Origin of the sequence: Burkholderia sp. BCC1985 (assembly GCF_905339915.1) — a bacterium.
Lineage (GTDB): Bacteria > Pseudomonadota > Gammaproteobacteria > Burkholderiales > Burkholderiaceae > Burkholderia.
Map to the genome: position 1 here is coordinate 1 of NZ_CAJPGY010000032.1, position 57,671 is coordinate 57,671.

Consider the following 57,671-nt stretch of genomic DNA (forward strand, 5'->3'; position numbering starts at 1 on the left):
CCATTTCGCGAATAGTCTCGACATCGTGAACCACGGGATCACGACGTTCGAAAGCCGCTACGCGGTGTACGAGTTCATGGCCGCCTACGGCGACGTGGTGGTGTCGCACACGTGGGAGAACGCGCAGAACTACCTGTACTACGAACTGCTGTACGGCGACTATCCGCTGATCCACAACTCGCCATTCCTCGGCAAGGCCGGGTACTTCTATCCGGACTTCGACTGCCAGGCCGGCGGCCGCGCGCTGCTGCGGGCATTTGCCGAACACGACGCGAATCTGGATGCATACCGCGAGCAATCGAAGCACGTGCTCGACTCGGTCAGCATCTACAACCCTGAGAACGTCGCCGCGTATTCCGGCGCGATTGCGTCGCTCTATTGCGACGCATGACGCGCCAGCCCTTCTCAGGGGCTGGCGCCTGACCGACTACGGGCCGTACACGTCGCTCAACCGGATCCCATGACGACCGGCAGCATGCCGCTCGAGCCTGGGCATGCGGGACGGGAAGAACGTCGGGGGAGGCTCAGGCTTTTTCGAGCCGGTATCCAATCGTATAGACCGATTTCAGCACCACCCCGTTCTTTGCCGACAAAGCAAGTTTGCTGCGCACCCGGTAGACGTGTGTGTCGAGCGAGCGCGACAGCATATCGCCCGACTTACCCCAAATCAGTTTGATCAGATAGTCGCGAGGCACGACATGGCCGACGCTCCGGAACAGCGCCGATGCAATATCGAATTCCTTCTGGGTCAGGGCGATCTTCTCGCCCTTGAAGTAGATGGATTTGCCGTTGTTGTCCACCATGTAATCGCCAACCACGATCGTCTCCGGCTGCTCGTCGCCGGCATGAACCCGTCGTGCCAGCGCGTTGATCCGCGCAATCAGTTCGCTCGAACCGACGGGCTTCACGACGTAGTCGTCAGCGCCGGCGTTCAGGGCTTCAGCGATATGCTGCTCGAATGGCCGGTTGGTCAGGAACAGGACAAGAATCTTGCGGCCGAGATTGGCTTGGATCCAGTGCAGTACGTCGAGCCCGGAAATGATCGGCACGACCCAGTCGAGAATGACCAGATCAAACACCGATTTTTCGAGAAAGCGCACGGCGCGCGCACCATCGCTGGCAAAGTGCACGTCGTGCCCGTGCCGGTGCAATATATCAAGAACGAAATCCGCGTGAGCGATATCGTCCTCGAGTATAAGGATCTTCATTATGCGAACTGTTGCTCGAGTGGAAAATCACCCGCATTCGTTCTTGCAAGAAAACGCGTCGATCTATCGTTGACCGGCGCTTTCCCGAAAATGACGTCCCCTCGTCTGGCAGAGGGTGAAGCGCCTCTCGTATCGGGTTGCGGGTTGATGCGTGTGCGGTGTGGATGAATTACTGTTCGTCGGGAAGTCTATCGATCAGAAATTCCTTCCAGTCACGACCTCTAAGCCATAGCGGCTCTCGTCCGACGCCACTCCAGGTGCGCCCCGTTTTGGGATCGAAGTATTTGGCCTTTCGCTTTCTTGTTCTTTTGTCGGTGTTCGGAAAGATATCTTCCGGCGTGAGCTCGAATGACTCAACGCATTCCCGGATTTCAGCGATCACGAAATCGACTATCCGGCGTCTCTCCTGAAGCAGCTCCTCTTCAAGTTGCGCCTTTTTCTTTAGGTATGGTTTATAGGACTCCATGGTTGAAAATGAGCGATAAATTCTAATTGGCACAAAGGTCTACACGATAACCAATGTTTCGAAATTCATTGTGAACAAATGTCACACGTAGGGGTGAAATCGATTGCATAGTCTTTTACCGGCCGCGCATGCGCGCTGCTGCGCATCTCGAACTGGTCGTACTCCAACGTATGGAGTACGACCTGCACTCATTGACGCTCGAGTGCGAGCTTGATGCCCAGCGCCAGCAGGACGACACCGCTCGTTCGGTGTATCCGGATCAGGATGCGAGGATTGCGTCTGATCGAGGCCGACAGCAGGCCGGCGAACAGCGCGACCGGCCCCTTGACCAGAAACGTCAGGCTGGCGAACGTCACGCCCAATATGAAAAGAGACAACATCGGCCGCGTCGAATCAGTGGGGACGAATTGCGGCAGAAAGGCGAGGTAGAACAGCACGATCTTCGGATTCGACACGTTGGACAGCGCGCCTTGCATGAAGGTACGCAGCGCCGATGCCGGTACACCTTTGCTACCCGACAACGACAGCTCGCCCGACGAGCGCAGAAGCATCACGCCGAGGTACAGCAGGTACAGCGCACCGGCGAGCTTCAGCAATGTATAGAGCCATGCGGATGCCTTAAGAAGTGCGCCCACGCCGAGCGTCGCGAGCATCGTATGCACGATCAGTCCGACGCTGACGCCGGCTGCGGTAACAATGCCTGCGCGGGTTCCGCCCGACAGTGTCCGCGACATCACCAGAACCATGTCTTGGCCCGGGGTAAGAATGATCAGAAGGGAGGTGGCGATGAACGGCAACCATGACAGATGCAACATGAGATATCTCCCCTTGGAGAAGATGGTCTGACGAGGGCCGCGCTGCGTGCTGCGTGTGGCAGGCGGATGGCTCAGTGGATTATCTCGATCTTCCCGTAGAGATTGGATGCGTGTTTCGCTACAACTATTGTCAACTTTGGATTATTTGGCTACGACTGAGTCATACGAAGGAAATTGAACTAATGCGGTTCCGGGGTTCCAAGCGTTTCATTGGCCGCGCGACCACGGTATGTGTGCCGAGGCGAAGGCCCACCGACAAGATACGAGCAGGCGCTTGACCGGCCGAGGGCGGTCCGGTTGATCGGCGTCCATTTGTCTGATTAAAGTGCCTTCGATCGCGCGACAGTGCATCTTTCGATCGATTTCGTAGCGTGTTGGAGCATTTCACTACTGAATCGGGGTTTCGAGGCGATCAACTCCAACTTGGGTGTATTGATTGACCATATTTGCATCCAATTTCTACCGGGGAAGAGGAATAATCTCGCCATCGATCGGCCAATTGAAAATGCCTGAGGCTGATTTAAATCAAGCGGGCTCTCGAATCGCTTAATCGATTCACACCAATTTTCGCTTTATCTCGGACGAATAATATTATTCGCGCCGCAGGATGGCGCGCGCAGGCGATCGCGAGCGTGATTAAAGGAAGGCATTTAATCGAGATATGTCTTGATTACCGGAGTGTGCATCTTTCGGGGTGCACGCGGATGCCATTGAAACTGATTGATTCGATGAAGATACTGCTACTCGAAGACGATGCCGCGATGTCGGATTTTGTCGATCTGACATTGGGCCGGCATGGATGCCACGTCGAAGTTTGCCGGGACGGGGCGTCCGCGGTACGAAAACTCGAAAAGTCGATATTCGATCTGGTTATTCTCGACTGGGCGGCTCCGCTTATGTCGGGGATGGACGTTCTGAAGTGGATTCGACGAAATATCGGTGACAACCTGCCGGTTTTGTTCCTGACCAATCGGATATTCGAGCAATGTGTCGCAGAGGCGTTGAACGCCGGAGCCGACGACTACATTCTCAAACCGATCGGTCCGGAGGTCCTCCTGGCACGGGTGAGGTCGAACACGCGCCGAACCAGGCCTGGACGCGACATTCCGGGTCTGGTCGAGGTTGGGAACTATATTCTCGACGAAAAGGTAAAGAGTGTTTACTTGAAGGGCGTCAAGATTCCGTTGACCGACAAGGAATTCGGGCTCGCTGCCATTTTGTTCAAGAATTTTGGGCGCGCAGTCCCGCGCGATCATCTTTTCAAAATTCTCTGGGGAAAGAGCGAAGACAGGTACTCGCGGTCGCTGGATACTCACGTCTATCGCATCAGGAGCAAACTTGCACTCCGCGCCGAGAACGGCATTTCGCTGAAATCCGTCTATACGGTCGGCTATCGACTTGAAGCAGTTTGATTCTTTTGCGTGAACCGACGGGCTCCCTGAGTATCACCCGATCGGCAGGCGAGTCGTATGCTTGATTTGCCTGAGCGGAATCTCGGTCTGGACGTTCCGCACGCCGTCGATTTTCGTGAGTGTCTCCATCTGGAAGCGCTGGTAGTCATCGAGATCCTTCGCGATGATGCGCAGCAGATAGTCGTAGCTGCCGGCCATCAAATGGCACTCGAGCACCTCCGGTGCTTTTTCTATTTCACGTGCGAAGCGCTCTACCGTGGTTTTGTCCTGACGATCCAGCGTAATCCGCACAAACGTTGAAAACTTCAGGTCAATCGCCGCGGGATTGAGCAGCGCGACGTATCCATTGATGACGCCGTGCTCCTCGAGGAGGTGGACGCGGCGCAAGCAAGGCGTGGGCGAGAGCCCCGCCTGCTGCGCGAGCTCCGCATTTGTCTGGTTCGAATTCTGTTGCAACGCACGCAGAATGCGTTTGTCGATCGCATCGAGCTTCATTGGTGTGTATGGCTACGTTGGCCGCATGAATTGGATGATAGCGCCAGATTCGCCAGCGTGTCGGGCAAATTCATGACAGATTGCGGTTCTGGCCTTCATTGCTGCGATGTGCCACGACAGGCGCGATTCAAAGCCTCCAGGTTCTCGAAAACCGTGACGTCCGGCGGAAACGGATTGGGCTCACTGGCCGCGACGATGCCGATGAACGGCATGCCGAGCTGCTCGGCGGCCCGCAACTCGGTTGTCGAGTCGCCGATGGCCAGCACCTGCTTCGGAAGCCAGGGGCCGGATTCCATTATCGCGGTGAACGCTTTTCTCTTCGTGGTCGGAGCGCCGACGATGGTCTCGAAATAGCGATCGAAACCGCGTTGCGCCGTGATCGCGACCAGGTCGTGATGCGATGTCCCCGACACGAGATGCAGCGGCAAATGTCCGGACATGCGCTCCAGGAACGCACGTGCACCAGGAAGCTCCGCGCACGATGCGACGCGCGCCATCAGTAGCGTGCTGTACCGATCCGCGAGGGTCGCGACTGTGGCACTGTTGGATTCTCGGCCGAAGATCGCGCGCTCGAAATACCGGAACTTCTCCACGCGACCGACGCCGCCGTGCAGCGCCTGATAGGCGAGGATCGCTTGCTTCTGACTTTCGTCGAGCGAGCCGTCGTAGCATTCGACGAACAGGTCCGCCTTGAGCCGGACGGAGTCTAGGATGACGCCGTCGAAATCGAAGGCGATCGCTTTTATTTGTTCCGAAACGATGAGGTTGTGCAACTTGACCTCCGGTAGTGTTCGCCGCGATCGACGGGTCAATCGCCGCGTGAGAAGTAGCAGTACGCGGCCACGACAAGCATGACCGCGATCAGGCCAAGCAATCCCAGCCCGACGAGGGTGAGATAGCGCACCGGTATCGCCTGCGCCAGCAGGTCGTACCAGGAAAACGAGGCAGCGACGAAGCGATCAAGCACGATGGTCGGCATCCAAGGCGGATTTCAGTCGAACAGGGCGGCAACTCGTTTCCGGAAACGGAGCGTGTTGCACGTTGCGCCACGAACCTGTGCGGTCCAATCGCGACCGGCGCGGTGGACCTTGGTACGATCCCGCCTGGATGTTCGCTCAACGGTTGAGCTGAATACGAACCTGGCTCGCCGGTTCAGTGAGCACTTCGGGGCGAAGAATTGCCGCCAGCTCGTCAGCGCTCAACAACGCGCGCTCGAGCACGATGTCGGACACGCTTCTCCCCGATTCCAGCGCGAGCCGCGCGACCTCGGTGGCATTCGCATAGCCGATATACGGATTCAACGCCGTCACGATGCCGATCGACCGTTGCACGCTGTCGAGCAGATGGTCACGGTTTGCCGTGATACCGACGACGCAGCGTCGGGTCAGCGTCTCGCAGCCGGCCTTCAGATGCACCAGGCTCTTGAACAGGCTGTGCGCGATGATCGGCTCGAATGCGTTGAGTTGCAGCTGTCCGCCTTCCGCCGCGAGCGTGATCGTGATGTCGTTGCCGATCACCTCGAAGGCGATCTGGTTCACGACTTCCGGAATCACGGGATTGACCTTGCCCGGCATGATGCTCGAGCCGGCTTGACGCGACGGCAGGTTGATTTCGCCGAGCCCGGCGCGCGGGCCGGACGACAGCAGGCGCAAATCGTTGCAGACCTTCGAAAGCTTCACCGCGACACGTTTCAGTACGCCCGACAGCTGCACGAACGCGCCGACGTCCTGGGTCGCTTCGATCAGGTTCGACGCTGTCACGAAGTCGAGCCCGGTGATCGCATTCAGGTGCCGGCACACGATGGCCGCATAGTCGGGATGCGCGGTGATGCCGGTCCCGATCGCAGTCGCGCCGAGATTGATTTCCCGCAGCAGGGCGGCCGCTTCGGTCAGGCGTGCTTCATCCTCGGCGAGCATCACTGCGTACGACGCGAATTCCTGACCGAGCGTCATCGGAACCGCATCCTGCAACTGGGTGCGGCCCATTTTCAGCACCGTCGCGAATTCCGTTGCCTTCGCGTCGAAAGCGGTACGCAGTTCCGCCATCGCTGCAACCAGGTCGACAATGAGCCGTTGAAGCGCGAGCTTGATCGCCGTGGGGTATACGTCGTTCGTGCTCTGACTCATGTTGACGTCTTCGTTGGGATGCAGGAACGCATACTCACCACGGCTATGCCCGGCAATCTCCAGAGCGAGGTTCGCGATGACTTCGTTCGCGTTCATGTTCGTCGACGTGCCGGCTCCGCCTTGAATCACATCGATCGGGAACTGGTCGTGCAACGCGCCCTCGCGGATTTCCTCGCAAGCTTCGACGATCCAGCCCGCCTTGTCTCGAGGCAGCAGGCCGAGGTCGGCATTGGCCTGCGCGGCCGCGCTCTTGATTTCGGCGAGGGCTCGTACCAGTGCGGCATAGCTCCCGACCGCGATGCCGCTGATCGGAAAGTTGTCGATCGCGCGCACCGTATGGATGCCGTAGTAGGCGCTGGCCGGAACGGGGAGGTCGCCAAGCAGGTCATGCTCGATGCGGGTATCAGCAAAGACGTTCATGTATTCCTCAGTTGAAAGTGAAATCTTTTTCAGTAACGCCCGCCAAGCGCCGATTGCGTCTCCCGGTGCGTGCGGTGTACTCGAAACGGCAACCAGACGCCGCTTCCAGCGAATTCGTCGCGGCGACGCGGCTTGATCAAAATCATAGTCGAATGACGCAAAAAATGAAATCCTTTACATCGGTTGTGAATCTCGCTACGATGCAGACATCGGCTCAAAGTCAGGGCTTCGGTGGCTGGTTTCGCTGGATTGGCGTGTGCCTGAGCGGTGAGGCAGGCGCCAATGGCGAGAAAAATGGCCTGGATAATGTAATCGATTACTAGGGTTTCTCCGGGGCAGCCGCATGGTTGACCTGCAAGCCCGCTTTCAGATGAGGTGACAAATGAATCATCCGGCAGCAACAGCTACGCAAGACACGAAGGACGCAATCCAGGAAGCTGCGCGTGCAGGCGGCAAGTACATGGTCGTGACGCCCGATGGCGAGGAAAGCTACTGGCAGCCGCAGCCGGCCAACGGCCATGCGTCGGTGCATGTCGCGCCGCACCTCGTGCCGATGGACGTGAAGTTCTCGGCCGGCACGCAGACGTTGCCGCCGGGCGGGGTCGTGCGCAAGCATTCGCACGATGCGAATGAGGAAGTGCTGCACTTCATCTCGGGCTCGGGCAAGGCGATTCTGGACGGCGAAGAGTATCGCCTGGGTGCAGGCACGACGCTGTTCCTCGGCAAGCTGCGCACGCATACGTTCATCAACGACGGTGATGCCGACCTGCACTGGGCATGGTTCTTCGTTCCGTCGGGCCTCGAGACGTTCTTCCGCGATATCGGCCGTACGCGTCAGCCGGGCGAGCCGACCCCCGAGCCGTTCGATCGGCCGGAGAACGTGGCCGAAATCGAGGCGCGTACCGTCTTCACGACGGGTGCGGGCAAGCAGTGAATGCGGCGAGCACGATGAGCGCCGTTCATTACGAAAGCCAGGGTGACGGCCGCGCGGTGGTGCTGATCGCGGGGCTCGGTGGCCTCGGTGCGTTCTGGAAGCCGGTCGTGCCGCTGCTCGCGCGACATTTCCGGGTGCTCACGTTCGATCACCCGGGCGTCGGCCGCAGTGCACCGCCGGCGGTGCAAACCATTCCGACGATTGCCGCTGCGGTGCTCGACGTGCTTGACCGGGAATCGATCGGTGTGACTCACATCGTCGGTCATTCGACCGGCAGCCTCGTCGCGCAGACGCTTGGCCTCGATCACCCGGATCGCTGCGACAGGATCGTGCTAAGTGGCGGATGGGCGAAGCCGGATCGGCGGTTTCGCGATCTGTTCGCGTTCCGCCGCTATCTGCTGGAGCAGGTCGGGCCGTCCGCGTATGCGGCGCTGTCGAAGCTCGGTGGCTATGACGGGCAATGGTATGACCGACATCTCGCGGCAGACACGTCGCCCGATTTCGATGCCGCGATGGCGATGGATGTCGAAACGGTGGTGAGCCGGATCGGCATGCTGCTTGCGTACGAACGCGCGGACGAACTCGCGCGCTTCGAGCAGGACGTCCTCGTTGTCGGTGCGGAGGACGATTTCATCGTCCCGTTCTACAACTCGGTCGATCTTGCGGAACGAATCCCCCGCAGCCAGCTGGAAAAGGTCGATGGCGGGCATTTCTTTCCGCAGGTCGCGCCCGATGAATTCGCGATGCTCGTATGGTCATTTCTGGAGCGCATATGAATCACGTTTCTGCCCATGAGGGCGCCACGACAGTGGCGAGTTCGACGGGGCGTTCCCCGGCGTCGAATCCGCACGCGGAACGCATCGCCGTCATCGGCATGGGTGCGATGGGGCGCCGCGTCGTCGCATCGCTTCGCGCGGGTACGCATGGTGATCTGCCCGTCGCCGGCTTTGATCCGCACGGCGACGCCGAGCTGCTCAAGCGCGACCTGAACGTCGAGCTGTTTTCGACCGTCGATGAACTGCTCGCGTGGAAGCCGACGGTCGTCGTCGAATGTGCGGGCCACCAAGCTGTCGAGCACGTCGTCGCGCACTGCCTCGAGCACGGCGTCGATGCGATCGTCGCGTCGGTCGGCGCGCTGTCGTCCGAGTCGCTGCGCGCGAAGCTTCACGATGCGCAACTTAGCGGCCAGTCGGAATTGACCGTGGTGTCGGGTGCGATCGGCGGTCTCGACGCGCTCAGTGCCGCCCGCGGCAGTGGCCTTCAATCGGTCCGCTACATCGGCCGCAAGCCGCCGCGCGCGTGGGTCGGTTCACCGGCCGAAGCGCAATTCGACCTGGCCGCCATCACCGAGCCAACGGTGATCTTCGAGGGTAGTGCCGCCGAGTCGGCACGGCTTTACCCGAAGAACGCGAACGTGACGGCTGCGGTTGCGCTCGCCGGCGTCGGCTTCGAGAACACCGTAGTCACGATGATGGCCGATCCGGGCGTCGACAAGAACGTACACGAGGTTGAAGCGACGGGGCCGTTCGGCAGGCTCGTCATTCGGCTGGAAAACAACCCGTTGCCCGACAACCCGCGGACGTCGTGGCTGGCGGCATTGAGTATCGAGGACGCAATTCTGCGGCGTCTTCAGCACGTGATCTGAGTGAGGATGAAATGCGACTGAAAGGAAAAATTGCGCTGGTTACGGGCGCTGCGGCAGGCATCGGTGCGGCGACGGCCGAACGCTTCGTGAAGGAAGGCGCGCGTGTCGTGCTCGCCGACCGTGATTATGACGGCGCGCGCAAGGTGGCCGACGAGATCGGCGACAACGCATTCCCCGTGCAGGTCGACGTGACGAGTTCACAGCAGGTGAAGGAAATGATCCAGTCGACGCTCGATCGCTTCGACGGCCTCGATATTCTCGTGAACAACGCGGGCCTCGGCACGCGCGGCAGCGTCGTGACGATCGAGGAGGACGAGTGGGACCGCCTGATCGACGTCAACCTGAAGAGCGTGTATCTCGTATCGAAATATGCGATTCCGCAGATGGTCAAGCGCGGCGGCGGGTCGATCGTAAACCTCGCATCGACGGTGTCGGTGGCAGGGATCCCCGATCGCGCCGCCTACGTGGCGGCCAAGGGCGGCGTGGCTGCACTGACCCGTGCGATGGCGCTTGACCACGCGGAGGAGAACATTCGCGTGAACAGCGTGGCGCCTGGCGTGACGTGGTCCAACTATTACGAAAAGATGCTGAAGGAAGTGCCGGATCCGGAAGGTTTCGTCGCGGCGCTGAAGGCGCGCGCGCCGGTGAACCGCTACGCAACGCCGGAAGAGATCTCCACCGCGATCCTCTACCTGGCATCGGACGAAGCGTCGTTCGTCACCGGTTCGATGATCACGGTCGACGGCGGCTATACGGCCCGCTGATCATCGGAGGTACGGATGGTTCACGAACTTCGCGAGTACGTGATCGAACGCGATCAGGCACCGGATTATTTCGCGCTGTTCTGCGACGTCGGCATGCCGATCCGCCGCAGCGAATATGGGCAGCTCGTCGGCAACTGGATGGTCGACGGAGACACGATCCGCTTCCTGCACCTGTGGTCGTATGCGTCGCTGGAAGACCGCGCGGAGAAGCGCGCCGCGCTCGGCAAGGTGCCCGAATGGACCGGTGCTTTCCTGCCCGGCGCAGTGGCGCGTGTGTCCTCGCAGTTCATCACGATCTTGAATCCGGTGGCCGGCGCGGTTGCGGAGGGCGGTGCGCATTCGCTCGCGCACGGGCCGCGTGTTCTACATGCGCTGCGCTGCAAACTCGGCAAGGCGGCGCAGGTCGCCGCCGCGCTGGCGCGGGCGCACACCGACGCGGATGGCGTGTGGATCGCGGAGTTTCCCGATCCGAACACGGTGTACTTGCTGAACCGCGGCGAGGCACCGCTCGACGACCCGGTGGAACTCGCCGAGCTCGGTGTATTGAAGGCAACGTCTACCCCGATCGACGCTGGCCCGTACCGATCGCCGCTCGATTGACCGGCATCTCCAGACGAATGGCGCCGGGGAAAGCCATTCATGTGTGAGGCCCTCGGCCTCCTTGGCGCAGCCGCAATGCCGCTGCGCCTTTTTTATTGAACCCGAATTTTGCCATCATCATGCGTATTGCACAGATTGCCCCTCTTCATGAAGCCGTGCCGCCGAAGCTGTACGGCGGCACCGAACGCGTCGTTTCCTATCTGACGGACGCATTGGTCCAGCTCGGCCACGACGTGACGCTGTTCGCGAGTGGCGACTCGATCACGGATGCGACATTGCGCGCATGCTGGCCGACGGCGCTTCGTCTGGACCCGACGATCCGCGATCCGATCGCGCCGCATTTCCTGATGCTGGAGCAGGTGAGGGCCGTCGCCCATGAGTTCGACATCCTCCATTTCCACCTGGACTATCTGCCGTTTTCGCTGTTCAGCGACCTTGGCGTACCGTTTGTGACGACGCTGCATGGTCGGCTCGACCTGCCAGAAATCCATCCAGTATTCGCGCAACATCCCGATACACCGCTCGTATCGATCTCCGACGCGCAACGCCTGCCGATGCCGCACGCGGGGTGGACCGCGACCGTCCAGCATGGGCTGCCGAACAGGCTGCTGACCCCACAAGCCGATGGCGACGGCGACTATCTCGCGTTTCTCGGACGAATTTGTCCGGAGAAGGGCGTCGATGCGGCGATCCGCATTGCCACGGAAGCCGGCTTGCCGCTGAAGATCGCGGCGAAGGTCGACAAGGCGGATGTCGCTTACTTTGAGCGAGAGATCGAACCGTTGCTGCAGCAGGCGAATGTCGAGTTCATCGGCGAGATCAACGAACGGCAAAAGCCCGAATTCCTGTCCAACGCCCGCGCGATGCTGTTGCCGATCGACTGGCCCGAGCCGTTCGGGCTGGTCATGATCGAGGCGATGGCGTGCGGAACGCCGACGATCGCATTCCGTCGCGGCTCGGTTCCCGAAGTCATCGACGACGGCGTGACGGGCTATGTCGTGGATACGGTCGCGCAGGCCGTCGACGCAGTTGAGCGGTCGAAGACGCTGTCGCGCAGCACCATTCGCCGCGTGTTCGAGCAGCGCTTCGATGCGCGGCGCATGGCGAACGACTATGTCGACGTGTATCGCGAGATCATCGGTGCGCGTGTTCCCGAGGTGCATCTTGTATAGCGCCGGCGACGCGGAGCCGTCCGCTGCGGTTGACCGAAAGCCAACTGTCGGCAACGGTATCGCGGCCACCCGTGCGGCATTCTTCGTCGCGGGCATGAGCGTCGCCGCATGGGCCCCGCTCGTGCCGTATGCGAAGGAGCGGCTCGGCGTGGACGACGCGAAGCTGGGGTTCCTGCTGCTGTGCCTCGGGATCGGCTCGATCGGATGCATGCCGTTGTGCCAGCGCCTGGTCGGGCGCTACGGTTGCCGACGCATGATCGGCGTGGGTACGGCGATGATCGCGATTGCATTGCCTCTGCTCGCGGTGATGTCGAGCATGGGCGCGATGGCGGCCGCATTGTTGTTGTTCGGCGCGGGCATGGGGATGATCGACGTCACGATGAACATTCACGCGATGCTGGTCGAACGCGATACGCGGCGGCGCCTGATGTCGGGGTTTCATGGTCTGTTCAGCGTGGGGGGCATCGCGGGCTCGATGGCCGGCGGCGCGCTGCTGTCGGCCGGCGCACCGCCGATCGCGGTTGCGCTTGCCGTGTCGGCGGTGGCAGTCGCTCTGATCGCGTTCTACGGCCGACGTCTACGGGCGGACGGGGGCGGCGGCAGTGGTACCCGGTTCGTACTGCCGCAGGGTATCGTCGTTGTCATGGGTGCGATCGCGCTCTGCGTGTTCCTGGTGGAAGGTGCGATGCTCGACTGGAGCGCGCTGTTCCTCACGACCGTGAAGCAGTACGAGCAGGTACGTGCGGGATTCGGCTACACCGTGTTCGCCATTGCGATGACGAGTGGCCGGCTGCTCGGCGACGGGCTCGCTCACCGGTTCGGGGCGCAAGCGATGATCGTGGCGGGCGGGATCATCGGTGCGCTGGGGCTCGTCGTGGCAATTGCCGCGCCGTCGGGTGTCGGTGCGATCGTCGGCTTCGGACTCACCGGTATCGGCTGCGCGAACGTCGTGCCGCTGCTGTTCGCGGCAGCCGGCCGTCAGCGCGCGATGGAACCGTCCGCCGCGATCACCGCGCTGACGACGCTCGGATATGGCGGCAACCTGGCGGGACCGGCGGCGGTCGGGTTTTTCGCGCACGCGCTGGGACTGGGTGCGGCATTCGCGTTGCTGGCGGTGCTGCTGTTGGCGGCCGGCATGGCTGGGTTGAAAGTGGCGCGCTGATCGGTTGCTGTTGCATCCGCGCCGAACGAGCAGCGCGGCGTCGATTACATATGAACCGTCTCGACCGGAACGAGTTTTCCGCTCTTGACCGTATAGAGCGTGACCACCGGATCCTTGATATCGCCGCGATCGCTATACGCAAACCGCCCGGTCACGCCGACATAGTCGGCCTTCGGTAACGCGGCGAGCACGGCGGAGTGATCGATCGACCCGCTGCGTCGCATCGCGTCCGCGACCAGGTAGACGGCGTCGTAAAAGAACGGCGCGAGAAACTTCACCGGCGTGCCGTAGCGCGCTTCATACGTACGTTCGAATGCGGCACCGCGCGGCAGCTTCTCGAGCGGCGTGCCGACACTCGAGCACACGACGTTTTCCGCAGCCTTGTCCGCGAGGCTGATCATCGTCGGGGTACAGATGCCGTCGCCGCCGAGAATCGGCAATGCGAGGCCGAGCGTACGTGCCTGCTTCGCAAGCGGGCCAGCCGTGGCGTCCATCCCGCCGAACATGATGGCGTCGGCGCGCTCCGACTTGATGCGGGTCAGCACCGCGCGAAAGTCGATCGACTTGTCGCTGACGGTCTCGCGGCTCACGATCTCAAGGCCAAGCGCCTCCGCCTTTTTCGAGAACTCGTCGGCGAGCCCCTGGCCGAATGCGCTGGCGTCGTCCACGACGACGACGCGTCGCGCGTGCAGGCGCCTGGTCGCATATTGCGCGAGCGCCGGCCCTTGGCTCGCATCGGTCGCCGTCAGTCGAAACGACGTCTTGTAGCCCTGTGCGGTATACGCGGGATTCGACGCACTGGAGAGCAGCGCGATCTGCGCGTTGCTGTATACGCGCGACGCGGGGATGGCGACGCCGGAGTTCATGTGACCGACGACCGCGACGACGCCGAGGTCGACGAGCTGCTGAGCGACCACGGTGCCCGTGCGTGGGTCGCCCGCGTCGTCCTCCGACACGAGTTCGAGGCGGACCGGTTTTCCGCCAACCTTGAATCCCTTCGCGTTGATCTCTTCCACCGCGAGACGGGCGCCGTTTTCATTGTCCTTGCCGAGATGTGCCTGCGCGCCGGTGAGCGGCGACGCGAAGCCGAGCTTCACGACGGTAGTCGCGGCACCTGGATCCTGCGCGTGAGCGGGGGAGGTGATGCAGGCGGTAGCATTCAGAGCCACGTACATGGCGACGATTCGGTTCATGTCGTTCCTGCGAGTCTGGTTCATGGGCGACGTGCTGAAGCGAGCCCGGCCGCGGCATGCACGGATCTATCCAGGCATCCCGCGGCCGGGCGCACGGTAACGATCAGAACTTGTGGCGCATGCCGACGATGCCGATCACCTGCGAACCGGCGCCTGCATCGATATCGAACGAGCCGATCACGGCCTGCGCGGCGCCGAGCCCGTTCTGTCCATTCGCATGGGTGTAGCCGATCGTCGCATAGACGTCCGTGCGCTTGCTCAGCAGGTAGTCGACACCCAGGTTGACCTGATGATACTTCGCGGACGAATCGCCGTTCGACTTCGTGTAGTTGTAGCCGGCGACCGCGACAAAGAACGGCGACACCTGCCAGTTCGCGAATACGGAGCCGTTGTGATATTTCTCGGACCGGCTGAAGGTCGACGAAGCATCCGGCGAATATTCGGAGAAGCTGTAGGCCGCGCCGACCGTTACCGGGCCGATCGCGTACTGGCCGCCGGCGCGTGCGATGCTGACCGAGCGGGCCGATGCATACGCGGCGTTGACCGAGCTGTTGAAGAACGTATCGGCCGACGATACGCCGCGCGTCGATGCGGCCGCATTGCCGTTGTCGACGTGCAGGTAGCCGGCGCCGAGCGAGAGCGGCCCCTGGCTGTAGCTGATCGCGCCGGAATAGGTCTGGCCCGAACCGACGGAACCCGCGACACCGCCGAACCCGTACATCGCCGACAGCGTGAACCCGCCCCACACGGGGCTCGTCCATTTCACCGCGTTATTGAAGCGAACGCTGCTGTCGTAGTTGTCGACATCGCCGGGCGTCGCGAAGAAGCCGCTGTATGCATCGGCCGTGTACGGCTGGAGCAGGTCGCTGACCGGATCGTACTGGCGACCGAGCGTGACCGAGCCGAACTGCGTGCTCGTCAGCCCGACGAATGCTTGGCGACCGAACATCCGGCCGCCCTGCTGGAGCTGGCCGGACCCGATGTCGAAGCCGTTCTCAAGTGTGAAGACGGCGCTCAGGCCGCCGCCGAGATCTTCGGTGCCCTTGAGGCCCCACTGGCTGCCGGACAGGTTGCCGGAGGACATCTTCCATTGCGAATGCTGGCCGCCACTGTTGTGGACATAGGCGATGCCCGTATCGACGATGCCGTAAAGCGTGACGGAGCTCTGCGCGCTGGCTGCAGCGGAAAGTGTGCACAGTGCGGCGGCCGCGATCAGATGGATCTTGTTCATTGTCTCACTCACGTTCTGGTTTTGTCGTGGAAAATCGCAGGATCCGATCGTCATGATATTTATTCGTATACCTAATGATATACATGAGTCAATGCCAGGACTGAAGCATGATCCTGCCGGTGAATCGATGCAATGCGCAGCGGATGAAGGACGCGCGGTCGCGCGTCCCGATTCAGTGCGGCGTTGCGCGGTGGCCGGTCACTGAACCGCCGACGCGCGGTTCGGCAGCAGCGACAGTCCGCGATTGCGGTTGACGAAGTAGTAGAGCGCGCCGGGGACGAGCAGGCTGGGGATCCAGCTGACGTCCGCGCCGATGATGCGTGCGAAGTAGCTGTGATAGAACGACATGTCCATGAACGGGATCTGCACGGCGACCGCCACGATGAAGATCACGAGCGTGCTGATGTTGTATTTGCCATAGATACCGTCCTCGTTGTACATGTCGGGCACGCTGTATTGGCCCTTGCGGATCAGGTAGTAGTCGACGAGGTTGATCGAGCTCCAGGGCACCAGTACGTAGATCTGCGCGACGAGAATGTCGGAGAAGTAGTCGTTGAAGTGGTATTGCGTGCCGATCGCGATTGCCGTTGCAATGACGGCGATGAGCGCCATGATTACGAACTTCATCGATTTGCTGACACGCGCCATGCCCTTGAAACCGGTGAAGATCGTCGTGGTCGACATGTACGCGCTGTACAGGTTCAGCACATTGATCTCGAGCACGCCGAGCACGATGATCACGAGCGCGGGACGCCCCCAGCCGCCGAACAGGCTGGCGAGACCGGTGCCCGGATCCTTCGTGACGTCCGCGATGCCGGCGGCGAGCACCGCGCCGAGAATCATCACGAGCGTCGAGCCGAGCGCGTTGCCGATGTAGCTGTACCAGAACGTCTGCTTCGTCGAGATGTTCTTCGGCAGATAGCGCGAGTAGTCGGCGACATACGGACCGAAACCGAGCGTCCACGACGCGGCCTGTGCAACCACCAGCATGAACGCGCTATTGATGTAGCCATGGTTCGCGGCGGCCGCCGCGGCATGCGGGGGCAGCGGATGCTGGTACACGAGGAACGCGGCGGCCGCGAAGATCAGCCCGGACAGCGCGGACATGTACGCACCCATCCGGTGAATCAGCTCGTAGCCGATGTAGCTGATGATCAGAGTCAGCACGCCGAACAGGGTGATGGCTTCGTTGTCGCTCATCGGGTAGATCGCCTTGATCGAGTCGCGCATGACGACACCGTTGGCGGCGGTGAACAGTATGTAAGACAGCACGACGATGAACAGCGGGATGCCGGCGCCGAGTACCCCGAACTGCGCGCGGCTCTGGATCATCTGCGGAATACCCAGGTGAGGACCTTGCGCCGAGTGGCCGGCCATGAAGATGGTGCCGATGAGGTTGCCGAGAATCAGGCCGATGATGGTCCAGAACACGCTCAGGCCGGCTGCGACGCCAAGCGTGCCGACCACGAGCGTGGTGACCTGCATGTTGGCGCTGAACCAGATCGTAAAGAGCCGGCTCGGTTTCCCGTAGCGTTCATTCTCCGGAATGAACTCAATGCTTCTGTTTTCGATATCCATCGCTTCCTCACAGGGGTAAAGGTTGCTCCGCGGAATCCGGACCGCTGGTCCTGTTCCTCGGGCATTCGGCGCTTCGATGACGTCCGGCCGGGTCGTCGTTTTTGCTGTAGCTCGGCCTGTAATGTAATCCTTTACAGCCGTGGATCAATGCGGGTCTTCCCTATTTTGAAATGAGTGACCCCCGTAAAACCTCGTGATAATGAGAGTGGCGGCGATCTGTTGGTTCGAGCGGGCAGATGGAGAATCTTCTGAAGGCGGGTGTTTTTTGGATGATTAGGTAAAGGATTACAATTAGCTTCGAGGTGGCGTCACGATGTTGGGGGCAGCGGAGGGTGATGCGGAGAGCGGGGGATGGGGCAAGTCGCGTTAGCCGGGCGGCAGCTGGGTGCTCGGTCGAGCACGGGTTCCGGCGAACGGAGGGAGGCGAGGTCGGGCGTGCGCCCGACCGGACTTATCGCCCCTCGTGCGTGGTTTGAGCGAGTTTGTCGAACTGCTCGCGACGGGCCGTGCTCGTCGATTCTCGCACGACAAGGTTCGTTTCGAGGCGAACCGGCATGATCTTGCGCTGATCTGCGAGAGCGCTGATCAGTGCTTGGGCCGAATGCTCGCCCATGTCGCGCGCGGGAACCGAAATCGTCGTGAGTGCCGGTGTGAAGACGGTTGCATAGTCGTCGTTGTCGAACCCCGAAATCGAGAGATCTTCCGGCACGCGTATGCCGATTCGACGGCATTCGGCGATGGCACTCAGTGCGAACGTATCGCTGTTGCAGACGACGGCGGTCGTCTCCGGAAATTCGCCGAAGATCTGGCGCATGGCTTCGGCGCCGCGGAAGACCGCGGAGCCGTAGCTCTTCTCGATGACGTGGCATCCGTCGGTAATGCCATGGGCGGCCAGGGTTTCCTCGAATGCCTGGATGCGTGACTGCTGCCTGTCATTGCCGTGAACGGGGCCGGCGATCATGACCATGCGCCGATGGCCGAGCCGGATCAGGAATTCGACCATCTGCTTCGTCGCGCTGTAGTTGTCGAAGCCGATCGAGGGGAAGTGCTCGTCATTCGTATACGAATACGTCGTCACGCAGGGAATCTGCTTTTCGAGCAGATACGCGCGCAGTGCCGGATCGTCGACGCGGCCGACCATCAGCAGCGCTTCCGCGCCACGCTCGACGAGCGCGCGAACCTTGTCGAACATCCGCGAATTGTCGAAGCCGGTCGTCAACACGAACACGCTGTATCCGGCCGCGGTGATGCGCTCTTCGAAGCCGTCGACGAGGCGCGCAAAGAACGAATAATCGAGTGTCGGAATGACCGCGCCGATGATGTGCGTTTTCTGCAGTCGCAGTGCCTTGGCGGACGGATTGGGCGTATAGCCCATCTTACGCGCGATGGAGATCACCTTTTCGCGTGCTTCCTCGCGCACGAGATGGGGGAGGTTGAACGCGCGCGACACGGTCGCGACGGACACGCCCGCCGCCTTGGCGACGTCCGTGACATTGACCTTCTGGGGCCGCTGTTTCGCTGGTTTGTTCATGTTGATTGCGCTCGAAATGGAGCGATAGGGGGCGCGAGCGAGTTCGCAGATGCGCGCTGTGAGCAAATTTGCGGACCGGGCTAGAAAACGATTACTTTCTGATGCGTCGGCGGACCAGCCGCGACATCCTGAGTTCATCCAAATAATCTCATTGTTATCAATGGCTTGCGATGATGCATTTGGAGGGAGTGCCACTAAACGGCTACTTTCCACCACACGCGCCATTGTGACGCTGCTATGATACACCTCGGAGACGAGATTTTTCTGAAAACGCGCACGGTTTCTGTAAAATCCTCGATGTCCCTGTAGTCGCGTTGCTGTCATGCGGGGCGGTTGTCGTGTGAACCTTGATGATGCGCGATTTGATATGTAATTGATTACATCCATGCGGAGACGGCGGATGCGGTGGAAGAACTACTACCAGGTCGTGAACTGCCACGCTGAGGGCGAGGTCGGCAAGGTGCTGACCGGCGGCGTGGTAGACGTCCCGGGCGAAACGATGTTCGACAAGCGCGAGTACCTGCGTCACCACCGGGACGATATTCGGCGTCTCTGCCTGTCTGAACCGCGGGGTTCCGTGGTCGACAGCATCAACATCGTGCTGCCGTCCGCTCATCCGGATACGCGCATCGGATTCGTGACCGCTGGCGCGACCGACTATCCGGTGATGTCGGGGTCCAACCTGATGTGCGTCGCGACCGTCCTTCTTGAAACCGGAATGGTTCCGATGCAGGAGCCTGAGACCCGGTTCGTTCTCGAGGCCCCAGCCGGGGCCGTTCAGATCACCTGCCAATGTTCCGGCGGCAAGGTGACGCGGGTGCGCTTCGTCAATCAGCCGGCGTTCGTTTTTTACGAGCAGCACGAAGTCCACGTCCCGGGCTTCGGGGCGTTGCCCGTCGACATCTCATACGGCGGCGAAACATTCGTGCAGATCGATGCGGAAATGCTGGGCCTGCGGCTCGAAGCCGACGAGGCGAAGGAGTTGAGCGAACTGGGAGAGTTGATCAAGTGTGCCGCCAGCCAGCAACTGCAGGCTATCCATCCGATGAATACGGCTCTGACGGGCATCACGCAGGCCCAGTTCATGGGCCCGCTCACGCGGACCGAACGCGGTATTCGTTCGCGTAATGCGGTGATCGTCTCACCGGGGCGGCTCGACCGGTCTCCCGGCGGCACGGCAACGTCCGCGCGGCTCGCACTTTTGCACCGCCGCAAGCAGATCGCGCCCGGCGATATCTTGATCCACGAATCGATCATCGGGACCTGCTTCGAGGGTTCGATAGAGCGACAAACTCAGGAAGGTCCTTATCCCGCAGTGATTACAAGCGTTGCCGGACAGGCATGGATAACCGGCATGCACCAAGTTTGCTTAGATGCCACCGATCCGTTGGCGTCCGGCTACACCCTCTCGGACACGTGGCCTCAGATGGTCTGAGCCATGCGTTTTTCTTTGTCTTTTGTGGTAATCGATTACAGGAGTCTAGCATGACACGTCGTTACGATCTTTGGATCGATGGTCAATGGCAAGCCGCGAGCACGCCGGAATCCGTCGCGCGGTATTCGCCCGCCCACGGCGACAAACTTGCCGAATATGCGGCAGGCGGCGCGGCCGACCTCGATCGTGCAGTGGGCGCGGCGCGCGCGCGCTTCGACGATCAGTCGTGGTCGCGGCTGCCGGGTGCGACCCGCGCCGCGTTGTTGAACGCGTGGGCGGCGCTGATCGAACGCGATGCGGAGAAACTTGCCCGCATCGAGGCCGAAGAGGTCGGCAAGCCGATCCGGTTCGCGCGCGGCGAGATTGCGGCATCGGTCGACCTGACGCGTTATGCGGCATCACTCGCGTGGCAACTGGGCGGCGACGCATTCAGTAACCTCGGCGCGGACAAGCTCGGCCTCGTCACGCGCGAGGCGCGCGGCGTCGTTGGCATGATCGTGCCGTGGAACTTCCCGCTGGTCACGTTGTTCCAGAAGCTCCCGTTCGCGCTGGCCGCCGGTTGCACGACCGTCATCAAGCCTTCGGAGTTGACATCCGGTACGGCGCTTGAAGTGGCGGCGCTCGCGAAGGAAGCCGGTATCCCGGGCGGCGTGATCAACGTCGTGACCGGCACGGGCCCGATCGTTGGGGAGGCGATGTCGAAGCACCCCGGTGTCGACATGGTGTCGTTTACTGGTTCGACGCTGGTCGGCAAGCAGATCGCGCGCAATGCGGCGGAAACGGTCAAGCATGTCGCGCTCGAACTGGGCGGCAAGGCGGCGAACGTCGTGTTCGCCGATGCGGATCTCGATGCCGCGCTGGACGGCGTGCTGCTGGGGACGATCCTGAACCAGGGCGAAGAGTGCGTGGCGGGTACGCGACTGCTGATCGAGGAATCGGTGGCGGATGCGTTCGTGAGCAAGTTGGTCGAGCGCGCGAAGCGTGTCGTCGTTGGTTTGCCGCTCGACGAGCGCACCGATATCGGCGCGCTGATCCATGAGCAGCACTTGAACAAGGTGCTGGACTATATTCGGATCGGGAAGGAAGAAGGCGCGACGCTGGCGGTCGGCGGCGAACGCGTGACGGCGAACGGTCTCGACAAGGGCTTTTTCGTCGATACCACGATCTTCACCGGCGTCACGCCGTCGATGCGGATCTTCCGCGAGGAGATCTTCGGGCCGGTGCTGACGGTCACGACGTTCAAGGACGCAGACGAAGCCGTGCGGCTCGCCAACGATACGAACTACGGTCTGGGCAACGGGTTGTGGACCAAGGATATCGACAAGGCCATTACGGTATCCCAGCAACTGCGCAGCGGTACCGTATTCGTGAACACCTACCTGGAGTCCGCCCCGCAGATGCCGTTCGGCGGCTTCAAGGAAAGCGGGGTGGGGCGCGAGAATGGACTCGACGGACTGCTCGAGTACACGGAGGTCAAATCGACCTTCATCAAGCTCGGCAAGCGTGCGCCGGCGTTGCCCGCGACGGTCGTCGACGCGAACTGACGGGCGAGGTTCGCCGGTTTCGTCGCGCCGATGCGACGACCGGCGGCGGGTATGATCGGGCCGGCTCGGTGGCGAGCCGGCCGCAAGACAGAGCGAAAAATGAAACTGAAGCGAATGGTCAACGTCGTCGGCGTCCATACTGGCGGCGAGCGCAACGACGTCATCACCGGTGGCGTGCTCGACGTGCCGGGCAACACGATGTTCGAAAAAATGCGCTATCTCGAGACGCAAGGCGACGATCTGCGCAAATTTCTGCTGCATGAGCCGCGCGGCAGCGTCACGCAATGCGTGAACCTGGTACTGCCGCCGTGCAACCCGGAAGCGGACGCGGGTTTCGTGATCATGGAGGCCGAATACTATGTGCCGATGTCGGGCAGCAACACGATCTGCACGGTCACCGCGTTGCTCGAGACCGGCATGATCCCGATGCAGGAGCCGTACACCGACGTCACGCTTGAAGCGCCGGGAGGCCTAGTGCGCGTACGTGCCGAATGTCGCGATGGCAAATGCGTGAACGTGCGTTTTTCGAACGTGCCGTGTTTCGTGTTCGGCCTCGACCTGCCGGTCGAAGTGCCCGGTCTCGGCACCCTGAAGGTCGACGTGGCCTATGGCGGGATGATCTATGTACTCGTCGATGCGACGGCTGTCGGCTTCGCGATCGAGCCCGACGAAGCAGGACGCATGGTCGAAATCGGCGAACGGATCAAGGCTGCCGCCGCCGAGCAAATCCCCGCCGTGCATCCTGAAAATCCCGAGATCCACACGATCAACCAGACGCTCTTTGCTGGGCCGCTGCAGCGGGGCGCCGATGGCGGCCTGCGTGCGAAGAACAGCGTGATCGTATCGCCGGGCCGAGTCGACCGTTCGCCCTGCGGAACAGGAACCAGCGCGCGCCTCGCTGTCATGCATGCGCGCGGGCAGATCCGGCCGGGCGAGCGTTTCGTGCACGAATCGATCCTTGGCACAGAGTTCATCGGCGAGATTGCCGAGACGCTGTCGATCGGCGGCCAGCCGGGCATTCGCCCGATGATTACCGGCAGCGCATGGATCACCGGTTACCATCAGTACGTGCTCGATGCGAGCGATCCTCTGCCGACCGGTTATACGCTGAGCGATTTGTGGAGAAAGCCTGCGTGATCCGTTGCGCGCGCATGTAATGCCCGGGCTGCTGCCCGGGGGCTGCGCGCATCCGGCATCGCCAAGATGCCGCTCTGGGAAGTACGTTGGCCGGAGAGCGTCACTACGTCGCGCTCCGGCTTGCGGTTGTCGCAACGCGCGACAGACCATACCCGATTTCAGATCCGGTCCTTGATCCGAATTCCGAACGCGAATACTGCGGCGGCCGCGATCGCCAAGCATGCACTGATGAGCAGGCCGTTTGCGAACGAGTGCGTGCGGTCCACGATCAGGCCGGTGATCACAGGTGCGGCCGATCCGCCAAGATAGCCGCCGAACGTCAGTACGCTGCCCATCGTGGCAACCAGCCGGCTCGGCACCATCACGCCGACGATGGCCCAAGTGCCGACATTTGCAAAATAAATCGAGAACAGCGCGCCCGAAATTGCGGCGACCGCGAGTACCGGCGTGTGTGCCGCCGCAGCGGCGGCCGTGAACATCGCGGCGACCACGAGGCCGATGCACGTCGGGATCTTGCGGCTCAGCGAAACACTGTATCCCTTGAGGGTCAGGAAGTCGATGAAGGTGCCGCAGGTCAACTGGCCGAGTGTTCCGGCCGCGTACGGAATGGCTGCAAGCCATCCGGTCTTGGCGATGCTCACGTGCTGTTCATGCTCGAGGTAGGCTGGCAGCCATGACACATACAGCCAGATCATGTAGATCACGCCCGCCGAGCCGAGCATCATCGCGATCGTGTTGCGCTGGAACATCAGTGCGCGCCATTCGGCGAATCCCGGGCGCGAGGCGTGTGCCTGATCATCTTGTTCTGCCGTGCCACTCGTCCCTCGATCGGTAGTCCGATTCCGGTAGACGGCAAACCACGTCAGCGCCAACCCGATGCCCAGCACGCCCAGTGTCGCGAACATCATCCGCCAGCCTACTGCGATCAGCAGCAGCGTCAGCAACGGCGGTGCAAGCGCCGGCGCGACGGTCCCGGCGATCAGGAACAGGCCGGTCGGTCCGCCGCGTTTTTCCGCGGGGAACCATTCGCTGACGATCTTCGCGCAGGCGGGATAGTGTGGCGATTCGCCGACGCCGAGCAACGCGCGTCCCAATAGCAATTGCTGGAAGGTCTGGACGAAGCCACACGCGAGCTGTGCAGTCGACCAGAACAGCAGACCCAGTCCGAACACGATCCGTGCGCCGAGGCGGTCGAGGATCAACCCGATAGGCAGCTGGGAAAACGCATACACGATCGAGAACGACGACATCAGCATGCCCATTTGTGCGGCCGAGAGCTGTAGTTCCGACGCGACGAGATGATTGGCAACCGATAGCGCGCTGCGGTCGAGGTTGTTGATCAGCCCGGCGCCGATCAGGAATGCGATCGCGACTGTCGCGCCGCGGCGGCGCGTGTCGCGATCGTCAGGCCGTGCGATTTCGGGCGGCATGGAAAGCTGGTTCATGGAGGTTTCAACGCGTTCGATTGGAGGCCGGACTGTGCCCGGTCGGTCATCAAAAAAAAGCCGTGAACGACGAATCGCGTTCACGGCCTGAAGACCACGCGACCGGCCCTGTCGGAGGCAATCGCGGGACAAGCGGGGTCTAGGCCGCTTTGTAGTATTCGGCTTTGCTCGCCGGCGGTTCCGAGCGGCCGCGAATGTTGTCGGCGATCTTTTCGGCCATCATGATGACCGGCGCATTGAGGTTGCCGCTGACGATTTCGGGCATGATCGACGCGTCGACCACGCGTACGTTGTCGACGCCGTGCACGCGCCCCTGCGCGTCGACCACCGCATCGTCGCCCGTTCCCATCCGGCACGTGCAGCTCGGGTGGTAGTTCGTTCCGGCCGTTTCGCGCAGATAGGCGAGGATCTGCTCGTCGGTCTGGACAGGCCGGCCGGGCGTGACTTCGTCGCCGCGCAGTGGCGCCCATGCCTGCTGGCCGACCACGTTGCGGATTGCGCGTACCGCAGCAATCGCGTCGCGCCGGTCCGTTTCGGTCGTCAGGAAGTTGAACACGAATTTCGGCGGGGCCAGTGGATCGGCGCTGTCGATCCAGACGCGCCCGCTGCTGGTCGGGCGCATCAGGCTGAAGAAGTACTGGAAGCCGTTCTCCAGTTTTACGTTGCCGTGCTGGAATTCACCGAGCATCGGAATGAACTCGAACTGCACGTTCGGTACCTTGATGTCGTCCTGCGTGCGGATGAACGCGCCCACCTCGAAGAAGTTGGTGGCGCCGAGCCCCTTCTTGAACAGCTTCCACTGAACGCCCAGTTTCAGCTTGCCGAACGTCGTCAGCTCCCGTGCAGCCGAGACGTTCTGCGTCGCGCGGTACTGAACAGGAGCGGCTAGGTGATCTTTCAGACCCTGGCCAACGCCGCGCAGGTCCGACACGACGTTGATCGACAGGCGCCGCAGGTCGTTGCCGTTGCCGATGCCGGACAGCATCAGGATCTGCGGCGAATGGATGGCACCGCCGCACACGATCGCCTCGCGCGAAATGCTGATCCGCTTCGTTTCGGAACCGACGCGCACCAGCACGGCGACTGCGCGCTTGCCCGCGAACTCGAGTTTCAGCACTTGCGCCATGCTCCAGACATGAAGATTGTCGCGCGGTGGCGCTTCGTGCAGATACGCGCGGGACGTGCTCCAGCGCAGGCCGCGGTGCACGTTGCGCTGCGTGATGTGAACGCCTTCCTGCCGGTAGGCGTTGTGGTCGTCCACGTGCGGCAGGCCGGCCTGCTTGCCTGCTTCGAGAAATGCGCGATACAGCGGATTGTCGGCGCGACACGTCTCGATATGCATCGGGCCGTTGCCGCCGCGATAGTCGTTCGCGCCTTTGTCGAAGGTTTCGGCCTTGCGGAAGTACGGAAGCACATCCGCATAGCTCCAGCCCGCGTTGCCCATCGCCTCCCAGTTGTCGTAGTCCCACGGGTTGCCGCGGACCCAGTTCATGCCGTTGATCGACGAACAGCCGCCGAGCACGCGTCCGCGCGCTTCGTAGATCTTCCGCTCGTTGAGGCCCGGCTCGGGCTCGGAGTGCATGTACCAGTTGAACTTGTCGTCCATCAGCGGGAAACCGAGGGCCGCCGGCATCCGGATATAGGTGCTGGTGTCCTTGGGGCCTGCTTCGATGAGGAGTACGCGCGTGCCGGCATCCTCGGCCAGACGTGCTGCGACGACGCTGCCTGCCGAACCGGAGCCGATCACCACGTAATCGTAGTCGGTGCGGATCTGCCGGCGATGAATGTCCTGCATGGTGTTGCCTCCGAAAAATTCTGAAATAAGACCGTGCCGTGCTGTCGCGGCTGTAGGCTCGCTAGCGCGTCTATCACGACATCTCCAACGCGCATACGACTTTGATGCGGATTCTATGCCTCGCAAAAACGAATGTAAAGGATTACATTTATTCGACTTTTGGGAAGGCGATGAGCCTTAGGTGCGCGATCTCTAACGCATGGTAGGAACGTAGGATAGTGTTAATGGAGCCAGTTCGAGACGACTGACATCAGCATCGGTGCGACCACCGCGGTCAGTACCCCGTTCAAGCCCATCCCAAGTCCCGCGTAGGCGCCCATCGTCGCGTTGACTTGAAAAGCGCGTGCTGTGCCGATTCCATGTGACGCAACCCCGAGCGCAAATCCCCGAACTTCGGGCGCTGAGATGCGTAGGAGGTTAAGCAGCGAGCGTGCGGTCACAGCGCCGAAAATGCCAGTGCAGATAACCAAGACGGCGGTGAGCGACGGGATGCCACCGAGACGTTCAGCAATCGCCATCGCGATTGGCGTGGTCGCCGATTTCGGCGCAATGGATGCGAGTGTGCGATGCGAAGCGCCCAGCGTGCCCGCGATGATCAATGCAGAAATGACCGCGGTGGTTGAGCCCACGGTCAGTGCACCGAGGAGAGGTAGCGCGGCTTTGCGAAGGTTTGCCCATTGTCGGTAGAGCGGGAGCGCTAAAGCGACTGTGGCCGGGCCAAGCAGGAAATGGACAAACTGTGCTCCGTCGAAGTAGGTTCGATACGACGTCCCACTCAACGCCAGGGCTGCTACGATAAGCACGATGGAGATCAGTACCGGATTCGCGAACGGACTAAATCGTGCCCTGCGGTAAATCGCCTGCGCAGATAGATACGCGACGAGCGTCAACGTGAGGCCAGCGAGCGGCGACGCCGCGAGATAGACCCAAAGGGCGGCCAACTTTTGTTGCGCAATCACGATGCATGTCCTGGTCGGTTGTTACATTGCGACGTGAGGCGCGTCAAATACTGCATGGTCATCGCAGTCACGGCGATTGTGAGCAGCGTGCTAAGCGCGAGCGACAGAGCGATGGGCAGGAGATCGCCCTTGATTCCATCGACGGTCGACATTACACCAACGCCAGCCGGAACGAAGAGAAGAGATAGGTTTTGCAACAGGCTGGCGGCAGTTGACTCCAGTGTTGTCGCGAGCGACGGAAAGATGTGGAGGCTGACAAGAAGGAGTAGCATGCCGATGACCGGCCCTGGTACGGCGAGTTGCAAGAGATATGTCAGTCCTTCTCCTAGACATTGGAACGTTAGGAGAACCGCGATCGATACAAGTGGCATGCTGGGAAATCGAGTGCGAGAGTGGAGCAGAAGATTTGCCAGAGAGCGGTACCCGATTGGATGTTGAGGGGAGCTTGACGGGGGCCTTCTGGAAACTAGATTATACAGCAAATGTAATCCATTACATATAGCTCGACTCGATCGGTGGTCGGGCAACGTTTTGGGGCCGGATGGAATTTATCGAAAGGCAGGCACGTGACCAATGAAGTAGGGCAGATGTTCGAGTCCGCGCAATGCCGCCCGCGAGCGTCCAATGGCCGCATGCATCGTCCGGAGTGAACGAGTCGCGTGTGGGTAGATGCGCCGGGGTATGGCCGTGTGAGGCCCGGCCGCTATGCGATCGAATTGCTCACAACATAGCCCAATGGGCAGTCCGCGCACACGGATATGGGCCTTGGGAGGGTACGCCGTGTCGGTGCTGCGCGCCGATTTGAAAGGTGTGGGCTGACGCTCGCGCGGCGAGCGTTCCTGACGATACGAGACATCGCGCGATCGCCGCGACAACTGTGGGTCCGGTCGTTGCGTTGCGCCCCTCGACTCGTTCTAAATAGTCTGTCCAGCAGCCCAATGCTTGCAACGCCTTGCGATCGAGCAATTCTTCCTCGTGACACCCTTAAAGTCAGGCGTGAGGTTGCGCTATCGCTCTCCAAGGCTCCACGGTTTCCTGCGATGAACCAAAAAAATGCGACATCCTTTCGGATGCCGCACTAAACCCCAGCTCTCGCGACGGAGCCCACTCAGGACGACGAGCGGGGCCCGCTCTCTTGGGTCCTGACATTGCCGATTCGAGGAACCAGCAAATACACTGCACTTATTTCGCGGTCGGCATTGCGAATTCCGCACCCTTGCCGATGCTCGACGACCAGCGCTGCATGATCGATTTTTGCTTCGTATAGAAGCGTACGCCTTCTTCGCCGTATGCGTGCATGTCGCCGAACAGGCTCTTCTTCCAGCCGCCGAACCCATGCCACGCCATCGGCACGGGAATCGGCACGTTGATGCCGACCATGCCGACCTGGATGCGGCGTGCAAATTCGCGCGCGATGCCGCCGTCGCTCGTGTAGCAAGCGACGCCGTTGCCGAACTCATGCGCATTGATCAGATTCACGGCTTCGGCAAAATCCTTCACGCGCACGCAGGCAAGCACCGGCCCGAAGATTTCTTCCTTGTAGATGCGCATATCGGTCGTCACGTTGTCGAACAGCGTGCCGCCGGTAAAGAAGCCTTGCTCGTGGCCCGGCACCTTCAGGCCGCGACCGTCGACGACGAGCTTCGCGCCTTCCTGCACACCGATGTCGATGTAGCCTTCGATCCGCTTCAGCGCCTCACCGGTGACAATCGGGCCCATTTCGACTTCCGGCGACATGCCGTCACCGATGACGAGGGTTTTCGCGCGCTCGGCGAGCTTCGCGACGACGCGATCGCCGATGTCGCCGACCAGCACTGCGACGCTGATCGCCATGCAGCGCTCGCCGGCCGAGCCATAGGCGGCGCCGATCAGCCCGTCGACCGCTTGATCGAGGTTCGCGTCGGGCATCACGACCATATGGTTCTTCGCGCCGCCGAGCGCCTGCGCGCGCTTGCCGTTTTGCGATGCGCGCTGGTGGACGTAGTGCGCGATCGGCGTCGAGCCAACGAAGCTGACGGCTTGCACGTCCGGATGATCGATCAGCGCGTCGACCGCGTTCTTGCCGCCTTGCACGACGTTGAAGACGCCCTTGGGCAGGCCCGCCTCGGTCAGCAAATCGGCGATGAACAGTGCCGCCGACGGATCGCGCTCGCTCGGCTTCAGCACGAACGTGTTGCCCGTTGCGAGTGCGACCGGGAACATCCAGCACGGCACCATGCACGGGAAGTTGAACGGCGTGATGCCCGCGACGACGCCCAGCGGCTGGCGCATCGTCCAGTTGTCGATGCCGGTGCTGACCTGATCGGTGAAGTCGCCCTTGAGCAGTTGCGGCACGCCCGCGGCGAATTCGATGATGTCGATGCCGCGCGCGACTTCGCCCTGCGCGTCGGAGAACACCTTGCCGTGTTCGGCGGTGATGATCGCGGCGAGCGTGTCGCGATGCTCGTTCATCAGTTGCAGGAAGCGGTGCATCACGCGCGCGCGGCGGATCGGCGGCGTCTCGGACCACGCCGGGAAGGCGGCTTGTGCGGCGGCGACGGCCTCGGCGACCTCGTTGTCGTCGGCGAGCGCGACACGGCGGGCGGGCTTGCCGGCTGCCGGATTGAATACGTCCTGGAAGCGGCCGCTTGCGCCCGACACGCGGGCGCCGTTGATGTAGTGGCCGACGTCGTCGGACGAGGTGAAGGCGGGAACGGTGGTCATCAAGTCGTCTCCTGATCCGTGGTCCTGATTGAGAAGGCCTCAGTCTAGGCAAATGACGGCGGCTGGAGAAGACCACTACAATTGATTCACTGTTCAGAATGCTGAATAATCGAGCGATGAATTCTCAAAATACCCAAGCCCTTTGGCCGCACATCCATTCCCTGACGGTGCTCGCCGTGACCGGGAGCTTCACTGCTGCGGCGCAGCGGCTCGGTATCAGCAAGGCGGCAATGAGTCAGCGCATCGCCGATCTCGAGGGGGCAGCCGGCGTACCGCTCGTGCGGCGGACAACGCGCAGTGTGCGGCTCACGGAGGCGGGGCAGACGCTCGTCGACACCACGCGCGAGGCATACGAGACAATCGAGATGAACTTCGCGCGTGTGAAGGATCTGGCCGGCGAGCCGCGCGGCCTCGTGCGCGTGACAATGCCTGTTGCGCTCGGCCGGCAGCAGATCGTGCCGCTGTTTCCGGCCTTCATCGAACAGTATCCGGGGGTGCGCATCGAACTGGAGTTGTCGGACCGGCTGTTTTCGTTGTCGCAAGAAGGCTTCGACCTTGCGATTCGTCATACGACCACCGCGCCGCAGACGCACGTCGCGTGGAAGCTCTGCGAGACGCGTTCGCTGCTTGTCGCGAGCCGCGAGTACCTGGCGCGACGCGGCACCCCCGACCATCCAAACGCGCTCGTCGCTCATGATTGCCTGTGCTATTTGCGCGGCAACGAGCCGACCGCATGGAGCTTCGAGCCGCGTGACCGGCGGCGCGCGCGCGTGAGCGTGCCGGTGCGCGGCTGTTTCGCAGCGAACAATAGCGAAGCGATGCGGGAGGCGGCGCTCGGTGGCCTCGGCATCGCGTTGCTGCCGGATTTCAGCGCACAGCGCGACATCGACGCGGGCCGTCTCGTGCCGCTTCTGGGCGCCTGGCGTCCATCGGGCGCATTCGGAGACTATATCTTCGCAATCCGTCCTTACAGTCCAGTCGTGCCTAGCGCAGTGCGCGCGCTGGTGGAGTATCTACGGGGTGAGTTGAGTGGAGGGTTCTCGCACGCTATCGCAGCGTCTCGCTCCTGAAATTGCCTCGGATTGCGCGCCGGCACGACAGGTGGTGCCTTTGCGCTTGCGAACGGGGCCTGGGCTAGTCGGACGACCGAGTGTTGAGCATCACCGAGGACACGAACAGAGCTTCAACAGTCGCCTGTTGACGGGGCTTCGAGAACTACATAATTATCACTCTCGTCGGACCGCATGCCAGCATCGTGGCGGCTTGTAGGGAGTCCCGAACGCAACCGAGCCCGTGAGGGCAACTTTTAGGGCATTTTGGCGGGAAACTGCTCGGCGTCCCTTTTTGCCATCAGGCCATTACGATCGATATTGGATTGCCGCTGAGCCGAATATGGGTAGGATTGTGGGTAGGAGGCTATCTGCAACTGCGGGAGTCTTTCCTGGCGGGTCTCCGCGAGCGATGGTTGTAGTCGGCTGCCTTCGGCCCGTCGAAGTCCCGCGTGAGATCGGTGTCGACGAAGCCGACATGCACGCCGACCACCTGGATGCGTCGCTTCGCGAGGTGGACCCGGACGTTGTTCGTATAGCTCCACGCGGCCGCCTTCGACGCCGAATACGGCGCGAGGATCGGCACGCTTCGCCACGTGACGTCCGACAGCACGTTGATGATGCCGCCCGTGCCGTCGCCGGGCAGCGATGCCTGGAACGCCTGCGTCGTGCGCGCGAGGCCGTAGTAGTTGGTCTCGAACAGGCGCCGTGCCTGGGCTTCCGCATCGTCCGCGAACGGCGATTCGGCAATCTCGGCGATGCCGGCGTTGTTGACGAGCAGCGTCACGTCGGACGCGATTCCGGCGGCCGCAACGACGGACGCCGGATCGGTCACGTCGAGCCTGACCGGCACGATCCCCGGCTCGCTGAAGCGGGCCGGATCGCGGACGCCGGCATACACCCTGGCGGCGCCGCGCGCGAGCGCTTCGCGGGCAAAGGCCAGACCGAGCCCACGGCTCGCGCCGGTCACGAATACGACTGAATCCTTGATCTTCATCGTTTGACTCCATCGATGGATGAAACGGCATGGCTGAAGATCCGGAAAGAGGGTGCGGCTCGTGCGGTTTCGACGACCGCGCGAGCCGGAACCGCATTCATTCCGGGGAAGACGGAGAATCGGCCCCGACCTGCATCTGCGTGAGGCTGCGACGCAGCACGTCGACGTGTTCCGCGCCGTTCAGAATCGCGAACTGGCGCTGCGCTTCCCGCCACAGCGGCGCCGCACGCTCGAACAGCTTCACGCCTTCCGGCGTGAGCTCGACGATGCGAATGCGGCCGTCTTCCGGGGACGGCCGCATCGTGACGAAGCCGTCCCGCTCCAGCACGCCGACCATTTTTCCCATCGCCGTGCGCTCGATGTCGAGGCGCTCGGCGAGCGCATTGACCGACGCGCTGTCACGCTCGTTCAGCGTCGCGAGTATCAGGAACTGGGTGATGCGCAGGCCGGACGGCTGGAGATGGGCGTCGTACAGACGCGAGATCTGACGGGCGGCCTTCCTCACCGTAAAGCAATTGCATTGGTCCACACCGATGGGTTGGTCTTTCGCCCGCATCTCTCTTCTCCTTGAAGTCGGCCAATTGCCGGGGTCATGCGCATGTCACGCAAATGCGCCGCGGTACTTCTCGATGAAGGCCGGCACCGACAGCGCGGGGGTACCGGTGATCTGCTCGACGACATCGTTGGTACCCTTGAAAATGCCCTCGCGATAGTGCTGGGCAACTTCGACCAGGTGCTGCACGAGGAACGGAGGGAACTGGTACTGCTGCTCCATCTTGTGCTTGAACACCTCGATCGAAGTCGGAGCATATTCGATCTCGACGCCGAGCACGTCGCTCATCAGCGCGGCGATCTCGGTGTGATTCAGTTCCACCGGGCCGTGAAGCGTGTAGGTCCGGCCTTCGTGGCCGGCCGGATTCGCCAGCAGATGCGCGATCACGCGGCCCTGATCGTCCGAGCTGATCGGCGCGTGGCGTCCGTCGGCGAACGGGAACTCGATCTTCCTCGTGGCGCGGATCTCCTTCGCGAAGTGCGGATACACGAGCCAGTCCGCGAAGAAGGTGGGGCGCAGGTGCGTCGTCGGGACGCCCGACCAGTCGAACACGCGCTCGGAAATCCAGTGGTCCTGCGCCGCGTGGCTGGTCGATTCGCGCCGGGCCGAAATCTGCGACATGTTCACGATCGCGCCGACGCCCGCTTCCTTCGCTGCCTGCGCGAAATTTGCGGCGGCACTGACGATGCCCGGTGCGATCGGATGCAGGAAGTAGGCGGCGCTGACGCCTTCCATCGCGGCGTGGATCGCGTCGATGTCGGTGAAATCGCCGACCGCGATGTCGACGCCGCGTGCGCGCAGCGCGGCCGCGCGGTCGTCGTCCGAGCGCACGTAGGCGCGCACGCGCCGGCCCATCCGCAGCAGTTCGTCGATGGCTGCACCGCCGGTGCGGCCCGTTGCACCGCTGACGAGAATCGATGTTTCGTTCATGGCTGAAATCCTCTGTGAAATTGAGAGCATATGCTCCTGTCAGTCAATATAGGAGCATATGCTCTCATGTGCAAGTTTTTAATTCGGGACCGCAACGGCATGGCGACGGAAGGGATGTACCGGCCTGCCGGGGAGACAAGCGTCCGGAGCCGTCTGTCGCTAGAACGCCGCCATGCCGCGGACGACGCCGGGCCGCGCGCCGATCCGCGCGTACCACGCGTGGAGCCGCGGCAAGGCGGACCAGTCGAGGTCCTGCGTCACGGCGAAGACACTCGTGTACGCGGCGATGTCCGCGAGCGTGAACGTGTCGCCCGCGATATAGGGGCTGCTGGCCAGGAATCGCTCGGCCTCGACGAGCGCATCGATCGAGCGGCCGGCCAGCAGCCGGGCGCCCGGTTCGTTGCCGTGCTGTGCAAGCGCGAAAGCGCTGCCGTTCGGTGCGATCACTTCCGTGACGAAATAGAACAGACGATCGAGGAACAAGGCGGCCTGCCGGCCGTGCTCGGGCGCGAGGCGCTCAGGTGACCGACTTGCCGCAAACAGCATGATCGCGTTCGATTGGGTGAGGACGAGCGCGGCGCCGGCGGGGTCGTCCTCGACCATGACCGGCACGAGACCGCGCGGGTTGAGCGCCCGGAACGCAGCGGACTTGTGCGCGCCTGCCTGCAGGTCGACCTGGAGCGCGGCATACGAAAGGCCGGCTTCCGCCAGCGCAATCGCCGCCCTGCGGCAGTTGCCTGTTCGTGCGCCGTAAAGAAGGATTGCCATGAGCGGGCCTCCGGTGGGTCGTCGGCGCGGGTCGTGACGCCGCGCGAACGTCGAATGGTCCAGAGCTTCATGCGCCGGGCAGGAACGGGCGGATCGCTGCGGCGGAAATGTCGCGCGGCGTCAGTCGGCGATTCGTCGTCGAGCCGCCGATGTAGCGCTCGGCGATCCGCCAGCCGTCACCGGTCCTGCGAAGCCGGTCGAGCATCGGCGAATACATCCAGATCATTGGCAGGTCGTCGCTTTCGGTGAGCTCGCCGTCACTCATCTGGGGCGCGTCCTCGGGCACCGCGTATCGAACGAGGAGGTTGTGATAACGAACCGCGACGAGCCCGTTTTCCTCTTCGTCAACGATGTGGCCCGTGCCGCAGCGACTGACGCCGGGAACCAGATAAGGATAGATCTCGGTGAGAAAGTGGCGGATATTGGCTTCGCCACTAATCTCGCCTTTGAAATGGATGACTTTCGCGTCCTCGGTAAAGGACTGGATCATGTTCTCGAGATCCCATGTCTCGAACAGCCAGTTGACCCGGTTGACGAAATCCACCGCACTCGCCCGCGTGTCCGGATCGATCCTGCGCACCGCGATTATCCTGGGGAAGAAACGCATGCTGACCTCCTGCACTGAATGGTTGGCAACGACACTGGGCCGAGCGATGGCGGCGATCGATTCAGTCGGCCATCACACGGAACTTTCCGGATGTCACTTCCGCATTTGCTCCATGAATTGCCGAATAGATGCCGCGACGGCTGACGGGTTTTCGAGCGGCGACAGGTGTCCCGTCCCGGGCAGCACGAGCATCCGCGCATGTGGGATGCGCGGCAGCAACTCACGCTGCAACGTTGCCGGCTGGTCGACCTGATCACGTTCCCCTGCGATCACCAGCACGGGCACGTCGATGGACGACACGTCGGCCGTAATATCCTCGATCATGCCACCGAGTGGCCGCGCAACCTTGGCCTGCGGGGCACCGCCCAGACTGTCGACGATAACCTGCTCGCGAAGCGCGGGTGACAGTGCTTTCGCGGTGAGCACATTGTCGAGCGCCCACGCGATCGACTCGCGCGTGTCGTAGATCTTGGCCATTCCGGCGCGCTGCTCGTCGGAAAACTGCATCGGCGACGGCGCCACGAGCACGAGGCTTTCGAGCCCCCGCGGCCGGCGCGACGCGAACAGTTGCGCGACCTTGCCGCTCATCGAATGGCCGACGATCACGTAGCGATCTCCTTCTCGACGCTCGCCAACTTCACATCGTCCCGAGCACCTCTTTGCGAAGTGGGTGCAACGCCTGCACGGGCGGTTGTGCGTGCAAATCTGGCGGCTCGCCTCGGTTGCGCGCCAACGATGCCAACATTGGAGGAGACGAATTTGCGACTTAGCGTCCTGATTGGGGGGCAATGCGTAGCCTGCGCTCACTGTGAAAACGGGTGAGTTGATTGTCGGGGGCGCTCGCGAGGCGCGCGAGCTGTACCTTCTGCGACAATTGCCGGATTCCCGAACTCCCTTCCGTTTTATGAAGAACCCAACCCCGACGATCCGCGATGTGGCAACGGCAGCCGATGTCTCGGTCGCGACCGTATCGAAATACGTTAATGGGACCAAGCGCTTCTCGCCGGAAGTGGAGTCTCGCTTGAAAGCTACAATCGAAAAGCTGGGTTACCAAACGAGTCCCCTTGCGCGGTCGATGATCACCGGGCGCACGCGTACCATTGGCCTCGCGATTCTGGATATCAGCAATCCGCACTTTGCCAGTGTCGTGAAAGGAGCCAACCGGGTTGCGCTGGCGCACGATTACACCTTGCTGCTCGTTGATACAGAAGAAGACCCTGCACGCGAGCGTTCATTGATCGAGGCACTCGCGCAACGTGTGGACGGCTTGATCGTGAGTTCACGCCTGTCGGAGCGGGAAGCCGGCTGGATGCTGAACTTAAAGAAGCCGGTCGTGATGCTGCGGCATCTGGATGAACTTGCCATTCCGACAGTGGGTATTGACAATCGTCTTGCTACCTATATGCTGGCCCGGCATCTGCTCGACCTCGGACATCGGAAAATCGCCTATTTGGGGTTTGGCCAGGCGTCGATCGATCCCGAGCGGATTCGCGGCGCAAGCGAATGCCTGGCGGAGGAGGGGTTGTCTCTGGATGTATACGATGTCCACGCACCGACAGCATTGGCAGGCGAGCAAGTTTGCTCGAGGATTCTCCTGGGCCCGCGCCGCCCGCAGGCGGTGATCTGCTACAACGACCTGATTGCGCTGGGGTTCATGAAAGGCGCGAAGGCGCTTGGATTCCATCTACCGCGAGACTTTGCGGTCACGGGAATCGACAACGCGCCCTATGGCGAATATTCAGAACCTGCGCTGACGACGGTCGACACTCAGAGCGAAAAGATGGGCGAGATTGCGACTCGAAAGGTATTCGAAGCGCTGTCCGGACAGCGCGACGCTACGCGTGTTTTGCTCGAACCGCGCCTGGTTGTACGAGACTCGACGTCAAATCGTCCGCGGTCCTGACCGCCCGACTCGGAGGCACAGAGCCGACGCGTGGTCGAAAAGCGTCTCGCCGGATTCCCTCCTCTGCCATCACGCGTCAATAGCGTGCAAATCGAAGTAGTGCACCCGTTCCCCGATGTCTCGACGGATAAACGATTACCCATTTGAGCCGAAGCTGCTCGGGTTTGCGTACAGTCGGACGGATTTGTAGGCGTTAATACCGACTAGTCAAACGAGGGGTACCGCCCTACTCTTGGATAAACGTTTTCCCAATCTTGCGCGCATGCCATGAGAAACAGGCGGCATCAGCGGAGCCGAAACGATGGCGCGCCGGGTGATATCGCAATCAAATTTCTCGCGGTATGTCGTCGCGGGCCGCGTGCCGACCCGTCCTGGGATTGATGGGCGGAGACGCATCCATCGCGGATCAAAGCGTTGGAGTCGGCGACCAGGTGATGAAGCGGTGAAATAAATAAGCAGTACAAAACATACGAAAGAGTCCATAGGGAAAAAGGAGCGAGACATGGGAATTTCGGTCAGGAAGTCGGGGGTCTGTCTGGCAGTGGGGCTGACGGTGCTGTTAGGCGGGTGCGGGGGCAGTAGCGATAGCACTTCGACTGCATCATCGCCGGCCGGCAATTCATCGCCATGGATGGATACGTCGTTGACGCCCGAGCAGCGCGCTGCTTTGCTGGTAGCTGCTATGGCACTGCCCGACAAGGAAGAGCAACTGGTGGGCGGCCCCGGCGTAATTTCCGAGCTTCCCCAATGTTTTGGCGCGCGCCATGTTCCGGGACTTCCGAAATACCGTATTCCCACGCTCCGCATTACCAATGGGCCGGTCGGCATCGGCCAGAACGATTGCGTTCCCGCCGGCTCGGCGTCGAGCGGTGCCGCGGCAATGACAAGTGCTGCCTCGGCCAAGGCGACCGCATTGCCGTCCGCGATTGCGGTGGCTGCGTCGTTCGACCACGCTGTGGCGACGCAATTCGGCGACGTGATCGGCAAGGAAGGCGCAAACCTCGCGCTTCACGTGTTCGAAGCGCCGGGCATGAACTTGGCCCGGCTGCCTGTCGGCGGCAGAAACTTCGAGTACATGGGAGAGGACCCGTATCTCACTGGCACGATGGGCGTCGCCGAGATCCAGGCGGTCCAATCGCACGGCATGATCGCGATGGCGAAGCATCTCGTCGCGAACGAGCAGGAAACGAACCGGATGATCATCTCGGAAAACGTCGACGACCGGACGTTGCACGAGCTCTACATGCTGCCATTCGAAATGGCAGTCAAGGACGGGCAGGTTGGTGCCGTCATGTGCTCGTACAACTCCGTCAACGGCTTCTCGATGTGCGAGAACAAGCACATCCTGGCCGACGTCCTGCGTGGGCAATGGGGTTTCGGCGGTTACGTGCAGTCGGACTTCTTCGCCGCGCACAGCACGGCCGGAACGATGCTCGCCGGGCTGGACAACGAAATGCCGGGCGTAATCATCCCAGGAGTGGCGACTTGGTGGACGCCGGACAAGCTGAACGCCGCGCTCGCCTCCGGCGCGATCAAGACGTCGGATATCGATACGGCATTGGCTCGCCGCTACACGCAGATGTTCAAGGCAGGCATCTTCGACCGTCCGCTGGTTCAAACGCCGATCGATACCGTGGCAGACGGGGCCGTTGCGAAAGCCATCGGCGAGCAATCCGCGGTGCTGCTGCAGAATGACGGCACGCTGCCTTTGAGCAAGGCAGTGCAGAACATCGTGATCGTCGGGAAGGCTTCGCAGGTGTTTGCGCAGCAAGCGGTGGCCGGAGGCAGCAGCGTTGGCAACCCGATGGGCTCCGGCGGCGGGAGTTCGGACGTGGTCGCGCTCTATACCGTTTCGCCGTTGCAAGGGATGCGGGACGTACTCGCGAATCTCGGCAATACGACGGCGAAGGTTCATCTCGTGCTCGTCGACGACTCGAACTCGAACGCCACGATCGACGGCAGTGCATCGACGTTTGCGGCGGCCCAGTCGTTGATCGGCAGCGCCGATGCGGTCGTGGTGATGGCCGGGTCGATTTCCGAAGAGGGCGCCGATCAATCAACGTTCGTCGATGCGACCGGCCTGAGTCTCGACGCCGGTAAATATCTCAACACGCTCGACTGGTACGGGCCGAAGGCCAGCGCAATGACGACGACCAGCACCGTCAAGAGCAGCAATACGCTTGCGATGATCCAGAGCGTGGTTGCCGCGAACGCGAAGACCGTGCTTGTGCTCAAGGACAACGCGGTCGAGGCGCTCGATCCGACGCTGCTTAAAGGCGGCGCGTCCGCGCCGGCCGCGATACTCGAAGCCTGGTTCCCGGGGCAGGAGGATGGGCACATCGTCGCGGATCTTCTGTTCGGCGTGACGAATCCGTCAGGGAAGTTGCCAGTGACGTTCCCCCAGGTCGGCCAGGGGTTCATGGACTCGATCAGTGCCGCGCAGTACCCGGGCGTCTCGGTCAACGGAGTGCCGACTGTGACGTACACCGAAGGGCTCAAGGTGGGTTATCGCTGGTATGACGCGATGAGCAAGAGCCCCGCGTTTGAATTCGGGTTCGGGCTTTCCTATACGACATTCACGATCCAGAACGCGGCCGTTTCGCCAGGAAGCAACGGGACGTATAACGTGACCGCGTCGGTCACCAATACAGGGAAGGTTGCGGGGGCGGAAGTCGTGCAGGTCTACGTTGCCTTGCCGTCATCCTCGGGTGAGCCGCCGAAACGCTTGGTCGGGTTCCAGAAGGTTGTCCTGAATCCGGGCGCCTCGCAGACGGTCACGATCTACCTCAACCCGAGCGCAAACAATCATCCGTTGAGCACCTGGGACAAGGACGCGCAACAGTGGTCACCTGCAGCCGGCGCGACGACGGTCTATGTGGGTAACTCGTCCAGAAATCTCGGCTTGGCTGGGACCATCACCCAGTGACACTAGTCCGAATGCAATTTGGCGGTCTGGCCGGTTTCGCCGAGCGTGATGAAAGGCGATGACCGCCATTTACCCATATTCACAATTCCATACTTCAGGACGAATGTCATGAAAAGAAACAACGTGGATCGGATTCGCGCGAAATCCGTTGCGGCTGCTCGGCGACCACTGGTAGGTTTGTTGTGGCTCGTGCCGGTTCTAGGCTCGATATCGATCGCAGGATGTGGCGGTGGGGTGGGGAGCGGCAACACCGCGCCAGTGATTCAGCGGTTCGAAGCGAGTTCGCCGAGGATCACGGCCGGTCAGACAACCACGCTATCGTGGGAGGCGGATGGCGCGAAATCCGTTTCGCTGAGTGGCGTGACTGCTACGCCGGCCGCTTCGGCCGTCGTGGCGCCTTCGGAGACCACGACCTACCATCTCACCGCAAGCAATGGTCCGGACGCTTCCACTTCCCGTGATGTAACCGTCACGGTTGTGCCGGCCGCGACGATCGGAAGCTTGACCGTGGATCCGGCGCAACCGGGCAGGGTGATTCCCGCCGGTTTCCTCGGGTTTTCGCATGAGTGGGGTCAGGCGCAGCTGTTGATGGGATCACCCTCGAGTCCCAATCCCATCTACAGGCAATTGATCGCCAATCTCGAGGCATATGGTGGAGGGCCTGTCTCGTTACGCGTCGGCGGCAGTTCAACAGATAGCACCGGGCAGCCCGACGCCGATACGGTTGCGCCGTTCGCACAAATGTATGCTGACAGCAGGAGCATGCCGGCCGGCGTTTCGTTCATTTTGGGCGTGAACTTCAAAGCGGGCGACGTGGCACTGGCAACGAGCCAGGCGACAAGTTACCTCAACAGGATGCCGACGGGATCAGTGCAGGCGATCGAAATCGGGAACGAGCCGGATCTTTACCAGAACACGGCCTACCCCTTCTCGACGTTTCTGACGGACTTCCAGACTTTCGGGCAGAGCATCCGGACCGCGAAGCCGGGGACCATGCTCGTGGGTCCGTCTATCGCACGCTTTCCCAATACGCAGTTGTCCAAGCGCCTGCCGCCGAGAACCGACTTCGCTACGACGGATCAGTTGAACACGTTTATCCAACAGGAGGCGCCGTCGCTCGCGCAGGTCAGTTGGCATGCATACGTTACGGCCGGTGCCAACGCAGGAAATACCGTTCCGTCAGGCTTCCTGCTTCAGCCGACTTCCTCCACGCTTAAGCCGTCGCTCGTCGCGCCATACGTGCCGCTGGCCACCGTCGCGGGAAAGCCGTTTCGAATGGCCGAGATGAATTCGCTGTCGTCGTCGGGCCAGGATGGCGTGAGCAATGCGTTCGAAGCAGCGCTTTGGGCGACCGATACGATGTTCGAGTTCGCGAATGTCGGAATTTCAGGCGTCAACTTTCACAGCAACAACTGGAACAGCTTCAACCAATGGGACGCTTATGCGGCATTCCATTTCGATGTTCCCCAGTCCCAGTATGTGGCCTCGAAGGCGATTGCCCCGCCAGCCGGGACTCAGTTTTCGCAGCAGTATTCGCTCCGTGAAGTCCAGTCCTTGTACTACGGAATGTTGCTATTCGCCAAGGCGACCTCGCATCAGGGAAAACTGTTGCCGGTCAGCCTGCAGACCAGTGCCAACGTGAAGACCTGGGCAACGCTCGATCCGATGACAAACGTGGTGAATGTGCTCGTGTTGAACAAGGATCAATCCGCGTCCGGTGTGGTGAAACTCGTGGTCCCCGGATATAGCTCGGGCGTTGTTACCCGGCTGATGGCGCCGTCTTTCAGTTCCAAGGGGGGCATCACCCTCGGGGGCCAGACATTCGATGGTAGCCAGGATGGAAAGCCCGTCGGAATCGAATACGGAGAGACGGCCAGCGCGGTGAACGGCACATTCATGGTTGCCAGCGGTGCAGCCAGTGCGTTTTTGCTTACCTTGTCGAAGTAATGCGCACTATGTGTCGGGTACCGATGGTACCCGACACATACTTGTGCCGATGTGCTGGCTGCGTGCTCGCAGATGGCAGGTTCGCTAGCGGATGCAGACAGCTACGGATCGAACAGCCGACGACGCTCTGGTCATGTTCCAGCTGCTGTTGACGTTGGTGATCTTGCCGAAGCGGCCGACCGGGATCAATGTTGGCGTGAGGGCCTGGTTGTCCTTCGGCATATTCGTTCCAATCTCGCGGGGGCGATCGCGTTCGACGTGTTGCTTTCCTTGGGAGTGCTGCGGCGTAATAGCGCGTCAACCCTACGAATCCTTTCTCGCTTGCGGCATAGTGCGTCCCAATGACGCCGCCGAGCTGTGCGGAGATTGACGATAACGTGATGATGCGACCCAATGCCAGGTTGCGCATCCTGGGAATGCTTGACATGAATTGCGTGATGTGGCGATGCACCGCCGTGCAACCCGAACTCGAGCAGATTGGTGCTGGTCATCATTGCCAGCATCGTAAGCGGGAGCCAAGCCTCCACGAGGCCAGATAGTCAGCAGCACGCGTAATTCTCCTGCTGGAAGGAAAAGGCGAGCAGATACGTGGCAGCTTTAAAGTCCTGTAAAGTCCTGTCGCATCAAGCACCACGCGCGTGTATCAGAAATTGTTGAAACGCAGTCGCTACCGCATTCAATCTTGCCGCCTTGCGCCAGATCATGCCGGCGTTCAAATGGGGAATCGTGTCCAGAATCGGCCGCGATTCGATACGTTTTCCTTCCAACGACCACGGGCGAAACACCATATCCGACAGGATCGTTACGCCGAAGCCGTGCGCGACCAGTCCACGCAACGATTCCATCGACGACGTGCGAAACGCAATGTTCGGTGCGACGCCCGCGTCACGCCAATATTTCAGCGTCGATTGTTCCCCTTCGTCGACGGTGATCTGTATGTAGGGATGGGCGGCGATATCCTTCAATGATGGGGCTTCCAATTGTGCGAGCGGGTGCGACGGCGCCATCCACAGTTGCCGTCGCGAGCGGATCAGTACATGGTTGTCGAAATGGTGCGGCCGCTCCACGTTCGACAGCAACACGATACCAATGTCGATTTCGCCGTCGAGCACCCCCTCCTCGACATCAGCACGTTCCATGTCGCGCAGGTCGAATTCGATGTACGGGTAGGTCGCACGAAAGCGCGCGAGCAGCTCCGGCAGGAAATAGCCGAGAACCGTGTACGATGCCGCAATCCGCACCGTGCCGCGAAGGTCGTGCGAACGAAACGGTGGCTTGTGCACGGCATCGCGCGCGGCATCCAGCACGCGCCGCGCGTGGTTGTAGAAATCCTGGCCATCAGGCGTTAGCGCGACGCCTTGCGGCATTCGCTCGAACAGCCGCATACCGAGCCCGTTTTCGAGCGCGAGCACGGCATTCGTGATCGCGGACTGCGACACGTGTTCGTTGGCGGCCGCCATAGAGAACTGGCCGGTTTGGGCAGCGGCTACGAAATACCGCAACTGTCGGAGGGTCAGATCGAATGCCATCTGTTTTTCGCATACCATGGTTTTCTATTTGTGATTTTACGATAGCAACTCGGCTTCCTATACTCGGCGGAAAAATCGGACGACAGGAGACAGATCGCCATGACCGCCCCCGCCACGAACGTAGTTGCCGTATCCGCGCCGCACGACGCTGCAGTATCCCTCGACGACAAGTACACGCTGGAAAAAGGCCGCGTCTATATCAGCGGGACGCAGGCCCTCGTGCGGCTGCCGATGTTACAGAAGGCGCGCGACCGCAAGGTCGGGCTCAATACTGCCGGGTTCGTTTCCGGCTACCGTGGCTCGCCGCTCGGTGCGCTCGACCAGTCGCTTTGGAAGGCGAAGAGGCATCTCGAGGCGAATGACATCGTGTTCCAGCCCGGTGTCAACGAAGACCTCGCCGCGACGGCCGTGTGGGGCACGCAGCAAATCAACCTGTGGCCGGGCGCAACGCGGGATGGCGTGTTCGGCATGTGGTACGGCAAGGGGCCGGGCGTCGACCGGACCGGCGACGTGTTCAAGCACGCGAACTCCGCGGGCAGCGATGCGCGCGGCGGCGTGCTCGTCCTCGCCGGCGACGATCACGCGGCCAAGTCGTCGTCCGTTGCCCACCAGTCCGAGCACGCGTTCATCGCGGCGGGCATGCCCGTTCTGTATCCGGCCAACGTGCAGGAGTATCTCGACTACGGGCTGCACGGCTGGGCGATGAGCCGGTACTCAGGCCTGTGGGTCGCGATGAAGTGCGTGACGGACGTCATCGAATCGACTGCGTCGGTCGATCTCGATCCGGACCGGGTCCGCATCGTCACGCCGACCGACCACGTGTTGCCGGTCGGTGGGCTCAACATCCGCTGGCCCGATTCACCACTCGCGCAGGAAGCACGCCTGCTGGATGAAAAATGGTATGCGGCGCTGGCTTACGTGCGCGCCAACAAGCTGAATCGCGTGGTCATCGACTCGCCGACACCGCGCTTCGGCATCATCACGGCGGGCAAGGCCTATCTAGACGTGCGCCAGGCGCTCAGCGACCTCGGTCTCGACGACGACGTCTGTGCCCAGATCGGCGTGCGCGTGCTGAAAGTGGGATGCGTATGGCCGCTGGACGCACAGGACGCGCGCGCGTTTGCTACCGGGCTCGAAGAGATTCTGGTCGTCGAGGAGAAGCGACAGATTCTCGAATACGCACTGAAGGAAGAGCTGTACAACTGGCGCGAGGACGTTCGCCCGAAGATCTATGGCAAGTTCGACGAGCGCGACAATGAAGGCGGCGAATGGTCGGTACCACGCGGCAGTTGGTTGTTGCCTGCGCATTACGAGTTATCGCCCGCGCTGATCGCGAAAGCCATCGCCAGGCGGCTGATTCGCGCGGATCTGCCCGTTGACATTCGCGCGCGCATGCTGGCTCGGGTCGCGGTCATCGAAGCGAAGGAACGGGAAGCGGCAAGGCCGCGCGTGTCGGTCGAGCGCAAGCCGTGGTTCTGCTCCGGCTGCCCGCACAACACGTCCACCCGTGTCCCGGAAGGCTCGCGCGCGCTGGCAGGTATCGGCTGCCACTACATGTCGATGTGGATGGACCGTAGCACCGACACGTTCAGCCAGATGGGCGGTGAAGGCGTCGCATGGATTGGTCAGATGCGTTTTTCCGGCGACCGTCACGTGTTCGTCAATCTCGGCGACGGCACGTATTTCCATTCCGGGCTGCTCGCGATCCGCGCGGCGATCGCCGCACAGGCGAGCATCACCTACAAGATTCTCTATAACGACGCTGTCGCGATGACGGGTGGCCAGCCGGTCGACGGCGTGCTGACCGTCCCGCAGATCGCCCATCAGGTTCACGCGGAGGGTGCAACGCGGATCGTCATCGTAACCGATGAACCGCAGAAATACGACGCCGATGTCGTGCTGCCGGCGAGGGTCGACGTTCACCATCGCGACCAGCTCGATGAGATCCAGCGTATGTTGCGCGATACGCCCGGCACAACCATCCTCATTTACGACCAGACCTGCGCGACCGAGAAGCGCCGGCGCCGCAAGCGCGGCACGTATCCCAACCCGGCGCGGCAGGCGTTCATCAATGATGCCGTGTGCGAGGGTTGCGGTGATTGCTCGGTGCAGTCGAACTGCCTGTCCGTGGAGCCGCTGCAGACGCCGCTCGGCACCAAGCGGAAGGTCAACCAGTCGTCCTGCAACAAGGACTTCTCGTGCGTGAACGGCTTCTGTCCGAGCTTCGTGATTGCCGAAGGCGCGCAGCTTCGCAAGCCGCAACCAGCGCGCCGCAACGGCGCCGGCCAGCCTGATGTCGACGCGCTACCGATGCCCTCGCTGCCCGATATCGCCCGGCCCTATGGGGTGCTCGTCACGGGCGTAGGCGGGACGGGTGTCGTGACGATCGGTGGCCTGATCGGGATGGCTGCACATCTCGAGGGTAAGGGTGTCACCGTGCTCGACATGGCGGGCCTTGCACAGAAAGGTGGTGCGGTGCTGAGCCATGTCCAGATTGCCTCCGCGCCGGACGCGCTGCATGCAACGCGCATCGCGACGGGCGAAGCCCGGCTCGTGATCGGCTGCGACGCGATCGTGTCGGCAGCAGCCGATGTGCTATCCCGAACGCAGCATGGCGTGACCGTTGCCGCGATCAACAGCGGCGAGACACCCACGGCGGAATTCGTCAAGAATCCGAAATGGGTGTTTCCGGGCGCGCAAACGGAATCTGCATTGCTGGACAGCATCGGCGGTGGCTGCTCGTTCATCGACGCCAATGCGCTGGCGCTCGCGCTGCTCGGGGACACGATCTACAGCAATCCGCTCCTGCTCGGTTTCGCATGGCAAAAGGGCTGGCTACCGCTCGGGCTGCCGGCCCTGCTGCGCGCGATCGAGCTCAACGGGGTCGCGGTCGACAAGAACCAGCAGGCATTTCACTGGGGTCGCCATGTCGCGCATCACGGCGCAGCGTCGGTTCAAGGGCTCGGCCGATCCTCTACCGCACCGCAACCGATAGCCGCGTCGGTGCCCGAATCGATCGACACGCTGGTCGCCGCGCGTCAAGCGCTTCTGACAGCATACCAGAGCGACGGCTACGCGCAGGCCTATCGCCGTGTGGTCGACAGGATGCAGGCGAAGGAAACGCAACTCGGCGGCGATCCGGCGTTGCCGCTGACGCAGGCGGTTGCCGCGAACCTCGCGAAGCTGATGGCGTACAAGGACGAATACGAAGTCGCCCGCCTCTATGCGGATCCTGCCTATCTCGACAAGCTCCGGCAGCAGTTCGAAGGCGAACCGGGGCGTGACTACACGCTGAGCTTCCATCTCGCACCGCCGATGTTAGCGAAGCAGGATGGAAGGGGCCATCTCCGAAAAGCACGGTTCGGGTCGTGGATACTGCCGGCATTCCGGATCCTTGCCCGCATGAAAGCGCTACGCGGTACAGTGCTGGATCCGTTCGGCAAGACGGTGGAACGACGCCGCGAGCGGCAGTTGATCAATGACTATATGGCGCTCATTGACGAATTCTGCATGACGCTAAATGTCGAGCGACTCCCCGCGGCTTTGCAACTGGCACGCCTCCCGGACGATATTCGCGGCTTCGGCCACGTGAAGGAACGCAACATTGCCGCGGCGGAAAAGCGCAAAGCGCAATTGCTTCAAGCGTACCGGACTCAAGGCGATTCGTGACCACGGCTTGATGGTGGGATGCTATCAGCCGCCAAGGGTTCCGATGCGGGTTGACGTTGCCCGCGTCAATGTCGACCGTTCATGGCGTCTGCCGATCCGGCTCGAATAGCGTACGGACGTTGAGTACATCGAGCCCAATAGGCTAAGCTTTTGCGCCATGACGGACCTTGGCACGAGTACGCTCGGCGTTTCAGACAGGAGATGCAGGATGTGGCAACCCGACCCGACATCGCTCAAGGTCTTCATCGCCACCTGCGAGGAAGGTAGCATTGCGCGTGCGAGCACACGGGAAGCGATGGCGGCGGCAGCGATCAGCAAGCGCATCGCAGACATGGAGCGAGCGCTGAGAACCACTTTGTTGCTGCGGCGAGCTCGCGGGGTGACGCCGACGCCGGCCGGCGAAATTCTTCTGCGCCACGCACGGTATCTTATGCACGGTGTGGAGGCCCTACAGGCGGACTTGAGCGAGTTTTCGACTGGCGTGCGCGGGCTTGTCCGTGTGCTCGCGAACGTTTCGTCCATAGTCGAGTTCGTTCCAGACCAAATTGCGTCGTTCTTGAAATCGAATGAGAAGATCAGCGTCGTACTCGAGGAGCGTGTGAGTAGCGACGTTGTCCGCGGGATTGCTGACGGAACGGCGGATATCGGGATCTGCCGCGACTTTGTCGATGGTGCCGATGTTCAGATGCTGCCGTTCCGGTCCGACCATTTCGCCGTCGTCGTGAATCGAAGCCATCCGCTCGCTGATGCGACAACGCTGTCATTCTCGGACACGCTTGACCACGAACAGATCGGTCTATCAGTCAACGCCGCGCTCAACTCGCTGATGAAGCGCGTAGCGTCTCAGCATGCGCGTCAGCTCCGCTATCGTGCCAACGTATCGACCTTTGAGGCAGCTTGTCGCCTGGTTCAGCTGAACCTCGGACTGGCGATACTGCCGTTGGAGGCTATTGCTAAATACCGGCAAACGTACGATCTCTGCGCGATCCCGCTATCGGATAAATGGGCCACCCGGCAGTTCGTTATCTGCGTTCAGCAGGTCGATCGACTGACCGTGGCCGCACGACGCTTTTTCGATCATCTAATCGACTCAGCCTCGGACCCCTCGTAGCAGCGGGGATTTCCCCTGACAGGGATTACACGTATGCCGCTGCGGCCCCGTCAAACGGCCCTGCCAAGCCATCGTGAAGCGCGATGGATGCCATCGCACCCCGCAGATTGTTCCAGGTGTCTGGAACCGGCACTCTCGGGGTTCGTTAGATGAGCAGAGGTTGCAACGTGACGAAAACCGCGGTCGTACAAGAGGTCGGACTTCGAGATGGCTTGCAGAGCATCCCGGAAATCATGCCGACGGAAGCCAAGAAAGCGTGGATCAATAGCGCCTATGATGCCGGCGTGCGGCATATCGAGGTCGCCTCATTCGTTCCGGCCAGATTGCTTCCGCAAATGGCGGATGCCGAGTCCATCGTGGCACACGCCCGTACCCTTCCGGGACTCATAGTTACGGCGCTCGTCCCGAACATGAAGGGGGCAGAGAATGCGCTGAAAGCCGGTGCTCACCGGATCGTTGTACCAATTTCCGTCAGCGAAAAGCACAGCCTCGCCAATGTCCGTCGAACGCCTGTCGAAATGATCGACGAGTTTCGACGAATACGGGCACTTCGGGACAGTGACCCGGCATGGTCCCGAACCAAGTTGATTGCCGGCTTGTCGACGGTCTTCGGATGTCCGTTTCAAGGCTACGTACCTGAACGCGACGTGCTGAGAATCGCCCTCCATGCAATTGAAGCCGGCGCCGACGTTATCGCGCTTGGGGACACCACCGGACACGCTACGCCACTCCATGTCGGTCGTCTTTTGGAGATTCTCCTTGCTGCGGCCGGTACAAAGGTCACCAGCCTCCACCTTCACGATACCCGGGGCTTGGCACTCGCGAATACCCTGGTTGCGCTCGAGCACGGCATAAGGGAATTCGACGCATCGCTCGCGGGTCTCGGCGGTTGCCCGAATGCTCCGGGAGCAACCGGCAACGTTGCGACTGAAGATCTCGTCTACATGCTGCACTGCATGGGCTTTGATACCGGTATCGACCTGCACAAGCTCATCGAGGGCAGAGCAGTTCTGCGACAGGCAATTCCCGATGTTCCGCTCCATGGCTCCATCGGGCGAGATGGCATTCTCGACGGATCCGTCCCGCAGGAACTCAGCGCGCGTGGGGAACAATAATGAACCGAACCAAACCTGATTCTAATACTGCTACCCCCAGTCTCCCGCTCAACGGCATCGTTGTCGTCGAACTGTCGCACATGGTCATGGGTCCGACTTGCGGCATGATCCTGGGTGACCTCGGCGCGGAAGTGATCAAGGTCGAACCCCCGAAAGGAGACAATACGCGCCGGCTTCTCGGAGCGGGTGCCGGTTTCTTCAGAACCTTCAACCGAAACAAGAAAAGTATTGCCCTCGAACTCGATGACGAGAGCGGGCGCGCAGCGCTGTCAAGGCTCGTCGAAACTGCCGACGTCTTTATCGAAAACTTCAAGCCCGGCAAGATGAAGGAGCTGGGCTTCGACTACGAGACGCTGCGCCAGCGCAACCCGGGCCTCATCTACGTTTCGCATAAAGGCTTTCTGAGCGGCCCATACGACAAGCGGCTCGCGCTGGACGAAGTCGTGCAGATGATGGCCGGTCTCGCGTACATGACGGGGCCGGTAGGACGCCCGCTTCGCGCCGGCAGCTCGGTCAACGACATCATGGGCGGCATGTTCGGTGCAATTGGCGTTCTTGCGGCCCTCTACGAACGCCAATCCACCGGATTCGGCAAAGAAGTGCAATCGGCGTTGTTTGAGAACTGCGTCCTGCTCTCGGCACAGCACATGCAGCAGTTTGCCGTGACCGGTCAGCCCGCCGCACCGATGCCCGAGCGCATCAACGCCTGGGCTGTCTATGACGTGTTTCAGCTTGCAGACGGGCACCAGATGTTCGTTGCAGCGACAGGGGATGCCCAATGGCGAGCGCTCTGCAACATCGTCGGGCGCCAGGATTTGCTTGAAGACAGTCGGTTGCAATCGAATAACGATCGAGTCCGCGCCCGGGAATGGATGATCCCGATTCTCGCTGAAACGCTTCGCACCTGCAGTCCACCCGCACTTGCGGTGGCGTTCGAATCGAACCTTGTGCCGTTCGCCAACATCACGCGGCCCGAAGAGCTGTTTGAGGATCCGCATCTCAAAGCTAGTGGGGGATTGGCCAAGCTCGGGCTGGAGGATGGCTCGGAAACGGAAATGCCGTTGTTACCGCTGTCGATGGACGGCGCTCGGCTCCAGCCGAGATTGCCTATCGCGTCGATTGGCCAGCATACGGAGGAGGTGCTCGGATCGCTCGGCTACACGCCGGATGAGATCCACGAGATGTGCCGCCGATCCCTGGAAACGCTGGAGCCTCCTGCCTCGGCAAGGTGACGCAGCATTCTTTGCTCAGAGAGCGCTCTCATTGATCAAGAAATAAGGAGTTCATGTGCCGATATATGGATTGGCTGACTACCTGCCTGTTATTGCGGAATCCGCCTTCATCGTCGACGGTTCAACCGTCATTGGTCGGGTAACCGTTGGCTCAGGTGCCAGCGTGTGGAGCAACGCTGTGTTGAGGGGCGACAACGAGCCTATTTTCATTGGCGCGAACAGCAATGTTCAAGAGGGCGCGGTTCTTCATGTCGATCCAGGCTTTCCTGTGGTGGTCGAGGAAAACGTCAGCATCGGGCATCAGGCCATGCTGCATGGTTGCAAGATCGGAGCCGGGAGTCTCGTCGGGATTCAAGCAGTGGTGTTGAACGGTGCCGTGATTGGAAAAAACTCTCTGGTCGGCGCCGGTGCGCTCGTTACGGAGGGCAAGGTGTTTCCAGACAACGTGCTCATTATCGGTTCTCCCGCAAAGGCCGTGAGGGAACTGAATACTCGCGAAATCGAACAGCTCGCTGCAAATGCGGCCGCATATGCAGCGAAGAGTAGCGAATACAAGCAAGCGCTCCACCGCATCGGGTAACTGGGATTCAGCGATGCGCCTGAAGTCGGGCGCCAATAGACGCCCTCAAAAAAATCGGCTTAAGACCGAATCCAGGAGACACAGATGAGACTCTCAACGACTATTGCCTATGCGCCGGGGCATCTGCCTGCCGGCGACATCGGAGCAGCCGATCAATCTCGCCCCGGCGACCAGGTAGAACTATCCGCCGGCAGCATTGCGGCAAGACTCGATCGCCTACCCCCGACCCGAGCTGTCTGGATGATGGTTATCATGCTCAGCCTCGGGTATTTCTTCGAGATCTATGACCTGATGTACACGGGCTACATCGCTCCGGGCCTGATCAAGAGCGGTGTACTGACCCAGACGACTCACGGAATCTTCGGGACGACCGGTGTTGCGAGCTTCATTGCCGCACTGTTTAGTGGTTTGTTCATCGGCACACTCGCCTGTGGATTCCTTGCTGACAGATTCGGGCGACGAGCCATCTTTACCTACGCTTTGCTCGCCTATGTCGCCGCAAATACAGTCATGGCGTTCCAGGACACAGCTTTCGGACTCAATATCTGGCGCTTCATCGCGGGTCTTGGTTTAGGTGTCGAACTGATCACAATCGGCACGTACATCTCCGAACTTGTACCAAAGCATATTCGCGGTCGTGCTTTCGCAACCGGCCAGGCGATCGGTTTCACAGCGGTTCCGCTTGTTGCGTTTCTCTCCTACCTCCTTGTTCCGCATTCGTTCTTTGGACTTGACGGTTGGCGTTGGGTTATCCTGCTTGGCGCACATGGCGGCATTTTCGTGTGGTGGGTAAGGCTGCGCTTGCCGGAGAGTCCTCGATGGCTCGCACAAAAAGGGCGTCTTGAAGAGGCCGATGCAGTCCTGAGAAGACTGGAAAGTCAAGTCGAACGTCAGTATGGTGGCCCGCTCCCGGCGCCGACCCCGAGCGAGCCCGCGGCACCTCAGGCGAGTTTCCGGGATATGTGGGTCAAGCCTTTCGGCAAGCGAACCGTCATGCTCGTGATATTTCATGTCTGTCAGACGATCGGCTACTACGGGTTCGCGAGCTGGGTTCCTACGCTGCTGATAAAACAGGGCGTCACCGTCACGCACAGCCTGATGTATTCGAGCATCATTGCGATTGCTGCCCCCATCGGACCATTGCTTGGATTGCTCATCGCGGACCGGTTCGAACGCAAGACCGTGATTGTGGTAATGAGCCTGATCAACGTTGTTTGTGGACTCCTGTTCAGCCAGTTTCGCGAAACGATCTTTCTTGTCGCAATGGGCGTCTGCCTGACGTTGGCCGGAAACATCATTTCCTTTACCTACCATGCCTACCAGACGGAGCTGTTTCCGACGAGTATTCGTGCTCGAGCCGTAGGCTTCGTCTATTCGTGGAGTCGCCTGTCCGCCATATTCTCGGCGTTCATCATTGCAGACATCTTGAAGCACTTTGGTACGAGTGGCGTGTTCGTTTTTATTGCGGGCGCCATGACCATCGTCATGCTCTGCATAGGAGTTATGGGACCACGCACTCGAAACGTCGGACTCGAGCAACTCTCTCGATGAGCAAAGTACAAGAAAAATTATTATTTATATAATAAGTAAAAGATTTTCAAAAGGAGACGGGAATGAAAAAGGAAGTGACCTTTTGCTTGGCAGGCTTCGCGCTCGTCGGTACGGTAGCTCACGCTCAAAGTTCGGTTACGCTTTATGGCGTCATCGACGAAGGTATTAATTATACGAGCAATGTTTCTACTTCCAGCGGAGGAAAGAGACTATTCAACCTTTCAAGCGGTGTGCTGCAAGGAAGTCGATGGGGAATCAAGGGTACGGAGGATCTTGGGAACGGTCTCAAGGCGATCTTCACGCTTGAAAACGGTTTCGATGTCAACAATGGCCGGCTGAGTCAAGGTGGATTGCTTTTCGGGCGTCAGGCGTATATCGGTCTGGCCGATAACCGTCTCGGAACAGTAACGCTTGGTCGTCAATATGACTCGGTTGTCGACTATGCCTCGCCGATAGCCATTAGCCATCAGTGGGCCGGTTATATTGGCGCTCACCCGGGTGATATTGACAACTTCAACAATGGTCAGAGAACCAATAACGCGATCAAATATACAAGTCCGAATATCAGAGGGGTCACATTCGGTGGCCTGTACAGCTTTGGCGGGGTCGCCGGTAACGTAACTCAGAACCAGGTGTGGTCTATGGGCGTCGGATATGCCGGCGGACCCGTTACGCTTGGGTTGGGTTACCTGAACGTGAGAAATGCCAATGTTGGGTTCTTCGGAGACAGTTCAGCAACCCCGTTGACTGCTGCCACCGCAAATTCGTCTACTCCGGTGATAAGTGGATTCATGTCGGCCCATACCTATCAGGTCGTGGGAGCCGGAGCTGCCTATACGATTGGGGCCGCGACCGTCGGCGCGACGTATTCGTATACACGATTTGCCGGACTGGGCGATACAGTCGCATCGGGCCCGAATCCGAACCACTATTCAGGATCAGCACATTTCAACAACGTGGAAGTGAACTTCCGCTATCAAGTCAGTCCTTCATTGTTGCTGGGCATTGCATATGACTACACCAAGGGCGGAAGCACCGCCACGATGACGAGTTCGAATCCTGGTGCGACTTACCACCAGGGCTCGGTTGGCGCAGACTATTTTCTCTCCAAACGAACGGATTTCTATTTGATCGGCGTCTTTCAGAAGGCATCCGGCATCGACTCCACCGACAGGCCAGCAGTGGCTTCCATTAACGGTCTGACAGCGTCCAGCAGCAATCACCAGACGGCACTGCGCATCGGTATTCGACATAAATTCTGATAAATCTGCTTGGGGGCAGTTCGATAGAGTTGGATACATCCGACCGCGGTAGCCTTTTCGCCGTCGCCGCTGTAGCCATGATGTTCGTCTGCCCACTGTGCCCCCCAAACTGGCGTCCATACGATTCGGCCACGGTGAGGATTTTGTCGCAGCGAGGTTTTCATTGGCTGTCTGGTCGTAAAACCACGCCTCAGGCAGGTGTTGCGATCCTTGATTCCAACACGCGCACTTCAGATATCGCGCAGGGCAGATTCCGGGAATCAAGCAGGAATACGAATAGAAATGGCCGTCAATTCCATTGGCCGCGTCTGTGTGATCGCCTACGCTGTCCGACGTCGCCTGTACAAAGCCATTTGGCCGTCGGCGCTTGCTTCAGTGCTCCTTTCACTAGCAGTACTTCGTGTGCCGCCTTGAAGGGAATGAAGCAGTGCGGGATGCCAATTGCGCGGTTGTATGCAGAAGCGTTGTATTGATTTCATCGACGCTTACGCCGTTGTAGACATGGACGTTGGCCAATACAGTTGGCACAAAAGTCCGAGTCCTTTCTGGTCTGATCGAATCTTATTCACTCGGAGAATAATGATGAACAGTCGCACGGTCGCTATCATATGGACGGGAAGTTTCATGGCCCTTCTAGGAGGCTGTGACGGCAGCGGTGGTGACATAGTAGAGTCACTTCCACAGTTGGCCGCAGCGACTCCAGGCACGCTCGAGGCTTGCACCAGCCTTGCCGATGGTTTCAAGTTCGCGAACACCACAATCAACAGCGCGGAGATCGTACCGGCGGGTACGGTTGCCGGCTCAGCGGTAGGGCAACATTGTTTGATTAAAGGGGAAATGTACCGGCGAACCGGTGCGAATGGCAGCTACGCAATTGGATTCGAGATGCGAATGCCGACCGCTTGGAATGGTCGCTTCGTGTATCAGGGAAACGGTGGCTCGGATGGCGTTGTTGTCGCTGCTACCGCACCGCAAGGTAATTCGGCGTTGACGCCGTCCGGTTTGAGCATGGGTTTTGCGGTACTGAGTTCTGACGCCGGACACAATTCAGCACAGAACATAGGTGGACCTAACCATTTTGCCCTCGATCCGCAAGCCCGGTTGGACTATGGTTACCAAGCAGTCGGGAAGCTTACTCCTATGGCGCGCGAACTCGTGAAGGCCGCCTACGGGAGACAGCCAGATCGGATGTATATGGCGGGTTGTTCCAACGGTGGACGTCACGGCATGGTTGCGGCTTCACGGTATGCGGACCAGTACGACGGGATTGTCGCTGGCGATCCAGGCTTCGATCTTCCAAAAGCAGCCGTCGAAGTCGCTTGGGACACGCAGCAACTAAGCCGAATTGCAACGCCCGGTTCAGTCAATCCGTTGACCAGTGGCCTTGACCTAGGCTCAGGTTTTACCGCTCAGGAACGTGCTCTTGTCGCTGCCAAGATCGTCGCGAAATGCGATGCACTCGACGGGGCAACAGACGGGATGGTACTTAATGTCGATGCCTGTCAGACTGCCTTCGATTTGCAGAAAGATGTACCAACATGCACTGCATCCCGTGATGGGACATGTCTCACAGGGGATCAAAAATCGGCGGTGGCAAGTATTTTTGCCGGTGCTCGAAACTCAATGGGGACGCAGCTTTACTCCTCGTTTCCTCTTGATCCTGGTGTGGGCGGGTCTGGCTGGGCGAACTGGAAGACCTATATTAACGTCGCGTTAGGCGGCGCGAGCACACCCTACATTTTTACAACACCGCCAGTGCAGGTCGCTCCGGCGGACTTTCAGTCCTTCCTCACGATGTACAGAATGGATACCGATGCGCCAAAGATCTTCGCGACCAGCGGCGCTTTCACGGAATCGGCAATGCAGTTCATGACACCACCCAATGCGACGAACTTGTCCACCTTGCGTGCTCGCGGGGCGAAGCTCATCGTTTATCACGGTACAGGCGATCCGATCTTCTCATTCAACGATACTGCCAACTGGTACAACGGCCTTCAGCCGCCGAATACCAAGGGCCAGCAATTTGCGCGACTCTTTCCAGTTCCGGGGATGAATCATTGCTCGGGCGGCCCATCGACCGATCAGTTCGACATGCTTAGTCTGATCGTGAATTGGGTCGAAAAGGGTGTTGTGCCCGATTCTGTGAGAGCCAGCGTAAATGGAACAAGCAAGGATCTTTCGTCAACCTGGAGTAAGGTACGCTCCCGCCCGCTGTGTGCTTATCCTGAAGTCGCTCGCTACAAGGGAACAGGAGATCCGGAGTCGGCAGATAGTTTTACATGTGTAACTAATGGACAACGTATTAACTAAGATTGAGCGATCGAGCGCGAAATCTCGGCGAGATTACGTTGGGTGCCGTGTATCACGAGACCGGCGATGCCGGTCTCGTGTGTGCGCGTAGAGGCATCTCTGGGGCAGCGCTTCGCAGGTGAGTGAGCCGTGATCAGGAGGTGGGAGAAGAAGGTCTTCGCTTTCAACGCCGTCGCCTATGCGCAACTCGAATCGAAAGTTTCTGACGCTGATCGGGCAGCGAATCTTCGCTTGCAGACTGAGCAAGAGGGGGCAGAGGGGCCAGAACGAATTGCGACTGCACGTGCACAGAGAAATGTCTCTGGACCATTCGCCAGTTCCGTTCGAAGCTTCAGAGAAGCCGTTTGATTCGCCCAAGAGGCCGGCACATCCGAGATGTTCCAGAAACCGCGTCGAGATTGACGCGATGAAGGTTGCGCGACGGGGCTACCAGTGCACAGCTATCGACAAGTTTCTCGCTTTCGTGGACTTGAGGCTGGCCCAATTTCCGTCCCGGTCTTAGTTGGAAAATTCCGGTCACTTGAGGTGGAAAGTGTGTGCGATGAGCGGAAAGAGCGGATTCGGCACCGCGAATGGCAGGTCGACACAATCCACTGACGACCACATCGGTGCGCCCCGGAACCCATATCTCATACGGATGCCCGAGTTCGGGCGCACCAAAGAAACGGTCTTCAAGAAAATGAAGCGACGTCAGTGAATCGACGCACATGCTCGACGCATGGTGCGTGGTCGCGGCGGTGCGATTGTGCGCAGGTTTGGACGTTGGATCCCTCAACGTCTCTCTATTGCCTCAGCTGTTGTTTCAGTTCGCAGGAAGCCCGCAATTGCGGGCCATCCACGCGAGCTGCGCATCAGTAAATCGCGTAAACCTTTCTCACCGGTTCAATGATGTCCCAACGCCCCGTCCAACCGGGCGGCAGGATCACGAGATCGCCGGCACCGATTTCGACGACTTCACCGCTTGCGTCATCGGTCAGCGTGGCGCGTCCCGATAAAATGTACGTGAACTCGGTATCGGGACGGTTGACGATCGGCCAGCCGCCAGGCTGACATTCCCATATTCCCAGATTGCCCGTGGCGTTTTCCGCGAGCGCCTGAGTGGCGATCTGCGGATCGCCCTTGTCGGCTCCGGCGCGTTGCCCGCGAGGAGTGAGCTCGGCCACTGCAATTTGCTGTGCCTTCACGATGGTGAATTTGTTCATACAAGCCCCTTTTAATGCGCACCCGTCAGCTTTTCCATAAGCATGGCAGTACGCGATGGATGATTGGTCCACTTCTCTTCGAGGTCGCTCAACCCCGCAGCGAAAAGGCCACCGTTGATACCGAGCCAACGCAAAGGCTCCGCTTCCCACGAAGGCGATCGGTGATTGACGAGCGGCAGCCGATTGACCTTCTCGTCAACATCGAGAATCAAATTGCGCAGAATGCGTCCGGCCAAGTTGCTTGTCGCCACGCCGTCGCCTGCATAGTTGCCGGCCCAAGCGGTGCGAGTACGTTTGTCCATGCTCACGGTTGGACACCAATCACGGGCAACACCGAGGGCGCCGCCCCAACGGTGAGTGATGGCCACGTCGGCTAGCTCGGGGAAGAGTTCCACCATCGATTCGCGGATTTTGCTGTGGGCGTCCCCGAGGTCGTCGGACATTGTCGAGCCCCATTTATACGGAGCACCCCGCCCCCCGAAAACCAGCCGCCCTTCGGCGGTCACTTGTCCGTACACACGCAGATGGCGCATGTCGTTGAAGGCCAGACGGTGGTTGAGGTGCAACCTCTGCCGCAAATCCACCGACAATGGCTGGGTGGCAAGGACGAGCGAGTAGAGGGGGACGACAGAGCGATGATTTTCAGGTTGCTGGCAGGAG

The 57,671-nt window shown here is 60.8% G+C and carries 51 protein-coding genes (1 of these 51 running past the window's edge); 25 read left to right on the forward strand and 26 right to left on the reverse strand.

Annotation, left to right across the window (positions count from 1 at the left end; translation table 11 throughout):
* A partial coding sequence (locus tag U4Z31_RS26720; protein ID WP_321811862.1) for a DUF2827 family protein occupies nt 1–391 on the forward strand: 391 nt, incomplete at its 5' end.
* 133 nt (nt 392–524) lie between these two features.
* On the opposite strand, the gene U4Z31_RS26725 is transcribed toward U4Z31_RS26720, so the two are convergent.
* From U4Z31_RS26725 to U4Z31_RS26735, 3 genes are all read right to left on the reverse strand, one after another.
* On the reverse strand, nt 525–1,208 hold the full coding sequence (locus tag U4Z31_RS26725) for a response regulator transcription factor (RefSeq protein WP_321811863.1): 684 nt from the start codon (nt 1,206–1,208) through the stop codon (nt 525–527).
* 169 nt (nt 1,209–1,377) lie between these two features.
* Nucleotides 1,378–1,674 carry an H-NS histone family protein gene (locus U4Z31_RS26730; RefSeq protein WP_321811864.1) on the reverse strand — a complete coding sequence of 99 codons (297 nt, stop codon included), beginning with the start codon at nt 1,672–1,674 and terminating at the stop codon, nt 1,378–1,380.
* A gap of 188 nt (nt 1,675–1,862) precedes the next feature.
* The gene (locus U4Z31_RS26735; RefSeq protein ID WP_321811865.1) at nt 1,863–2,489 is read right to left on the reverse strand and encodes a LysE family translocator; all 627 of its coding nucleotides are present in this window, start codon (nt 2,487–2,489) and stop codon (nt 1,863–1,865) included.
* Between the two features lie 728 nt (nt 2,490–3,217).
* Between U4Z31_RS26735 and U4Z31_RS26740 the strand changes: the two genes are divergently transcribed.
* Nucleotides 3,218–3,901 (forward strand): response regulator transcription factor, encoded by a 684-nt coding sequence (locus U4Z31_RS26740; RefSeq protein ID WP_321811866.1) that lies wholly within the window; start codon nt 3,218–3,220, stop codon nt 3,899–3,901.
* A gap of 33 nt (nt 3,902–3,934) precedes the next feature.
* Here U4Z31_RS26740 and U4Z31_RS26745 read toward each other — a convergent pair whose 3' ends face one another.
* From U4Z31_RS26745 to aspA, 4 genes are all read right to left on the reverse strand, one after another.
* On the reverse strand, nt 3,935–4,396 hold the full coding sequence (locus U4Z31_RS26745; protein WP_124634060.1) for an Lrp/AsnC family transcriptional regulator: 462 nt from the start codon (nt 4,394–4,396) through the stop codon (nt 3,935–3,937).
* Between the two features lie 95 nt (nt 4,397–4,491).
* Nucleotides 4,492–5,169, reverse strand: a complete 678-nt coding sequence (locus U4Z31_RS26750; RefSeq protein WP_321811867.1) for an HAD family hydrolase — start codon at nt 5,167–5,169, stop codon at nt 4,492–4,494.
* Between the two features lie 35 nt (nt 5,170–5,204).
* Complete coding sequence (locus U4Z31_RS26755; RefSeq protein ID WP_321811868.1) at nt 5,205–5,375, reverse strand: hypothetical protein; 171 nt, start codon at nt 5,373–5,375, stop codon at nt 5,205–5,207.
* Nucleotides 5,376–5,511: 136 nt separating this feature from the next.
* Nucleotides 5,512–6,942, reverse strand: a complete 1,431-nt coding sequence (gene aspA / locus U4Z31_RS26760) for an aspartate ammonia-lyase (RefSeq protein WP_321811869.1) — start codon at nt 6,940–6,942, stop codon at nt 5,512–5,514.
* Between the two features lie 11 nt (nt 6,943–6,953).
* Between aspA and U4Z31_RS26765 the strand changes: the two genes are divergently transcribed.
* The 8 genes from U4Z31_RS26765 (at nt 6,954) to U4Z31_RS26800 (ending at nt 13,219) form a co-directional block, all read left to right on the forward strand.
* Complete coding sequence (locus U4Z31_RS26765; RefSeq protein WP_321811870.1) at nt 6,954–7,265, forward strand: hypothetical protein; 312 nt, start codon at nt 6,954–6,956, stop codon at nt 7,263–7,265.
* A gap of 59 nt (nt 7,266–7,324) precedes the next feature.
* Nucleotides 7,325–7,876 carry a cupin domain-containing protein gene (locus U4Z31_RS26770; RefSeq protein ID WP_321811871.1) on the forward strand — a complete coding sequence of 184 codons (552 nt, stop codon included), beginning with the start codon at nt 7,325–7,327 and terminating at the stop codon, nt 7,874–7,876.
* Between the two features lie 14 nt (nt 7,877–7,890).
* Nucleotides 7,891–8,652 (forward strand): alpha/beta hydrolase, encoded by a 762-nt coding sequence (locus U4Z31_RS26775; RefSeq protein WP_321811872.1) that lies wholly within the window; start codon nt 7,891–7,893, stop codon nt 8,650–8,652.
* Nucleotides 8,649–9,521 (forward strand): aspartate dehydrogenase, encoded by an 873-nt coding sequence (locus tag U4Z31_RS26780; RefSeq protein WP_321811873.1) that lies wholly within the window; start codon nt 8,649–8,651, stop codon nt 9,519–9,521. Before U4Z31_RS26775 ends, U4Z31_RS26780 begins: the two co-directional genes overlap by 4 nt.
* Before the next feature lie 11 nt (nt 9,522–9,532).
* Nucleotides 9,533–10,285, forward strand: coding sequence for an SDR family oxidoreductase (locus U4Z31_RS26785; protein ID WP_060344069.1), 753 nt, complete (start codon nt 9,533–9,535; stop codon nt 10,283–10,285).
* 15 nt (nt 10,286–10,300) lie between these two features.
* Nucleotides 10,301–10,885, forward strand: a complete 585-nt coding sequence (locus U4Z31_RS26790; protein WP_321811874.1) for an NIPSNAP family protein — start codon at nt 10,301–10,303, stop codon at nt 10,883–10,885.
* A gap of 119 nt (nt 10,886–11,004) precedes the next feature.
* Nucleotides 11,005–12,057, forward strand: a complete 1,053-nt coding sequence (locus U4Z31_RS26795) for a glycosyltransferase family 4 protein (RefSeq protein WP_321811875.1) — start codon at nt 11,005–11,007, stop codon at nt 12,055–12,057.
* Nucleotides 12,058–12,115: 58 nt separating this feature from the next.
* Nucleotides 12,116–13,219: an MFS transporter gene (locus U4Z31_RS26800; RefSeq protein ID WP_321811927.1), complete on the forward strand. Its 1,104-nt coding sequence runs from the start codon at nt 12,116–12,118 to the stop codon at nt 13,217–13,219.
* A gap of 44 nt (nt 13,220–13,263) precedes the next feature.
* On the opposite strand, the gene U4Z31_RS26805 is transcribed toward U4Z31_RS26800, so the two are convergent.
* The 4 genes from U4Z31_RS26805 to U4Z31_RS26820 all read right to left on the reverse strand — a co-directional run bounded on the left by U4Z31_RS26805 (nt 13,264) and on the right by U4Z31_RS26820 (nt 18,890).
* The gene (locus U4Z31_RS26805; protein ID WP_321811876.1) at nt 13,264–14,412 is read right to left on the reverse strand and encodes a branched-chain amino acid ABC transporter substrate-binding protein; all 1,149 of its coding nucleotides are present in this window, start codon (nt 14,410–14,412) and stop codon (nt 13,264–13,266) included.
* A 103-nt stretch (nt 14,413–14,515) separates the two neighbouring features.
* Nucleotides 14,516–15,643, reverse strand: coding sequence for a porin (locus U4Z31_RS26810; RefSeq protein ID WP_321811877.1), 1,128 nt, complete (start codon nt 15,641–15,643; stop codon nt 14,516–14,518).
* A gap of 198 nt (nt 15,644–15,841) precedes the next feature.
* Nucleotides 15,842–17,221, reverse strand: a complete 1,380-nt coding sequence (locus tag U4Z31_RS26815) for a cytosine permease (RefSeq protein WP_321811878.1) — start codon at nt 17,219–17,221, stop codon at nt 15,842–15,844.
* A gap of 451 nt (nt 17,222–17,672) precedes the next feature.
* Nucleotides 17,673–18,890 carry a LacI family DNA-binding transcriptional regulator gene (locus U4Z31_RS26820; RefSeq protein WP_321811879.1) on the reverse strand — a complete coding sequence of 406 codons (1,218 nt, stop codon included), beginning with the start codon at nt 18,888–18,890 and terminating at the stop codon, nt 17,673–17,675.
* Between the two features lie 262 nt (nt 18,891–19,152).
* On the opposite strand from U4Z31_RS26820, the gene U4Z31_RS26825 reads away from it, so the two are divergent.
* From U4Z31_RS26825 to U4Z31_RS26835, 3 genes are read left to right on the forward strand one after another with little or no spacing between them, the layout of a single operon-like run.
* Nucleotides 19,153–20,187, forward strand: a complete 1,035-nt coding sequence (locus U4Z31_RS26825) for a proline racemase family protein (RefSeq protein ID WP_321811880.1) — start codon at nt 19,153–19,155, stop codon at nt 20,185–20,187.
* The gene (locus tag U4Z31_RS26830) at nt 20,094–21,731 is read left to right on the forward strand and encodes an aldehyde dehydrogenase family protein (protein ID WP_321811881.1); all 1,638 of its coding nucleotides are present in this window, start codon (nt 20,094–20,096) and stop codon (nt 21,729–21,731) included. The genes U4Z31_RS26825 and U4Z31_RS26830 overlap by 94 nt, the downstream gene beginning before the upstream one ends.
* Before the next feature lie 51 nt (nt 21,732–21,782).
* The gene (locus tag U4Z31_RS26835) at nt 21,783–22,868 is read left to right on the forward strand and encodes a proline racemase family protein (protein ID WP_321811882.1); all 1,086 of its coding nucleotides are present in this window, start codon (nt 21,783–21,785) and stop codon (nt 22,866–22,868) included.
* 158 nt (nt 22,869–23,026) lie between these two features.
* Here the strand turns inward: U4Z31_RS26835 and U4Z31_RS26840 are convergent, their stop codons facing one another.
* The 5 genes from U4Z31_RS26840 to U4Z31_RS26860 all read right to left on the reverse strand — a co-directional run bounded on the left by U4Z31_RS26840 (nt 23,027) and on the right by U4Z31_RS26860 (nt 29,770).
* Nucleotides 23,027–24,313, reverse strand: a complete 1,287-nt coding sequence (locus U4Z31_RS26840; protein ID WP_321811883.1) for an MFS transporter — start codon at nt 24,311–24,313, stop codon at nt 23,027–23,029.
* A 139-nt stretch (nt 24,314–24,452) separates the two neighbouring features.
* Complete coding sequence (locus U4Z31_RS26845; RefSeq protein ID WP_321811884.1) at nt 24,453–26,234, reverse strand: choline dehydrogenase; 1,782 nt, start codon at nt 26,232–26,234, stop codon at nt 24,453–24,455.
* Nucleotides 26,235–26,329: 95 nt separating this feature from the next.
* Nucleotides 26,330–27,067, reverse strand: a complete 738-nt coding sequence (locus U4Z31_RS26850; RefSeq protein ID WP_321811885.1) for an LrgB family protein — start codon at nt 27,065–27,067, stop codon at nt 26,330–26,332.
* Nucleotides 27,064–27,438: a CidA/LrgA family protein gene (locus tag U4Z31_RS26855; protein WP_060344097.1), complete on the reverse strand. Its 375-nt coding sequence runs from the start codon at nt 27,436–27,438 to the stop codon at nt 27,064–27,066. Before U4Z31_RS26855 ends, U4Z31_RS26850 begins: the two co-directional genes overlap by 4 nt.
* Before the next feature lie 811 nt (nt 27,439–28,249).
* Nucleotides 28,250–29,770, reverse strand: a complete 1,521-nt coding sequence (locus U4Z31_RS26860; RefSeq protein ID WP_321811886.1) for a CoA-acylating methylmalonate-semialdehyde dehydrogenase — start codon at nt 29,768–29,770, stop codon at nt 28,250–28,252.
* Between the two features lie 116 nt (nt 29,771–29,886).
* On the opposite strand from U4Z31_RS26860, the gene U4Z31_RS26865 reads away from it, so the two are divergent.
* Nucleotides 29,887–30,840 (forward strand): LysR family transcriptional regulator, encoded by a 954-nt coding sequence (locus U4Z31_RS26865; protein ID WP_321811887.1) that lies wholly within the window; start codon nt 29,887–29,889, stop codon nt 30,838–30,840.
* 346 nt (nt 30,841–31,186) lie between these two features.
* Here U4Z31_RS26865 and U4Z31_RS26870 read toward each other — a convergent pair whose 3' ends face one another.
* The 6 genes from U4Z31_RS26870 to U4Z31_RS26895 form a co-directional block, all read right to left on the reverse strand.
* Nucleotides 31,187–31,816: an SDR family NAD(P)-dependent oxidoreductase gene (locus U4Z31_RS26870; protein ID WP_321811888.1), complete on the reverse strand. Its 630-nt coding sequence runs from the start codon at nt 31,814–31,816 to the stop codon at nt 31,187–31,189.
* Nucleotides 31,817–31,913: 97 nt separating this feature from the next.
* Complete coding sequence (locus U4Z31_RS26875; protein WP_321811889.1) at nt 31,914–32,372, reverse strand: MarR family winged helix-turn-helix transcriptional regulator; 459 nt, start codon at nt 32,370–32,372, stop codon at nt 31,914–31,916.
* Nucleotides 32,373–32,417: 45 nt separating this feature from the next.
* Nucleotides 32,418–33,299: an NmrA family NAD(P)-binding protein gene (locus U4Z31_RS26880; protein WP_321811890.1), complete on the reverse strand. Its 882-nt coding sequence runs from the start codon at nt 33,297–33,299 to the stop codon at nt 32,418–32,420.
* Nucleotides 33,300–33,458: 159 nt separating this feature from the next.
* The gene (locus U4Z31_RS26885) at nt 33,459–34,067 is read right to left on the reverse strand and encodes a glutathione S-transferase family protein (protein ID WP_321811891.1); all 609 of its coding nucleotides are present in this window, start codon (nt 34,065–34,067) and stop codon (nt 33,459–33,461) included.
* Nucleotides 34,068–34,134: 67 nt separating this feature from the next.
* A complete protein-coding gene (locus U4Z31_RS26890; protein ID WP_321811892.1) occupies nt 34,135–34,674 on the reverse strand; it encodes a nuclear transport factor 2 family protein in 540 nt (179 codons plus the stop codon).
* Between the two features lie 93 nt (nt 34,675–34,767).
* Complete coding sequence (locus tag U4Z31_RS26895) at nt 34,768–35,481, reverse strand: alpha/beta hydrolase (protein ID WP_321811893.1); 714 nt, start codon at nt 35,479–35,481, stop codon at nt 34,768–34,770.
* Between the two features lie 97 nt (nt 35,482–35,578).
* On the opposite strand from U4Z31_RS26895, the gene U4Z31_RS26900 reads away from it, so the two are divergent.
* From U4Z31_RS26900 to U4Z31_RS26910, 3 genes are all read left to right on the forward strand, one after another.
* The gene (locus U4Z31_RS26900; protein WP_321811894.1) at nt 35,579–36,577 is read left to right on the forward strand and encodes a LacI family DNA-binding transcriptional regulator; all 999 of its coding nucleotides are present in this window, start codon (nt 35,579–35,581) and stop codon (nt 36,575–36,577) included.
* Between the two features lie 643 nt (nt 36,578–37,220).
* Nucleotides 37,221–39,503 (forward strand): beta-glucosidase family protein, encoded by a 2,283-nt coding sequence (locus U4Z31_RS26905; RefSeq protein ID WP_321811895.1) that lies wholly within the window; start codon nt 37,221–37,223, stop codon nt 39,501–39,503.
* 108 nt (nt 39,504–39,611) lie between these two features.
* Complete coding sequence (locus U4Z31_RS26910) at nt 39,612–41,450, forward strand: glycosyl hydrolase family 79 C-terminal domain-containing protein (RefSeq protein WP_321811896.1); 1,839 nt, start codon at nt 39,612–39,614, stop codon at nt 41,448–41,450.
* Between the two features lie 84 nt (nt 41,451–41,534).
* Here the strand turns inward: U4Z31_RS26910 and U4Z31_RS26915 are convergent, their stop codons facing one another.
* Nucleotides 41,535–41,672, reverse strand: coding sequence for a hypothetical protein (locus U4Z31_RS26915; protein WP_321811897.1), 138 nt, complete (start codon nt 41,670–41,672; stop codon nt 41,535–41,537).
* A gap of 401 nt (nt 41,673–42,073) precedes the next feature.
* The gene (locus U4Z31_RS26920) at nt 42,074–42,979 is read right to left on the reverse strand and encodes a LysR family transcriptional regulator (protein ID WP_321811898.1); all 906 of its coding nucleotides are present in this window, start codon (nt 42,977–42,979) and stop codon (nt 42,074–42,076) included.
* A gap of 99 nt (nt 42,980–43,078) precedes the next feature.
* Between U4Z31_RS26920 and U4Z31_RS26925 the strand changes: the two genes are divergently transcribed.
* The 8 genes from U4Z31_RS26925 (at nt 43,079) to U4Z31_RS26960 (ending at nt 55,809) form a co-directional block, all read left to right on the forward strand.
* Nucleotides 43,079–46,648, forward strand: coding sequence for an indolepyruvate ferredoxin oxidoreductase family protein (locus tag U4Z31_RS26925; protein ID WP_321811899.1), 3,570 nt, complete (start codon nt 43,079–43,081; stop codon nt 46,646–46,648).
* A gap of 208 nt (nt 46,649–46,856) precedes the next feature.
* Nucleotides 46,857–47,759 carry a LysR family transcriptional regulator gene (locus U4Z31_RS26930; RefSeq protein WP_321811900.1) on the forward strand — a complete coding sequence of 301 codons (903 nt, stop codon included), beginning with the start codon at nt 46,857–46,859 and terminating at the stop codon, nt 47,757–47,759.
* Nucleotides 47,760–47,908: 149 nt separating this feature from the next.
* Nucleotides 47,909–48,874, forward strand: coding sequence for a hydroxymethylglutaryl-CoA lyase (locus tag U4Z31_RS26935; protein WP_321811901.1), 966 nt, complete (start codon nt 47,909–47,911; stop codon nt 48,872–48,874).
* On the forward strand, nt 48,874–50,106 hold the full coding sequence (locus U4Z31_RS26940; RefSeq protein ID WP_321811902.1) for a CaiB/BaiF CoA-transferase family protein: 1,233 nt from the start codon (nt 48,874–48,876) through the stop codon (nt 50,104–50,106). The genes U4Z31_RS26935 and U4Z31_RS26940 overlap by 1 nt, the downstream gene beginning before the upstream one ends.
* 55 nt (nt 50,107–50,161) lie before the next feature.
* The gene (locus tag U4Z31_RS26945; protein WP_321811903.1) at nt 50,162–50,686 is read left to right on the forward strand and encodes a gamma carbonic anhydrase family protein; all 525 of its coding nucleotides are present in this window, start codon (nt 50,162–50,164) and stop codon (nt 50,684–50,686) included.
* An 84-nt stretch (nt 50,687–50,770) separates the two neighbouring features.
* Nucleotides 50,771–52,237 (forward strand): MFS transporter, encoded by a 1,467-nt coding sequence (locus U4Z31_RS26950; RefSeq protein ID WP_321811904.1) that lies wholly within the window; start codon nt 50,771–50,773, stop codon nt 52,235–52,237.
* A 62-nt stretch (nt 52,238–52,299) separates the two neighbouring features.
* Nucleotides 52,300–53,499, forward strand: coding sequence for a porin (locus tag U4Z31_RS26955; protein ID WP_321811905.1), 1,200 nt, complete (start codon nt 52,300–52,302; stop codon nt 53,497–53,499).
* 582 nt (nt 53,500–54,081) lie between these two features.
* Nucleotides 54,082–55,809 (forward strand): tannase/feruloyl esterase family alpha/beta hydrolase, encoded by a 1,728-nt coding sequence (locus tag U4Z31_RS26960; protein ID WP_321811906.1) that lies wholly within the window; start codon nt 54,082–54,084, stop codon nt 55,807–55,809.
* Between the two features lie 851 nt (nt 55,810–56,660).
* Here the strand turns inward: U4Z31_RS26960 and U4Z31_RS26970 are convergent.
* Both U4Z31_RS26970 and U4Z31_RS26975 read right to left on the reverse strand, forming a co-directional pair.
* Nucleotides 56,661–57,011, reverse strand: a complete 351-nt coding sequence (locus U4Z31_RS26970) for a cupin domain-containing protein (RefSeq protein ID WP_321811907.1) — start codon at nt 57,009–57,011, stop codon at nt 56,661–56,663.
* A gap of 11 nt (nt 57,012–57,022) precedes the next feature.
* Nucleotides 57,023–57,671 carry the final stretch of an FAD-dependent oxidoreductase gene (locus tag U4Z31_RS26975; RefSeq protein ID WP_321811908.1) on the reverse strand. Its footprint extends 710 nt past the window's final position, so only the last 649 of its 1,359 coding nucleotides appear in the window; its start codon lies beyond the right edge, outside the window — the gene reads right to left on this strand; the stop codon is at nt 57,023–57,025.

Excerpts from the sequence above, each read along its gene's own strand:
- U4Z31_RS26725 (WP_321811863.1), bottom strand. The coding sequence starts at position 1,208 with ATGAAGATCCTTATACTCGAGGACGATATCGCTCACGCGGATTTCGTT.
- U4Z31_RS26730 (WP_321811864.1), bottom strand. The coding sequence starts at position 1,674 with ATGGAGTCCTATAAACCATACCTAAAGAAAAAGGCGCAACTTGAAGAG.
- U4Z31_RS26735 (WP_321811865.1), bottom strand. The coding sequence starts at position 2,489 with ATGTTGCATCTGTCATGGTTGCCGTTCATCGCCACCTCCCTTCTGATC.
- U4Z31_RS26740 (WP_321811866.1), top strand. The coding sequence starts at position 3,218 with ATGAAGATACTGCTACTCGAAGACGATGCCGCGATGTCGGATTTTGTC.
- U4Z31_RS26745 (WP_124634060.1), bottom strand. The coding sequence starts at position 4,396 with ATGAAGCTCGATGCGATCGACAAACGCATTCTGCGTGCGTTGCAACAG.
- U4Z31_RS26755 (WP_321811868.1), bottom strand. The coding sequence starts at position 5,375 with ATGCCGACCATCGTGCTTGATCGCTTCGTCGCTGCCTCGTTTTCCTGG.
- aspA (WP_321811869.1), bottom strand. The coding sequence starts at position 6,942 with ATGAACGTCTTTGCTGATACCCGCATCGAGCATGACCTGCTTGGCGAC.
- U4Z31_RS26770 (WP_321811871.1), top strand. The coding sequence starts at position 7,325 with ATGAATCATCCGGCAGCAACAGCTACGCAAGACACGAAGGACGCAATC.
- U4Z31_RS26775 (WP_321811872.1), top strand. The coding sequence starts at position 7,891 with ATGAGCGCCGTTCATTACGAAAGCCAGGGTGACGGCCGCGCGGTGGTG.
- U4Z31_RS26780 (WP_321811873.1), top strand. The coding sequence starts at position 8,649 with ATGAATCACGTTTCTGCCCATGAGGGCGCCACGACAGTGGCGAGTTCG.
- U4Z31_RS26785 (WP_060344069.1), top strand. The coding sequence starts at position 9,533 with ATGCGACTGAAAGGAAAAATTGCGCTGGTTACGGGCGCTGCGGCAGGC.
- U4Z31_RS26790 (WP_321811874.1), top strand. The coding sequence starts at position 10,301 with ATGGTTCACGAACTTCGCGAGTACGTGATCGAACGCGATCAGGCACCG.
- U4Z31_RS26795 (WP_321811875.1), top strand. The coding sequence starts at position 11,005 with ATGCGTATTGCACAGATTGCCCCTCTTCATGAAGCCGTGCCGCCGAAG.
- U4Z31_RS26805 (WP_321811876.1), bottom strand. The coding sequence starts at position 14,412 with ATGAACCGAATCGTCGCCATGTACGTGGCTCTGAATGCTACCGCCTGC.
- U4Z31_RS26810 (WP_321811877.1), bottom strand. The coding sequence starts at position 15,643 with ATGAACAAGATCCATCTGATCGCGGCCGCCGCACTGTGCACACTTTCC.
- U4Z31_RS26815 (WP_321811878.1), bottom strand. The coding sequence starts at position 17,221 with ATGGATATCGAAAACAGAAGCATTGAGTTCATTCCGGAGAATGAACGC.
- U4Z31_RS26820 (WP_321811879.1), bottom strand. The coding sequence starts at position 18,890 with ATGAACTCAGGATGTCGCGGCTGGTCCGCCGACGCATCAGAAAGTAAT.
- U4Z31_RS26825 (WP_321811880.1), top strand. The coding sequence starts at position 19,153 with ATGCGGTGGAAGAACTACTACCAGGTCGTGAACTGCCACGCTGAGGGC.
- U4Z31_RS26830 (WP_321811881.1), top strand. The coding sequence starts at position 20,094 with ATGGATAACCGGCATGCACCAAGTTTGCTTAGATGCCACCGATCCGTT.
- U4Z31_RS26835 (WP_321811882.1), top strand. The coding sequence starts at position 21,783 with ATGATCGGGCCGGCTCGGTGGCGAGCCGGCCGCAAGACAGAGCGAAAA.
- U4Z31_RS26840 (WP_321811883.1), bottom strand. The coding sequence starts at position 24,313 with ATGAACCAGCTTTCCATGCCGCCCGAAATCGCACGGCCTGACGATCGC.
- U4Z31_RS26855 (WP_060344097.1), bottom strand. The coding sequence starts at position 27,438 with ATGCCACTTGTATCGATCGCGGTTCTCCTAACGTTCCAATGTCTAGGA.
- U4Z31_RS26860 (WP_321811886.1), bottom strand. The coding sequence starts at position 29,770 with ATGACCACCGTTCCCGCCTTCACCTCGTCCGACGACGTCGGCCACTAC.
- U4Z31_RS26865 (WP_321811887.1), top strand. The coding sequence starts at position 29,887 with ATGAATTCTCAAAATACCCAAGCCCTTTGGCCGCACATCCATTCCCTG.
- U4Z31_RS26870 (WP_321811888.1), bottom strand. The coding sequence starts at position 31,816 with ATGAAGATCAAGGATTCAGTCGTATTCGTGACCGGCGCGAGCCGTGGG.
- U4Z31_RS26875 (WP_321811889.1), bottom strand. The coding sequence starts at position 32,372 with ATGCGGGCGAAAGACCAACCCATCGGTGTGGACCAATGCAATTGCTTT.
- U4Z31_RS26880 (WP_321811890.1), bottom strand. The coding sequence starts at position 33,299 with ATGAACGAAACATCGATTCTCGTCAGCGGTGCAACGGGCCGCACCGGC.
- U4Z31_RS26885 (WP_321811891.1), bottom strand. The coding sequence starts at position 34,067 with ATGGCAATCCTTCTTTACGGCGCACGAACAGGCAACTGCCGCAGGGCG.
- U4Z31_RS26890 (WP_321811892.1), bottom strand. The coding sequence starts at position 34,674 with ATGCGTTTCTTCCCCAGGATAATCGCGGTGCGCAGGATCGATCCGGAC.
- U4Z31_RS26900 (WP_321811894.1), top strand. The coding sequence starts at position 35,579 with ATGAAGAACCCAACCCCGACGATCCGCGATGTGGCAACGGCAGCCGAT.
- U4Z31_RS26910 (WP_321811896.1), top strand. The coding sequence starts at position 39,612 with ATGAAAAGAAACAACGTGGATCGGATTCGCGCGAAATCCGTTGCGGCT.
- U4Z31_RS26915 (WP_321811897.1), bottom strand. The coding sequence starts at position 41,672 with ATGCCGAAGGACAACCAGGCCCTCACGCCAACATTGATCCCGGTCGGC.
- U4Z31_RS26920 (WP_321811898.1), bottom strand. The coding sequence starts at position 42,979 with ATGGCATTCGATCTGACCCTCCGACAGTTGCGGTATTTCGTAGCCGCT.
- U4Z31_RS26925 (WP_321811899.1), top strand. The coding sequence starts at position 43,079 with ATGACCGCCCCCGCCACGAACGTAGTTGCCGTATCCGCGCCGCACGAC.
- U4Z31_RS26930 (WP_321811900.1), top strand. The coding sequence starts at position 46,857 with ATGTGGCAACCCGACCCGACATCGCTCAAGGTCTTCATCGCCACCTGC.
- U4Z31_RS26935 (WP_321811901.1), top strand. The coding sequence starts at position 47,909 with ATGAGCAGAGGTTGCAACGTGACGAAAACCGCGGTCGTACAAGAGGTC.
- U4Z31_RS26940 (WP_321811902.1), top strand. The coding sequence starts at position 48,874 with ATGAACCGAACCAAACCTGATTCTAATACTGCTACCCCCAGTCTCCCG.
- U4Z31_RS26950 (WP_321811904.1), top strand. The coding sequence starts at position 50,771 with ATGAGACTCTCAACGACTATTGCCTATGCGCCGGGGCATCTGCCTGCC.
- U4Z31_RS26955 (WP_321811905.1), top strand. The coding sequence starts at position 52,300 with ATGAAAAAGGAAGTGACCTTTTGCTTGGCAGGCTTCGCGCTCGTCGGT.
- U4Z31_RS26960 (WP_321811906.1), top strand. The coding sequence starts at position 54,082 with ATGAACAGTCGCACGGTCGCTATCATATGGACGGGAAGTTTCATGGCC.
- U4Z31_RS26970 (WP_321811907.1), bottom strand. The coding sequence starts at position 57,011 with ATGAACAAATTCACCATCGTGAAGGCACAGCAAATTGCAGTGGCCGAG.